This is a genomic window from Microbacterium sp. ARD32 (genome assembly GCF_031844385.1).
Classification (GTDB): Bacteria; Actinomycetota; Actinomycetes; order Actinomycetales; family Microbacteriaceae; genus Microbacterium.
Genome location: NZ_JAUZVD010000004.1, coordinates 113414 through 168999 on the forward strand (window position 1 = coordinate 113414; position 55586 = coordinate 168999).

A 55586-nucleotide genomic window follows, 5' to 3' on the forward strand; every position below is an offset into this window, starting at 1 on the left:
CAGCTGGTTGAACGACTTGTCGTCGAAGCCGCCCTGGTCCGAGACGATGCAGGTCTGGAAGTCGGCCGCCGGCTTGTCGCCGCCGTCACTGCCCGGCTTCTCGGTCGTGGGCGCCTGGCCGCAGCCGGCGAGTGCGAGGATGACGCCGGCTGCGAGGGTCGCACCGAGCATCTTCTTGGATGTAGAGATGGGCACTGTTGCCTCCCCATGAGATCGTTGCCGCGGATATCGCGGGTCGATCCAAGTTACCCACGGTTACGTTCCTGCGCACGCTCGGGCACCCGGCGCTGGCGAATGGTTACAATTCCGCAATGCGAACCGGGCATCGCGCTTGGCTGACGCCTACGACCGGGCTCACAGCACGTCACCGCGTCCGGTCAGCTTGAGCGACTCCACGACGCCCTTCACGCGCTGCGCGTGCTCGACCGTGGTGACCAGCAGCGCGTCCTCGGTGTCGACCACGACGATGTCCTCGACGCCGACCAGGCTGATCACCCGGGAGGTCTGACTGACCAGGATGCCGCTGGCGGCGTCCGAGAGCACCCGGGCCTTCGGACCGAGTACGGCCAGGTCGTTCTTGCGGCCATGCGTGATGAGCTTGGTGAGCGAGGCGAAGTCGCCCACGTCGTCCCAGTCGAAGTGCCCGGGGATCACCGCGAGGCGACCGCGCGCGGCGGCCGGCTCGGCGACCGCGTAGTCGATGGCGATCTTCTTCAGCCGCGGCCAGAGGCGGTCCACGGCGGGCCCGCGACGATCTCGGTCGTCCCACGCCTCCGCCAGCTCCAGCAGCCCGGCGTGCAGCTCGGGCTCGTTCGCGGCGAGCTCGTCCAGCAGCACGCTCGCCCTGGAGATGAACATGCCCGCGTTCCACAGGTAGTCGCGATCGGCGATGTACTCCTTCGCGGTGGCGAGGTCCGGCTTCTCCACGAAGCGCTCCACCAGAGTGGCCTCCGGAGCCCCCTCGACCACGATCTCCCCGGCCCGCTTGATGTAGCCGAACCCGACGGAGGGCTCGGTGGGCGGGATGCCGATGGTGACGATGTACCCCTGCCGCGCCACCTGCACGGCCTGCTGCACCGCCCATTCGAAGACCTGGGTCCCGCGGATGACGTGATCGGCGCTGAACGAGCCGATGATCACGTCCGGATCCCGGCGGTGCAGCACAGCCGCGGCGAGCCCGATGGCCGCCGCCGACTCGCGGGGCTCGGATTCCAGGAAGACATTCGCATCCGGGATGCCGGGGAGCTGATCCTCGACGGCCGCACGGTGCGCGCGCCCGGTCACGACCGCGATCCGCTCGGGCCCTGCGAGGGGCGCGAGCCGGTCCCAGGTGTCGCGCAGCAGCGAGTGGCCCGAGCCGGTCAGGTCGTGCAGGAACTTCGGCGCGTCCGCGCGCGACAGCGGCCACAGCCGACTGCCGATGCCACCCGCCGGGATCACTGCGTAGAAGTCATCGATTCTCCCCATGGACCCAACCTATCGGTGCCCGCCCGCGACCACCGGGTGACGGCGCGCTAAGGGTCCCCTTCGTCGCACCCAGCGTTCTGACAGGAATAGGATGGGGGAGGTCGGGCGTGCCCGGATGCACGGACCCGACGTCACGATCGAGCAGGGAGGACGACGTGTCCACGAGCACGCGCTTGACACCGTCGATATCGGAGACCACCTCGAAGTCGCCACGCGGAACCCTCTACCGGGGCCGCGAGGGGATGTGGTCCTGGGTGCTGCACCGCATCACCGGCGTCGCCATCTTCTTCTTCCTGCTCGTGCACGTGCTCGACACCGCGCTCATCCGCGTCTCGCCCGAGGCCTACGACGCCGTGATCGGCACGTACAAGCTGCCGATCATGACCTTCGGCGAGATCGTCCTCGTCGCGGGCATCGTGTTCCACGCGATGAACGGGCTGCGCATCATCCTGGTCGACTTCTGGTCCAAGGGCGCGAAGTACCAGCGCCAGCTCTTCTGGATCGTGATCGGGGTGTGGGTCGTGCTCGTCGGCGGCTTCGCCGCCCGCCACCTGATGCTCGCGTTCGGAGGGTCCCACTGATGTCCACCCAGACCGCCGCCCCCGCAGCCGCATCCGTCGCGCGACGCCCCCGCCGCTCCAACCTCGAGAAGATCGGCTGGCTGTTCATGCGCGGCTCCGGCGTGATCCTGATCGTGCTGATCTTCGGCCACCTGTACATCAACCTGATGGACGGCGAAGGCATCCACGCCATCGACTTCGCGTTCGTCGCGGGCAAGTACGCCACGCCGTTCTGGCAGTGGTGGGATGTCGCGATGCTGTGGCTCGCCCTCATCCACGGCGCCAACGGCATGCGCACGATCGTGAACGACTACGTCACCCATGCCGGCGCGCGCAAGGCCCTGGTGTGGGCCCTCGGCCTGGCCGCGGCTCTCCTGATCATCCTGGGCACCCTCGTGGTGTTCACATTCGACCCCTGCAACGGCGTGCTCGAGAACGGCGCCATGTGGGAGACCTGCCAGGCCCTGGGCAAGTAAGACGAGAAGGCAGAACACACAGTGACTACTCAGACCTCCGAGTCCGTCGTCCGCGATGGCATCCACTACCACGAGTTCGACATCGTCATCGTCGGCGCCGGCGGTGCCGGGATGCGGGCCGCGATCGAGGCGGGACCGCACGCGCGCACAGCGGTGATCACCAAGCTGTACCCCACCCGGTCGCACACCGGTGCGGCGCAGGGCGGCATGGCGGCGGCGCTCGCCAACGTCGAGGACGACAACTGGGAGTGGCACACCTACGACACCGTCAAGGGCGGGGACTACCTGGTCGATCAGGATGCCGCGGAGATCCTGGCCAAGGAGGCCATCGACGCGGTCATCGACCTGGAGAACATGGGTCTGCCGTTCAACCGCACGCCCGAGGGCAAGATCGATCAGCGTCGCTTCGGCGGCCACACCTCCGAGCACGGCAAGGCCGCAGTGCGCCGCGCCTGCTACGCGGCCGACCGCACGGGTCACATGATCCTGCAGACGCTGTTCCAGAACTGCGTCAAGCTGGGCATCAACTTCTTCAACGAGTTCTACGTGCTCGACCTGATCACGGTCTCCGACGAGGCGGGTGCGACGCAGGTCGCCGGCGTGGTGGCCTACGACCTGGCCACCGGCGAGCTGCACGTCTTCCATTCGAAGGCGATCATCTTCGCGACCGGCGGCTTCGGCAAGATCTTCAAGACCACCTCCAACGCCCACACCCTCACCGGCGACGGCGTCGGCATCGTGTGGCGCAAGGGCCTGCCGCTGGAGGACCTGGAGTTCTTCCAGTTCCACCCGACGGGACTGGCCGGGCTCGGCATCCTCCTCACCGAGGGCGCCCGCGGCGAGGGCGCGATCCTGCGCAACGCCTCGGGCGAGCGCTTCATGGAGCGCTACGCCCCCACCATCAAGGACCTCGCGCCTCGCGACATCGTCGCGCGCAGCATGGTGCAGGAGGTGCTCGAGGGCCGTGGCGCCGGGCCGCACAAAGACTACGTGCTGCTGGACTGCACGCACCTGGGTGCCGAGGTGCTGGAGACCAAGCTCCCCGACATCACCGAGTTCGCCCGCACCTACCTGGGCGTGGACCCCGTCGTCGAGCCGGTGCCGGTCATGCCGACCGCGCACTACGCGATGGGCGGCATCCCGACCAACAACAACGCCGAGGTGCTGCAGACCAACGACACGATCGTGGCCGGGCTCTACGCGGCCGGCGAGTGCGCGTGCGTCTCGGTGCATGGCTCGAACCGCCTGGGCACCAACTCGCTGCTGGACATCAACGTGTTCGGCAAGCGCGCCGGCCGCAACGCCGTGGAGTACGTCAGGAGCGCCGAGTTCGTGCCGCTTCCCGACAGCCCCGCCGACTTCGTGCGGGACATGGTCGAGGGCCTGCGCAGCAACCAGGGCACCGAGCGCATCGCCGTGCTGCGCAAGAAGCTGCAGGACGAGATGGACAAGGGCGCGCAGGTGTTCCGCACCGACGAGTCGCTGACCCACGTGCTCGGCGTGATCGAGGAGCTGCGCGAGCGCTACAAGAACATCCACGTCGACGACAAGGGCAAGCGGTTCAACACTGATCTGCTCGAGGCCGTCGAGCTGGGCTTCCTGCTCGACATCGCCGAGGTCGTCGTGTACGCCGCCCGCAACCGCAAGGAGAGCCGCGGCGGGCACATGCGCGACGACTACCCCAAGCGCGACGACGAGAACTACATGGTGCACACGATGGCGTACCTCGTCGGCGACCCGCACTCCTCGGACGCCACCGACCACATCAGGCTGGACTGGAAGCCCGTGGTGTTCACCAAGGACGACAAGGGCGAGTTGAAGTACCCGCCGCTGGAGAGGAAGTACTGAGCATGTCGAACGCCGTCGCAGAGGCTCCGGTCAACGATTCGGGTGTGCAGTCGTTCCTCGTCACGTTCATCGTGCGCCGCTTCGATCCCGAGAAGGATGCCGAGCCGCACTGGGTGGACTACGACGTCGAGCTGTACGCGACCGACCGCGTGCTGGACGCACTGCACAAGATCAAGTGGGAGGTCGACGGGTCGCTGGCCTTCCGCCGCTCCTGCGCGCACGGCGTGTGCGGGTCGGACGCCATGCGCATCAACGGCCGCAACCGCCTGGCGTGCAAGACGCTGATCAAGGACCTGGACATCTCCAAGCCGATCTACGTCGAGGCGATCAAGGGGCTGCCGCTGGAGAAGGACCTCATCGTCGACATGGAGCCGTTCTTCGCCTCCTACCGCGAGGTGCAGCCGTTCCTGATCGCCAACTCCGCTCCCCCGAAGGACAAGGAGCGCATCCAGTCGATCGCCGACCGCGAGATCTTCGACGACACGACCAAGTGCATCCTGTGCGCGGCCTGCACCTCGTCCTGCCCGGTGTTCTGGACCGACGGCCAGTACTTCGGCCCGGCCGCGATCGTCAACGCGCACCGCTTCATCTTCGACTCGCGTGACGACGCCGCCGATGTGCGCCTGGACATCCTCAACGACAAGGAGGGCGTGTGGCGCTGCCGCACCACCTTCAACTGCACCGAGGCGTGCCCTCGAGGCATCGAGGTCACCAAGGCGATCGCCGAGGTCAAGCAGGCCGTGCTGCGCGGCGGGCGCTGAACGATCCGAGCACCGCATGCGCGCCCGACTGAGTGATTCAGCCGGGCGCGCCGCCGTTCTGGTGCGGCGCGCCGCCGCCCTGTTCCCGGTGCGCGTCTGGCGCCGGTTCCTGCAGCGCAACGGCACCCTGCTCTCGGCGGGCATGGCGTACCAGGGAGTGTTCGCGCTGTTCGCCCTGCTCTACGTCGCCTTCGCCTCGGCGGGCGTGTGGCTGGGAGGCAGCACCTCTGCCGTGCAGGCGCTCATCCGGGCCGCCAACAGCTACCTGCCCGGCATCATCAGCGAGCACGGCATCGCCGACCCGGATGAGGTGCAGCAGATCGTCGGTCAGGCGGGCGCGGCGTTCACCACCACCGGTCTGATCGCCGTCGCCGTCGCCATCTGGACCGCCACCGGCGCGGTGACCTTCACGCGGCGGGCCGTCCGCGACATCTTCGGTCTGCCGCCTGCGCAGCCCGGCTTCGTGCTGCTCAAGCTGCGCGATGCGCTCGGCGCACTCGGCTTCGCCGCCTCGCTGCTGCTGGGTGCGCTGCTCAGCCTCTTCGGCGTGTGGGCGCTGACCCGGCTCGTGGAGCTGGCGGGGTGGGATCTTCCCAGCGGATCGATCCGCAGCATCGTGTCGGCTGGCTCGGTGATCGTCATCATCGCGATCGACACCACGGCCATCGCCCTGCTGGTGCACTTCCTCATCGGCACGACTCTGCCCTGGCGGACCATCTGGCCGGGCGCGCTGGTCGGGGGCGCCACGGTGACGATGCTTCAGCTCGGCATCGGACTGATCTTCGCCCGCTCCCCCGGCAACCCGCTGCTGGCGACGTTCGCGGTCATGGTGGCGCTGCTGCTGTGGTGCCGCCTGGTGGCCGCTGTGGTCCTGCTGTCGGCGACGTGGATCGCGGTGCGCGCCACCGATCGCGGCGAGCTGCGGCCACCGGCACCGCGGGCGGGGAGTGTCGGCGCTGGTCATTAGGCTGGAGACATGCCCCATCTGCGTATCGCCTCTGTCAACGTCAACGGGATCCGCGCGGCGGTGCGCAACGGCATGCACGGCTGGCTGAATGCCGCGGACGTCGACATCCTGACCCTGCAGGAGGTCCGCGCGCAGGACGAGCACCTCGAGGACGCGTTCCCGGGGTGGCACAGGCTGCACGATGCGGCGACGGCGAAGGGCCGTGCCGGTGTGGCGGTCCTCAGCCGGGTGCCGGCACAGGCATCGCGCACGGCGTTCGGGCCCGAGGAGTTCGATTCCGCCGGTCGCTGGCTGGAGGCGGACTTCGACCTGGACGGGGCGCCCCTGACCGTGGTGAGCGCGTACGTGCACTCCGGCGAGGCCGACACGCCCAAGCAGCTCGAGAAGTGGAAGTTCCTCGATGCGATGGGCGAGCGCATGGCGCAGCTCGGCGCCGACGGCGCCCTCGCACTGGTCACCGGGGACCTGAACGTCGGGCATCGTCCCCTCGACATCCTGAACTGGAAGGGCAACGTGAAGAAAGCCGGGTTCCTCGCTCGCGAGCGCGCCTACTTCGATCGGTTCCTCGGTGCCGCAGGCGAGCCCGTCCACGGCCAGGAGGGCACCGGCCGCGGCATGGTCGGGCAGCTGAGCGACACCCGCCCGTACGCCGCCGAGGGCGGCGGCACGGGACTCGGCTGGGTCGATGTGGGACGCGCGGCGCATGGCGAGGTGGCCGGACCGTACACCTGGTGGTCGATGCGGGGCCAGGCCTTCGACAACGACAGCGGCTGGCGCATCGACTACCATCTGGCCACGCCGGCGCTCGCTCTGCGCGCCGCCGGCTATCAGGTCGCGCGGGCCGCCAGCTACGCCCAGCGCTGGAGCGACCACGCGCCGGTGATCGTCGATTACACCTACTGAACAATAGAATCGAACAGTGACCCAGAAACCACGCCTCTACTCCGGAATGCAGCCCTCCGCCGACTCTCTCCAGGCCGGCAACTACATCGGGGCGCTCCTGCAGTGGCGTGAGCTGCAGTCCTCCTTCGACGCGTTCTTCTCCGTCGTCGATCTGCACGCGATCACGGTGCCGCAGGATCCTGCTGAGCTGCGCGAGAAGACCCGCCGCACGGCGGCGCAGTACATCGCGGCGGGCATCGAGCCGTCGAAGTCGACGCTCTACGTGCAGTCCCACGTGCGCGCGCACGCCGAGCTCGCCTGGGTGCTCAGCACCATCACCGGTTTCGGCGAGGCGGGACGGATGACGCAGTTCAAGGACAAGTCGGCACGCTTCGGCACCGACGCCACATCGGTGGGACTGTTCACGTACCCGGTGCTCATGGCGGCGGACATCCTGCTCTACCAGACCGAGCTCGTGCCGGTGGGCGACGATCAGAAGCAGCACGTCGAGCTCACGCGCGACCTCGCTGAGCGCTTCAACAAGCGCTTCGGTTCGACGTTCACGATCCCCCGGCCCGTGATCCAGAAGGACACCGCCCGCATCTACGATCTGCAGAACCCGACGTCGAAGATGTCGAAGTCCGCCGACAGCGACGCCGGCGTGCTGTGGCTGCTGGATGACCCGGCCACGTCGGCGAAGAAGATCATGCGCGCCGTCACCGACACCGAGGGCTCCGTGCGCTACGACCGCGAGACCAAGCCGGGCGTCTCGAACCTGCTCACCATCTACGCGGCGCTCACAGGGCGTCAGGTCGGGTCGATCGAGGACGAGTACGCCGGGCGCGGCTACGGCGATTTCAAGAAGGGTCTCGCCGAGGTCGTCGTGAACGAGTTCGGGCCGGTGCGCGAGCGAGCGAACGCCCTGCTCGACGACCCCGCCGAGCTCGACCGGCTGCTGGCCGCGAATGCCGCCAGAGCCGACGAGGCGGCCGACGCGACCCTCGCCGACGTCTACGACAAGGTCGGTCTGCTCCGACGCGTCTGAGCGCGCACCGGCGAGATCAGGAGGGTTCCGTGACTGACGCCTTTCCGCCCCCAATTCCGCCGAAGGCACCGGCTGCCCCGCCGGGCGCGTACACCGTACCCGTCGGCGGCTACGCGACGTCCGCGGGCGCGTACCAGGTGCCGCCCGAGGCCGCGGCGTCTCGAGGCACCGGCCTCATCGCACTGCTGCTCGCGGGCCTGGCATCCGTCGCCGCGCCGATCGCCGCCGGCATCCTCGGCCTGAGCATCGGGAAGCGAGCCCCCATCGAGACCGTGATCTCCGCCCCCGACGGCATCGTCTGGTCCGCGCTGACGCCGGTGCGCACGCTGGTGCTCTGGCTGGAGATCGCGTTCTGGTCGGGCACCGTGCTCGGGATCCTCGCGCTGACCCTGGGCATCGTCGCGATCGTGCGGCGCCGTGGCCGTCCGGCCGGAATCAGTGCGATCGTGGGGGCGATCGCCGGTCCGATCGTGTTCATCGGCCTCGTCTGGCTGCTCTACGGGCTGGGCGGCAGCGCCTGACCACGATTCGCCGGAGGGCGAGTCACCCTCGCGAGTGGTGATGCTGCTGGGCGGCGAGCAGCCCCTCGTCGACGAGCTGCTCCACGGCATCCGCGACGTCCGAGAGGAAGATCGGCAGGGTCTGCTGCTCGGCGGACCCGAACGCGGCGAGCACCCAGGCCGCGGGATCCTGACGGCCGGGCGGACGGCCGATCCCGGCGCGCACCCGCAGGAACTCCGGGGTGCCGAGGGCGCGTGCGATGTCGCGGACGCCGTTGTGTCCGCCGTGGCCGCCGCCGATCTTGAGCCGGATGCTGTCGAAGGGGATGTCGAGCTCGTCGTGGATCACCACGAGGTGATCGGGCTCGACGGAGTAGAAGCGCGCGAGCGCCGCGACCGGCGCGCCGGAGACGTTCATGAACGAGTTGAGCTTGGCCAGCACGAGCTTCTCGCCGCCCGGGCGCAGCCAGGTCTCCACGACCCGAGCGCCCGCCTTGTGCTCGCGGAACTGCTCGCCGCGGCGCCCGGCCAGCTCGTCCACGACCAGCTGGCCGACGTTGTGGCGGGTCGCCGCATAGCGCGGCCCGGGATTGCCCAGTCCGACGATCAGCCAGGTGGCCACGATGCTCGTCTCCCTCGAATGTGAAGAGGGGGACGCGATCGCTCGCGTCCCCCCCTCTGATCAGCGGCGGATCACTCCGCGGCGGCCTCCTCGGCAGGAGCCTCGGCAGCGGCCTCTGCAGCGTCCTCCTCGTCGCCCTCGGCGATCTCGGCGGCCGGCACGGAGACGGCGAGCAGCAGCAGGTCGGCGTCGTCGAGCAGCGCGGCGCCCTTGGGCAGCGTGACATCGCCCGCGGTGATGCGCGCGCCCTCCTCCAGGCCCTCCACCGAGACCTCGACGTGCTCGGGGATGTGGGTGGCCTCGACCTCGAGCTTCACGGTCGCGACATCCACCGTGACGATCGTGCCCGAGAACGACTCGCCGGTGACGATGACCGGCACCTCGACGTGGACCTTCTCACCCTTCTTGACGACCAGCAGGTCGATGTGCTCGATGATCTGGCGCACCGGGTCCTTCTGCACGTCCTTGACCAGGGTCAGCTGGCCCTTGCCCTCGATCTCGAGGTCGAGCAGCGCGTTGGCGCGACGGATGATCAGCGACACCTGGTGGCCGGGCAGCGCGACGTGCACGGGCTCGGTGCCGTGACCGTAGATGACCGCGGGGATCTTGCCCTCGGCGCGCAGGCGACGGGCGAAGCCCTTGCCGAAGCTGGTGCGAAGGTCGGCGTGGACCTTGTTGTCGTCGGACATGATGTTCTCCTTCAGACGCACGAGCTGATCGTGCGGTGGTCGTGGGTTTCGGCGCCTCGAGCGCGGACACGAAGAAGAGAGAAAGCAGTACTCGCATCGCCGCGTCGATCACGGATGCACGCGGAACGGCATCCCTCGCCGAGGAACGTCTCCATGGTACCCGAATCCTGGATAGGCTGTGTGCATGTCGGTTGCCGCAGTCATCACCCACGTCCTGTTCTGGCTCATCGGCGGGATCGCCGTCCTCGGGGGCGTCGGCGCGTTCGCCGCGATGTTCTCGATGGGCCGCACGGGCTACCGCAAGGACTGAGCCGTCACACGCGCCCGCCTCGTCGTCCGCTCCCGGTACGCTGTAGCCGTCTCTGCACCCGCGATCGAGGAGCCTTCCGTGCCCGAAGCATCAGCCAACATCGGAGTCGTCGGACTCGCCGTCATGGGGTCCAACCTGGCCCGCAACCTCGCCAGCCGCGAGGGAAACACGGTGGCGGTGCTCAACCGCAGCCGCGCGAAGACCGACGAGCTGCTCGCCGCGCATCCGGAGGCGGGTTTCGTGCCCGCGTTCTCGTACGAGGAGTTCGCCGCGAGCCTGCAGAAGCCGCGCACTGCGATCATCATGGTCAAGGCCGGCGGCCCGACGGACGCCGTGATCGACGAGCTCGTGAAGGTGTTCGAGCCGGGCGACATCATCGTCGACGGGGGCAACGCGTACTTCCCCGACACCATCCGCCGCGAGAAGGCCGTCCGCGACACCGGCATCAACTACGTCGGCGCCGGGATCTCGGGCGGCGAGGAGGGCGCGCTGCTCGGCCCGAGCATCATGCCCGGCGGATCCGACGAGTCATGGGTCACTCTGGGTCCGATCCTGAAGAGCATCGCCGCCGTCGCGGAGGGCGAGCCGTGCGTGACGCACATCGGACACGACGGTGCCGGGCACTTCGTGAAGATGGTGCACAACGGCATCGAGTACGCCGACATGCAGCTGATCGCCGAGGCGTACGATCTGATCCGCCGCGGCACCGGGAAGACCCCGGCGCAGATCGCCGACATCTTCGCCGAATGGAACCGCGGCGAGCTGGAGTCCTACCTGATCGAGATCACCGCCGAGGTGCTGCGGCAGGTCGACGCCGAGACCGGTCAGCCGCTGGTGGACGTGATCCTCGACCAGGCGGGCGCCAAGGGCACCGGGGCCTGGACGGTGCAGACCGCTCTCGCCCTCGGCGTGCCCGTCTCGGGCATCGCGGAGGCCACCTTCGCCCGGTCGCTGTCCTCGCACCCCGAGCAGCGTGCCGTCGCGGCCGGTCTGCCCGGCCCGGAGGACGCGTTCGAGGTCGAGGACGAGGCGGCGTTCATCGAGGACGTGCGCCTGGCGCTGTACGCGTCGAAGATCGTCGCCTACTCGCAGGGGTTCGACGAGATCCGCGCCGGAGCCGCGGAGTACGGCTGGTCGATCGACCTCGGTGCGGTCGCGAAGATCTGGCGCGGCGGCTGCATCATCCGCGCGCAGTTCCTGAACCGCATCTCGGATGCCTATGCCTCCACCCCCGACCTGCCCGTGCTGATGACCGCGCCGTACTTCGCCGAGGTCTTCACCCGAGCGCAGTCGGCATGGCGCCGCGTCGTCGTGGCGGCCGCACAGGCCGGCATCCCCGCCCCGGCGTTCTCCTCGTCGCTGTCGTACTACGACGGCATCCGCGCCGACCGCCTGCCGGCGGCGCTCGTGCAGGGTCAGCGCGACTTCTTCGGAGCGCACACCTACAAGCGGGTCGACAGGGAAGGCACCTTCCACACCCTGTGGTCGGGCGATCGCAGCGAGATCGAGGCCGAGGACACGCACTGAGCCTGAGACCGTGAGAACGGGGTCGGATGCCGGTCGGCGTCCGACCCCGTCCCACCTCAGACGATGTTGTGGTTGCGCCGGAACAGGTTGCGCGGGTCCCAGCGCGCCTTCACCTCTCTCAGCCGCGCATGAGCGGCTGAGGTGAACATGCCGGGAACCCGCTGCGGTTCATCGACCGACACGAAGTTGCCGTACTCGGCGAGGCTCCCCTCCTGCATGGCCGCCCAGTCGGCCGCGATCGCGTCCCTGCCCGCATCATCGAGCAGGCCGGGGACATCGAAGCCGCCGGCCATGATGAACCAGGTCGCGTCACGCCCGGGGAATGCCGTGCTCTCCTGCGGCACCGCGCCGAATGCGCCGCCCAAGGACCGCATGAAGACCACCGACGAGGGATGCGCTGCGCGAAAGGCCACCAGGCGGTCGATCAGCTCGTCGTCCAGCTGGGCGAACAGTCCGTTGCCGCCGACGAATCCGGGCGACTGCTGATCGGGATCCGCCGGTGGCATCTCCGCCAGGATGTCGCGGTACGCGGGCGTCGTGATCCGGGCCGTCACGCCCTCGACGTCGTGCACCGCGGCCAGTGCTTCCCGCAGCCGGTGCTCGTCGTCGCCTGCCCAGACGGCGACGAGGCTCGCACCCGCGGGGGCGCTGGGGTCCATCGGCGGAACGTCCATGTACGTGACGGTCAGCTCGCGGGGCGCATCGCGCATGGCATCCCGCATGGCCCGCAGCAGAGCGGCCGGCTCGACTGCTCCCGTGTACTCCGCGTGCACGATGGACGGCAGCCGGTGCGCGGCGAAGTCGAATCGCGTCACGACGCCGAAGTTGCCGCCGCCCCCGCGCAGCGCCCAGAAGAGGTCGGGATGCTGCGTCGCCGAGGTCTCGACCACCTCGCCGTCAGCGGTCACGACCTGCGCTCCGATCAGCTGGTCGGCGGCAAGTCCCCGCAGGCGCGTCATCCAGCCGATGCCACCGCCCAGCGTGAGGCCGCCGACGCCCACGGATGCCGTGTCGCCCGAGCTGATCGCCAGCCCCTCCCGGCCGAGCCGCTCGGCGACCGCGCCCCAGGTCGCCCCGCCTCCCACGCTCACGGTCGTGCCGTCGATGCGGATGTCCGACATCGCCGACAGCTCGATGCGCATCCCGTCATCCGGTCTGTGCGACCAGAGCCCGTGACCGCCGGCCACGACAGTGATGCCGAGTCCGTCTCGCCCGGCCCGGCCGATCGCCTCGACGACGTCGTCGACGGAGCTCGGTGTGATGATCAGCTGTTCTGTCATCCTTCAGACGATAGATGTCGCCACCGACATCCGGAACGGGCGCCCTGCGTCGACCAGGATCACAGCATCCGCATAGCGAACGCAATGGATTCTCGGCGACAGCAAGCGCACAATGGGGGCATGAGCACCGAGCATCCCGACCTGCGCCGTCCCGACGGAGCACCGCTGCGCATCCTCGCCGTCGATGACGAGCCGATGCTCACCGATCTGCTCGCGATGGCCCTGCGCATGGAGGGCTGGGAGGTGCGTACCGCCGGCTCAGGACTCGAGGCGCTCCAGGTGGCGCACGAGTTCGAGCCTGACGCGCTCGTGCTGGACGTCATGATGCCCGACCTGGACGGCATGGGGGTGCTGCGCCGGCTGCGCGACGCCGGCAACCTCGTGCCGGTGGTGTTCCTCACTGCCAAGGACTCGGTCGGCGACCGCATCGCGGGACTCACCGCCGGAGGCGACGACTACGTGACCAAGCCGTTCAGCCTGGAGGAGGTCATCGCCCGCCTGCGCGCGGTGATCCGCCGCTCCGGGCAGGGCCGCGCCGACGAGGAGCAGTCCATCCTGCGCGTGGCCGATCTGTCGCTGAACGAGGACAGCCATGAGGTGATGCGCGGCGACGACGAGATCGAGCTGACCGCCACCGAGTTCGAGCTGCTGCGGTTCCTGATGCGCAACGAGCGGCGCGTGCTCTCGAAGGCGCAGATCCTCGATCGGGTGTGGAGCTACGACTTCGGCGGCAAGTCCTCGGTCGTGGAGCTGTACATCTCGTACCTGCGCAAGAAGATCGACGTCGGGCGCACGCCCCTGCTGCACACCGTGCGCGGCGTCGGCTACATGATCAAGTCACCGCAGTAGCGTGTCCGTGTTCGCTCGCCCGGTGAGCCTGCAGGCGCGGCTGATGGCCGCCGTGATCGGGTTCGTCTCCCTCATTCTCGTCGTGGTGGCGATCATCACCAGCGCGACCCTCGGCAAGACGCTGGAGGACCGGCTGCAGGAGCAGCTGACCAGCTACTCCGCCGGGATCAAGCGCTGGGTCGCGGATGCGGAGCCGCTGGCTGCGGTCACCGGATCACCGCTGACGGCGGAGCGAGTGCTCACCGGCCAGCGCGTGCCGGCCGGCCTCCTTCTGGCGGTGCAACCCGCGAACGGGAGCGCGTCGGGCGTGGTCGTGACCGCCGATGGCGGCAGGAGCCTGCGCAGCGGCGATCTGTTCGAGCTCACGCAGGCCCTGCACGACACCGGCACCGCGACCGTCTCGCTCTCCGGCGGCTCCTATCTGGTGACCATCGCGCAGACCGGCAACGGCACGATCGTGGTGACCGGGCTGTCGCGCTCCGAGATCCAGCAGACACTCGGCACGCTGTTCACGGTGATCGCCCTCGCGACGCTCGGCGGTCTGCTGCTGCTGGCGCTGACGACGGCGCTGACGATCAGCATGGGGCTGCGTCCGCTGCGCGCCGTGGCGGCGACCGCCACGCGGGTCGCCGGTCAGCAGCTCGACCGCGGTGAGGTGAGCATCACCGAGCGCGTGCCCGATTACGAGGCCGATCCACGTACGGAAGTGGGCCGGGTCGGGGTCGCGCTGAACACCCTGCTCGACCACGTGGACTCCTCGCTCGCCGCCCGTCAGCGCAACGAGGACCGGATGCGACGGTTCGTCGCCGACGCGAGCCATGAGCTGCGCACGCCGCTGGCATCCATCCGGGGATACTCCGAGCTGTCGCTCAAGGCGCTCGGCCAGGCGAGGGGGGCGGATGCCGACCGGGCCGCCGGCACGCTGGAGAGCACCACCTCGGCGCTGGAGCGCATCCAGGCGCAGTCGCTGCGCATGACCCGGCTCGTCGAGGATCTGCTGCTGCTGGCGCGCCTGGACGAGGGCCGCGAGCTCGTGAAGCGGCCCGTCGACCTGACGCAGCTGGCCGTCGAGGCCCTCAGCGATGCGCAGCCGACGGGCCTGGATCACGCCTGGGAGCTGGACGTTCCCGCACAGCCGGTCACGCTGTCGGGCGACGCCGGCCGCCTGCACCAGGTGCTCGCGAATCTGCTCGCCAACGCGCGCACGCACACCCCGGCGGGAACCACGATCACGCTGGCGCTGACGACCGAACCGGGCGCCGCCGTGCTGCGCGTGCACGATGACGGACCCGGTATCGACCCCGCGGTGCGCGAGGAGCTGTTCGCCCGCTTCGCCCGCGGCGACGCCTCGCGGGCCCGCCGCACCGGCGGAACCGGTCTGGGCCTGGCCATCGCGAAGGCGATCACGGAGGGACACGGCGGTGCGATCGGCGTGACGAGCGAGCCCGGTGACACCACGTTCACCGTGCGGCTGCCGCTGCCCGCGGCCGAGCCGGACACCGCGCCCGAGCCGGACACCGGCCCGGATCCGAAGCCGGAGTCGGAGCCCACCGCTCCCCCGCCGTCCGGTCAGTAACCGGCGAACGCGTCGGTCGTCAGGCTGCGCGCCTTCTGCAGCGCCGGCGCGAGATCGGCGATCAGTCGCGGTGGCCCGGAGATGAACGCGTGCCGCGCGGCGATGTCGGGCACCACGCGCTCCAGGCCCTCGGCATCCAGCCGCACGCCCTGCGCCCAGGTCCAGCTTTCGGCGAGCCCCGCCGGCTCGTCGCGCGTGAACACCACGCCGCGCACGCCGGTGGCCTCCAGCTCGTCGCGGAAGGCGAGCTCGGCCGCCTCGGATGCCACGTAGATCAGCACGACGTCGCGATCGACGCCCTGGGCGCGCAGCTGCCGCAGCTGCGAGACGAACGGAGTCACGCCGATGCCGGCGGCCACCATCAGCACGGGCGCCCCGCCCCGAGGCAGCACGAAGTCTCCCCAGGTTCCCGTCACCGCGAGCACGGCACCCGGCTCCGCCGCGGCCAGCGCGCGCTTGTAGCTGGAGGGATGCTTCTGATCGCCGTTCTTGTAGGCGATGCGCAGCGTCGGGAGATCGGCGGGCGCGGAGAGGATGCTGAACTCGCGGCGCGTACCGCGGGCATCCGGTCGTCGGTGCGGCACGTCCAGCTCCAGATACTGCCCGGGCAGGAACCCCAGCCGCCCCTTGGCGCGGAACGTCAGCTCCTGCGCAGTCGGAGTGACCATACGCCGCTTCTCGAGCACCAGTCGCACAGACCCGCGCACCGCGAAGGCGAAAGCCAGCAGATTGCCGATCAGCAGCGCACGCTCCTGACCGAACGTGAACAGATCGCCGACCGCGATGGGCCATCCGGCGAGCAGGCCCACCAGTGCCGCCACGCTGAACTGCTGCCAGCGCCGCGGCGGAAGCGTGAGCGGCTCGGAGAGCATGAAGGCGCCCAGGAACAGCGCCGGGGAGTGTGCGAGGGCGAAGAGCACAGCATCCGCTATCGCGATCCCGGTGCCGGCGGCACTCGCCTGCATGGCCTGACGCACCACCGATACGCCGACGACGACCAGCAGGAACACCAGCACGACGCGCACCTTCTCGGTGCGCCACAGCACCAGCAGGCCGAGCACGGCGACCGCCACGGCCAGTGCCGGGGTGCCGACCCACCACGACGAGAACGAGCCGAACCCGAACACGGTCACCACCGTCGCGCCGAAGGCCGCCGGATTCAGGATGTGCCTGCCGCGCCACGCGATGAGGTACTTCGACAGGCTCGCGAGCGCGCCGGCCAGCGCGTTGCCCAGCAGCCCGGAGGGTGCCAGTGAGGGCTGCAGCACGAACAGCAGGATCAGCGCCGTCAGCAGCGAGGACTCCGCGCGCCACGGCAGCCGCAGCACCCGCTGGGCGACGGCGTCGACCCCGCAGATCACGACCGCCAGCACCGCGAACGAGGCGAGAATCTCGCCGGCGCCCGGACCCACCAGCGGAGTGAACGAGAAGCCGAGCGCGAGCAGGGCGAGGGCGATCAGTGCGAAGAACACCAGGCGGTACATCGATATCGCGCCGAGCACGGCCAGCACGCGCTGGCGCAGCGCGGTGAGGGTTGAGATCACCGTTCCACTCTCTCACTGCCCGCGCGGCTCGGGACGCGCCGCAGCGGTGTCATCACTCCTGCAGGCCGCCGCCGAGCACCGACAGCGACGCCGCCTGCGCCTCGCGCCCGCGTTCCCCGCGGTGCACCGCGAAGCGCTCCACCAGCTGCTCGATCACCAGCAGGATGCCGGCGCGGGACGTGTGGATCAGCTCGTCCTGGAAGCTCTCGTTCACCGGGGGCACCACTAGGCTCACATCCGCAGCCTCGGCCACGGGAGATCGTGCGAACGACGTGATGGCGGCGATGCGCGCGCCGCCGGTCCTGGCGGCATCCATCCCCGCCAGCGTCGCGCGGCTCGCGCCCGACCCGGAGATCACCAGGCACAGCGAGCCCTCCCCCAGCTGCCGTGCCGAGATCTGCTGCGACAGCGCGTCCATGAGGAGTTCCGCCGAGCGCCCGACGGAGTTCAGGCGCAGCACCAGATCCAGGCCGAGGGCGCTGGAGAGACCGTTGGCGATCACGAGCACACGGTGCGAGGTGTCAAGCAGCCGCACCAGCTCCTGCACGTCGGTCTCGGCGAGCGCCGCGACCGCCCCGCTGATCCTGGCCGCGAACCGCGCCGCTCCTGCGCGCATCGCGCCGACCATCGTGCCGTCCGCGTCGTCGGCATCCGCCGGGTCATGCGCCGTCTCCTGAGCGATCTCCTGCGCGAGCGCCACCCTCAGCTGCGGGTACCCCTCGTACCCCAGGGACTGCACGGCGCGGATCACGGTCGTGCGCCCGACGCCGACGGCGTCGGCCAGTTCCTGCGCGGTGCGCTCCACGGTGCCGCTGCGGTCGGCGACGATCGCCTCGGCCACCCGCCGTTCGCCGCGCTGCAGCGAAGGCGCCATCGCGGCGATGCGCACCAGCGGCGGCGCGTCAGACGATCCGTGCCAGCTCACGCGTGCGAGCCCCTTCCATGATCCGGCGGCGCACCGCACCCGAGATCGCGTCGATGCCCATCGTCGTGACGACGATGACGATCAGCAGCATTCCCACCGTGTCCCATTCGCGGAACTGGGTGTAGTTCGAGAGCATACTGCCGATGCCGCCGGCGCCGACCATGCCCAGGATCGCGGAGGTGCGGATGTTGATCTCGAAGCGGTACAGCGCGAACGACATCAGCGCCGGTGCGACGGCCGGCCACAGCGCCCAGCGCGTCACCTCCGCCGTCGTGCCGCCGGCGGCCCGCACCGCCTCGGAGGCGCCCTCCTGGGCCGACTCCACGGTCTCGTACACCCACTTGCCCTGCGTGCCGATGCCGGCGACCCCCAGCGCGAGCATGCCGGTGAACGGAGTGAGCCCGGTGACGGTCAGCAGCACCAGGGCGATGATCACCTCGGGAACGGCGCGGATCACGGCGAACACCGCGCGCAGCAGCCCGCGCAGCCACAGCGGGCCCACGCCGCTGGCGGCGAGGATGCCGAGCGGAATGGAGAAGAACACGCACAGGATGGCGCCGAGCCACGCCATCGACACCGAGCGCCACATCTCCAGCAGCGCGCGGGGCAGCTTCTCCCAGTTCGGCTCCGAGAACATCAGCAGCAGGTACTTCAAGACGTTGCCGGGGATCTTCGGCACGTCCTCCCACGAGATGCGCAGTCCCCCTGCCGCGGCCAGCACGATGAGGGCGGCGACGACGGCGATGACGGTGGGCCACAGGCGGGACGGATGCCTGGGCACGGCGAGCGAGGTCATGCCAGCCTCCTTCGCAGGGCGTTGGAGGTGACCTCGATGAGCACGACGACCACGAGGATCTCCAGGATGATCACCGAGACGTCGCCGTAGGCGTAGAAGCCGCGGCGCTCGTCCAGGATGCGGCCGATGCCGCCGGCGCCGACGAAGCCGAGGATGGCGGAGATGCGCACGTTCAGCTCGAGCACGTACAGCCACTGGTTCGCGAACAGCGGCATGGTCTGCGGCAGCGCGGTGGTGCGGTTGATCTGGAACTGGGTGCCGCCGGCGGCCCTGCCGGCCTCCATGTAGCCGTGGTCGGCGGAGTCGATGGCCTCGGAGACGAGCTTGACGATGATGCCCAGATCGAACAGCACGAGCGTGATCAGACCGGGCAGCACGCCGACGCCCACCATCGCGACGAGCACCGATGCGTAGACAAGGTCGGGCACCGAGCGCACGATGTTGATCGCGGTGCGCACGATGCCCCGCCCGATGCCGTTCGGGTTGGTGGGGCGCGCAGCCCACAGCGTGAGCGGCACCGAGAGCGCGGCCGAGACGACCGCGCCCACCAGTGCCATCTGCAGCGTCTCGAGCATCGGCGCGACGGTGCGCGGCAGGAACGCGAAGTTCGGCTGCATCATCTGCTGCAGCTTGCGCGCACCGTGGTGCCAGTTCTTCGCGACCGCGGCGAGATCGATGTCCACGCCGCCGATCGCGGGGATGCAGGTGGCGACGGTCAGCGCGATCAGCACGAGGGCGATCAGCGCGACGCGCAGCGTGCTGCGCGGCTTGGGCGGCAGACTCCTGCCGGCCGAGACGGCGGACGCGGCCGGGGCGATGCCGGTCATCCGGCCTCTCCCATGCGGTCGCGCACCTGGATCGGCCGGCCGTAGATCTGCTCGAAGTCGGCGTCGGTGGCCTCCTGGGCGGGGCCGTCGTAGACGACCTCCCCGGCGCGCAGCCCGATCATGCGAGTGGTGTACTGCCGGGCCAGATCCATCAGGTGGATGTTCACCATCACGGTCAGGCCGCGCTCGGCGTTGATCCGCCGCAGGTCACTCATCACGCTGTGGGCGGTGGGCGGGTCCAGGGACGCGACCGGCTCGTCGGCCAGCATGATGCTGGGCTCCTGGGTGAGCGCGCGGGCGATCGCAACGCGCTGCTTCTGACCGCCGGAGAGCGCGCCACCGCGCGCCCAGACCTTCTCGAGCATCCCCACCGACTCGAGGGCCGACAGCGCCAGCTCGCGGTCCTGCGCGGCCGGGAGGCCGAGCAGGTTGCGCCAGGCCGGCGCGTGCGCGAACCGGCCCACCAGCACGTTGTGCAGCACGTCCGTGCGCTCGGCGAGGTTGAACCCCTGGAAGATCATCCCGATGTGGCCGCGCACACGGCGCAGCTCGCGCCCGCGCAGCGAGGTGACCTCGTACGGGCCCACGGAGACGGTGCCTCCGGTGGCCCGCACGAGGCCGTTGATCGTGCGGATGAGGGTGGATTTGCCGGAGCCGGACAGCCCGACCACCGACACCATCTCACCCGCCTCGATGCGCAGGGACACGTCCTTCAGCGCCCGCGTGCCGTTCGGGTAGGTGACCGAGACGTCGTCGAGTTCGACGTGCCAGGACGTGTCCATGCGTGGGTGCCTTCCGGTCAGTTGGCGAACTTCTGGAGGATCTCGCCGTAGCGGTCGATCTCGTCCTGGTTCGTCTCGGCGGTCCAGTCGGTGAGGCTGACCAGATCGGTCATGACCTGCTTGGCCTCGTCGGAGGAGTCGACGTAGCCGTCCATGAGGTCGGTGAGCTCGGCGACCAGGTCATCCGGCAGCGAGCTGCTCACGGCGACGCCGCCGTTGGGGATCATGTCGGTGTAGGCGAACGCCACCACCTTGTCGGCCACGTCCGGCGCCTCCTTGAGCACGCTGGAGCGGGCGTCCCAGAACCCGAACGACACCTCGGCGTCGCCGTTGTAGACGGCCAGCACGGCGTTGTTGTTGCCCTCGACCGGGACCTGGGTGATGTCGGCGTCGGTGTCGATGCCGGCATCCTGCATCGCGACGACCGGGTACTGGTAGCCGGCGGGCGAGGTGGCCGCCTGCAGCGCCACCTTGGTGCCCTTGTCGATCTTCTTCAGCGCCTTCAGTCCCCCGGGACCGGTGCCGGTGGCCTTCTCGCCGGCGGTCTCGATGCCGTTGCAGTAGGAGAGCTCGACGTCGTTGGCAGCGTAGGTGGCCTTCACGGGCGCGTCGGCGCAGTACTTGTCGGGGTTGCTGGTGAATCCGACCGACGCGTACGAGCTGGCGCCGAAGCGCACATCGCGCAGGATCAGCTTCGCGTCGTACTGGTTGATGGCGTTGTAGAGCGACCCGGCGTCGGTGATGATGACCTGCGCCTGGTCGGCGCCGAGCGCCTCGACGGTGGCGGCGTAGTTGTCTGCGACCACGCCCTTGACCTCGATGCCGAGCTCGTCGCTGAGGTAGCCGGTCAGCGGGGTGAGCGCCTCGGCCAGGTCGGCGTTCTCGGTGGAGGGCACCAGCGAGATGGTGATCTCGTCGGGCCAGGCGCCGTCGGAGGATCCGTCGGCGGTGGTGTCGCCGCCGGCGCAGCCGGCGAGGATCAGGACGGATGCGGTGGCGATGCCGACCGCGGCGATGGTCTTGCGCATGTGCATGAGTGCCTTTCGAAGCTGGTCTTGCGTTGTCGGGATCAGGAGGCGGGGTCCGGGGCGCGCAGCGCGTCGTCCGCCCAGCGGCGGATGTCCGGCACGAGCTCGGACAGCGCGGCGGCGCGGAAGGTGGGCTGCTCGGGCGAGGTCGCCGCGGTCGCCCCCACCAGTGCGGTGTCGGCGCCCAGCTCGTGAGCGGGCGCGAGGTCGTTGACGAAGATGTCGCCGATCGAGAGCACGGGCCCGTGCTCGAGCGCTTCGGTCACCAGCGCGCCGAGCCCGGCGGGCTTGCCCACCACGAAGTGCGTGGCGGTGAAGCGGTCGGCGATCCCCCACTCCACCAGCAGCGCCGGGATGCCGTCCTCGGGCGCGTTCGTGGCGAGCACCACCCGCACGCGCGGGTCCAGCTCGGCGAGCAGCTCGGCGAGGCCCTCGGCGGCCTGCACGGGGGCATCCGCCGTGCCTAGCCTGGTGCGGCTGTGCGCGTAGGCCGCGCTCAACGTCGCCTCATCCACGCCGTCGGTGCGCGCCAGGGTGCCGACCACGTCGTAGCCGTCGCGGAAGCTCGAGGATCCGCGGTCGTAGTCGGCCAGGGCGGTGCCCACTCGCTCCAGGTAGTCCGCGCCCGCGCTCTCGGCGGCGAAGCGGGCGAACGCCCGCACCGGTCCGTCGCCGACGGCGACCGTGCCGTCGAAGTCGAAGATGATGGTGGGGTTCACGCGCACTCCTCTGTGATGGACATCACGTCCAAGATTAGAGGTAGTTCGTGGACAATGCGTCTACTTCGGGTGAACAGCCGGTGACGGGGCCTGGGGAGGGGCCGCGTTCCAGCGCCAGCGGACGTCGGCGCGGTAGTCCGCGACCACCGCCTCGGGGTCTCCCGACATCGGGAAGACGGTGATCAGCCGCCACGCGCCGGCGGTGCGCGCCCCGTAGATCAGTGCGGTCGCGCCGGATCGGGCGGCGGATCCAGGTGCGCGGTCGTGCTCGGGGCCGGCGAGCACCACGCGGGTGGGGACGCCGTCGACCGCGGCATCCGCACGACCGCGAACCGAGACGGGCGGTTCGGCGAGCAGCGGCAGCGCCACGGCCGTCACCCGCTGCAGGGGCGTCGAGTGCTCATCGCCCCACAGCCGGAAGGCGTGCGGCGGCTGACCGAGCGTCGTCGCGAGCCCGCCGTCCTGCCAGCGGTCGCGCTTGTAGCCGTAGGGCGTCAGCACGGTGGAGAACCAGTACCCGTACACGTGGATCAGCCCGGCGCTGCCCACGGGGAAGCGCGCCGGGATGCCCGCGATCGCATGCAGCCGCGCGAACAGGTCCTCGTCGATGACCGCCGCGCCGGTGTTCTCGTCGATCACCGTGGAGCGACCCCAGTCGTCGAAGCGTCCGTGCGCGGCATCCGCGGAGACGAACTCCGCCACCTCGTCGAACGCCGGGACCCCGCTCACCTGCGCGGGCGGATGCGGCTCAGGCCGCACCGTTGAACATGCTGGTGACCGAGCCGTCCTCGAACACCTGCTTGATCGCCGTCGCGAGCAGCGGGGCGATCGGGAGGACGACCAGCTCGTCCCAGCGACGGGACGCCGCCAGCGGGACGGTGTCGGTGACCACGACCTGGTCGATCGCCTCGTCCTGCAGACGCACCGAGGCGGGGTCGCTGAAGATCGCGTGCGTGGCGGCGACGATCACCTTGCGCGCACCGTTGGCCTTCAGCGCCTGCGCCGCCTTGACGATCGTGCCGCCGGTGTCGATCATGTCGTCGACGAGCAGGCAGGTGCGATCACTCACGGTGCCGACGATCTCGTGCACCGAGACCTGGTTGGCGACCTTGGGGTCGCGGCGCTTGTGGATGATCGCCAGCGGGGCGTTCAGGCTGTCCGACCAGGTGTCGGCCACGCGCACCCGGCCCATGTCGGGCGAGACGATCGTGAGCGTCGCCCTGTCCTCGGCCGTCAGGCTCTCCTCGAAATGCCGCAGCAGCACGGGCTTGGCGAACAGGTGGTCCACGGGCCCGTCGAAGAACCCCTGTATCTGCGCGGCGTGCAGGTCCACGCTCATCACGCGGTCCGCGCCGGCGACCTTGAGCATGTCGGCGACCAGGCGCGCGCTGATCGGCTCGCGTCCGCGGCCCTTCTTGTCCTGACGCGCGTACGGGTAGTACGGGGCGACGACGGTGATGCGCTTGGCGGATGCGCGCTTGGCGGCGTCCAGCATGATCAGCGTCTCCATCAGCCACTCGTTGATCGGCTCGCCGAAGGACTGCACGATGAACAGGTCGCAGCCGCGGATCGACACCTCGAAGCGCGCGTAGATCTCACCCGAGGCGAAGGTGCGGTGCTCGACGGGAGCCATCTCCTGGCCCAGCGCGGCCGCGACGGCCGCCGTCAGCTCGGGATGCGAGCGACCGCCGGCGACGACCAGCCGCTTCTTGGTCTTGGCGATCAGTCCCGGGGCGACCCCGTTCTCGCGATCCAGCGCCACCGTCTTCTTCTTGTGCCCCATCCGAGCCGCCCTATTCCGCCGATCGTTCCCGCACGGCCGCATCCGCCGCGCCGGTTCCTGCCCTGTTCTTCTCGACCCACCCCTCGATGTTGCGCTGAGGGGCGACGCTCATCGCCAGCGAGCCCGCCGGGACGTCCTTGCGGACGACCGCGCCGGCACCGGTCTTCGCACCTGCCCCCAGCCTAACGGGCGCGACCAGCACCGTGTGCGAGCCGGTGTGCACCTCGTCGCCGATCTCGGTGCGGTGCTTGTTCACATCGTCGTAGTTCGCCGTGATGGTGCTCGCCCCGAGGTTCACGTGCCGTCCGATCGTGGCGTCCCCCACATAGGACAGGTGCGGGACCTTGCTGCCCTCGCCGATCTGCGCGTTCTTCGTCTCGACGTACGCCCCGATCTTGCCGCCCTCGCCGAGCACCGTGCCGGGTCGCAGGAACGAGAACGGACCCACCGTCGCCCGCGCGCCGATCACCGCGAGGTTCGCATCGGTGCGCTTGACGACGGCGTCCTCGCCGACCTCGCAGTCCACGAGGGTGGTGTCCGGGCCGATCGTCGCACCCGCGGCGATCACCGTGGCGCGCAGGATCTGGGTGTTGGGCAGGATGGTGACGTCCTCGGCGAGCTTCGCGTCGTCGTCGATCCAGGTGGTCGCCGGATCGACGACGGTCACCCCCTCGCGCTGCCAGCGCCGCACGATGCGGGCGTTGAGCAGCGAGCCGACGACGGCGAGCTGGGCGCGATCGTTGACGCCGTAGGTGACGGTGACGTCGGAGACGACGGATGCCGCGACCCGGTCGCCGTCGCGGCGCAGCAGCCCCGGCACGTCGGTGAGATACATCTCGCCCTGCGCGTTGTCGACGCCGACCTCCGGCAGGTAGCGGCGCAGCGTCTCGGCGCGGAAGACGTACATGCCGGCATTGATCTCGCGCACGGCGGCCTCGTCCGCGCTGGCGTCCTTCTGCTCGACGATGCGGTCCACGCCGCCGTCGGCGTCGCGGATGACGCGCCCGTAGCCGGTCGGGTCGTCGACGACGGCCGTCATCAGCGTGGCCGGGGCACCCACCGCCCGGTGCTCGCGGAGGAGTCCCGCGAGCGTGCCGGCGTCGGCCAGCGGGCAGTCACCGGAGAGCACGAGCACGTCGCCGCCGAACTCGGCCGGCAGAGCATCCAGGGCGACCTGCACGGCCCTGCCCGTGCCCGGGACCTCGTCCTGATCGACGAACACGGCATCGGGATGGTCGGCGGCGAGCGCGGAGACGACCTGATCGCGCTCGTGGCGCACGACCACCTCGATGTGCTGCGCTCCCAGCGCGCGGACGGTGTTGAGCACGTGGCCGACCAGTGGTCGTCCCGCGATCTCGTGCAGCACCTTCGGCCGGCGCGACCGCATGCGGGTGCCCTGTCCTGCGGCGAGGACGATGATGGCGAGATCGTCGAAGGTCGAGATGTTGTTCTCCGTCATGCTCCGCCGCCAGGATTCGAACCTGAACCTCACAGCTCCAAAGGCTGTCGTGCTGCCGTTACACCACGGCGGACCACGGCCGCCGGAGGGCGGAACCGCGTGATAAGTCTGCCACGGGATAATGGACACCATGAGCGAGGTGGATGAGGTCGATCGGATCGTCAGCGCGTGGAACGCGCAGCGTCCCGACCTGGACTTCTCCCCGCTCGAGGTGCTCTCCCGCATGGACCGCCTGTCCCGCCATCTCGATCGGGCGCGGCGCGAGGTGTTCCACCGCAGCGACATCGAGCCGTGGGAGTGGGACGTGCTCTCCGCGCTGCGCCGGGCGGGCGCGCCGTTCCGGCTCTCGCCGAAGCAGCTGCTGCAGCAGACGCTGGTGACCAGCGGCACCATGACCAACCGCATCGACCGGCTGGTCGGTCGCAGGTTCGTGCGACGCGAGGCCGACCCCGGCGACGGCCGCAGCGTGCTGGTGATCCTCACCGACGACGGGCGGGTGCGGGTGGATGCCGCGATCACGCGCCTCGTGGATGCCGAGGCCGAGCTGCTGCAGGCGCTGCCGCGCGCGGACCGCGACCGCCTGGCCGGGCTCCTGCGCAAGCTGAGCCTCAGCTTCGACGTCTGAGCGGGTGAGCTGATGGCGATGGCATCCCCGCTGCCCGTGCGCGACGGCGTCGGCGCCACCCGTCTGCACGTGCCGCTGACAGGTGAATGGCCCACGATCTCGGCGTACATGGCCGAGCGGTTCTTCCATCTCGACCCGGAGCGTCTTCTGGTGCGCTTCGACCGGGGCGAGATCGTCGCGCGCGACGGATCGTCGCTCACGCGCGAGACCCCGCTGGGCGCCCACGAGTTCGTCTGGTACTATCGCGAGCCGCCGGTGGAGACGCACATCCCGTTCGAGATCGAGGTGCTGCATCGGGACCGCGATCTCGTGGTCGCCGACAAGCCGCACTTCCTGCCCACCACGCCGGGCGGCAAGTACCTGCAGAACTCCGCGCTGGTCCGGCTGCGGAACCTGCTGGGCATCCCCGAGCTGACGCCGATCCACCGGCTCGATCGCGCGACCGCGGGGCTGCTGATGTTCTCGGTGCGTCCGGCGACCCGAGGGGCGTACCAGCTGCTGTTCGAGCAGCGGCGGGTCGAGAAGGTGTACGAGGCGGTGTCGCCCCTGCCCGCCGACTGGGATGCGGCATCTCCCGCCCTGGCGGGGCGGCCCTTCCCGATCGTGTTCCGCAACCATATCGAGAAGCTGCGCGCGCACGTGTGCGTGCGGGTGGATGCCGAGCGCGCGCCGAACTCGGAGACGCTCATCGAGCTCGTCGCCGCCGACGAACGCGTGCTGCACACCCGGCTGCGCCCGCACTCGGGCCGGATGCACCAGCTGCGCGTGCATCTGGCCGCGCTCGGCGCCGGCATCCTGAACGACGGCTTCTACCCCGACCTGCTCCCCGAGGCTCCGGACGACTTCGCGCGCCCGCTGCAGCTGCTGGCGCGCGAGCTGCGGTTCCTCGATCCGGTCACGGGGGCGCCCCGCGAGTTCGTCACCCGCCGGGTGCTGCAGGAGGCGCCTACCGGCGCATGACCACGCGCGCCAGCCTGGTGCCGAGCAGCTGCACGAGGTGCACGAACACCACGATCAGGACGATCGCCGCCCACATCACCACCGGCTCGAACTGACGGAAGCCGTAGATCTGGGCGAACGCGCCGAGCCCGCCGCCGCCGATCATCCCGGCCATGGCGGTCATGTCGATCAGCGCCACGACGATGAACGTGTAGCCGAGGATCAGCGGGCCGAGTGCCTCGGGGATCACGACGGTGCACAGGATCCGCCACGGTCCCGCCCCCATGGCGCGCGCCGCCTCGATGACGCCGGGCGAGACCGAGACGAGGTGCTGCTCCACGATGCGGCCGACCGCGAACGACGCCGCCAGTCCGATCGCGAACGCGCCGGCGGTGGTGCCGATGCCCGAGCCGACGACGGCCCGGGTGAGCGGCATCGCCACCGCGATGAAGAGCACGAACGGAATCGGCCGGAAGAAGTTCACCACCAGGCCGAGCAGCCCGCCGATGACGCGGTTCGGCAGCAGGCCGCCGCCACGCGTGACATACAGTCCCATGCCGATGAGCGTGCCCAGCACGCCCGCCATGATCAGCGCGAACGTCGTCATGTAGAGGGTCTCGACGGCCGACTTCCAGAACTCCGGCCCCAGCTCGATCAGGCGGTCCATCAGCGCGCTCCCTCGATCTCGGTGGCCGTGGCGTGTCGGCCGATCGAGGCCAGTGCGGCGTCGATCGCCGCATCCGCTCCCCGGATGGCCAGCGTGAGATGGCCGAACGCGCGACCCCGGATGTCGTTGATCCCGCCGTAGACGAGCTCGAACTCCAGACCGGCCTGCGCCAGGTCGAGGAGCACCTGCGACTGGGACGAGTCGCCGTCGCGGAACGAGAAGGTCACCAGCCGGCCGGCGTGCCGCTCGCGCAGCGCCGCCGCCTCGGCGGGCGACGGCACCCCCTTGATGACGGTGCCGACGAAGCGCTGCGAGGCCGGATGCCGCGGGCGGGAGAACACCTCGAACACGTCGCCCTGCTCGATGACACGGCCCTTCTCCATCACTGCCACCTTGGTGGCGATCGTCTGGATGACGTCCATCTCATGCGTGATGATGACGATCGTGACCCCCTGCTCGCGGTTGACGCGGCCCAGCAGGTCGAGCACCTCGTGCGTGGTCTGCGGGTCCAGTGCGCTGGTCGCCTCGTCGGCGAGCAGGATGCGCGGCCGGGTGGCCAGGGCGCGGGCGATGCCGACGCGCTGCTTCTGCCCACCGGAGAGCTGGTCCGGGTAGGCCCGCGCGCGCTCGCTCAGGCCGACGAAGGCGAGCAGCTCCGCGACGCGCGCGGCGATGTCGGCCCTGGACCATCCGGCGAGCTTCAGCGGATAGGCGACGTTGGCGGCGACCGTCTTCGACGAGAACAGGTTGAACTGCTGGAAGATCATGCCGATGCCGCTGCGCACTCGTCGCAGCTCCCGCTCGCCGAGCGCCGTGATGTCCGTCCCGTCCACGTGGATGGAGCCGCCGCTGGCGGGCTCGAGCGCGTTGATCAGCCGGACGAGCGTGGACTTGCCCGCGCCGGAGTAGCCGATGATGCCGAAGACGTCACCCTGCTCGATGTCGAGGGTGACGTCCTCGACCGCCGTCACCGGCTCGGCGGCCCGGCCGGCGGCCGGGTAGCTCTTGGTGACGCCGGCGAGGCTCACGATGGGCATGTGTTCTCCGGGGTCGCGCGAGGTCACTTCTCGTCGATGACGGTGTTCTCGAGCACGTCCTTCAGCGACTTCTGCAGGTCGGCGGCCGGCGTCTTCAGCAGCACCGCGGTGTTGCCGGACGACTCCTGCAGCCCCTTCTGCACGGCGGGGTCGGTCTGGAAGATCTCGACGAGCTTGTTGTAGGTGGGGTCGTCGACGTCGTCCGCCCGGGCGGCGAAGATGTTCACGTACGGCAGCGCGTTGGGATCGGACGGGTCGTCCTGCGCGATCGCGTCCTCGAAGGAGAGTCCGGCGTCCTCGACGAAGTCGTTGTTGATGATCGCGGCGGCCACGTCGGGCAGCGCGGTCGGGATGAGCGCCGCCTCCAGTGCGGTGACCTTGACCTTCGAGTTCGCGGTGTCGACGTCGGCGAGGTCGCTGACGATCGTGCCGCCGCTCTTCAGCTCGACGAGACCGGCCGACTGCAGCACGAGCAGCGCCCGCGCCTGGTTCGAGGCGTCGTCCGGAACCGCCACGGTCTCACCCTTGGGGATGTCCTTCACGTCGTCGTACTTCTTGGAGTACAGGCCGAGCGGGTAGATCGCGGTGGCGCCGATCGGCTGCAGGTCCTCACCGGAGGCCTTGTCGTACTGGGCGAGGTACACGATGTGCTGGAACTGGTTCAGATCGAGGTCCCCCTCGGTCAGCGCGGGGTTGGGCTGCTCGTAGGAGCCGAAGTCGACCAGTTCCACGTCGATGCCCTCCTTCTTCGCGGCGGCGACGAAGGCGGGCCACTGCGCGTCGCCCTTGCCGACGACGCCGATCTTGACGGTCTCGGTCTTCGAGTCGGCGGAGCCGGGGTCGGATGCCGGATTCGAGGCGCAGCCGGTCAGGGAGGCGATCAGCGCAGCTGCCGCGACGGCAGCGGCGGCGAGGGTGGTGGTGCGGCGGGACATGGTCGGGTCTCTTCCTCTCGTGGGGGACGTCAGAACGCTACGTGCCCGCCCCGCGCGCCCGGCAATCGGCCCGTCACATTACGTCACAGCATCCTGTCTGCCGCTATTGTTCGCCGCGCCGGCCCGCGGTGCCGAGCACCTCCAGGATCGCGTCGACGACCGCTCGCGGCTGCTCCTGCGGGATCAGGTGCCCCGAGCCCGCCACGATCTCGACGCGTCCGTGCGGGTGTCCGGAGAGGGCGGCCGCGGCATCCGCGTTGAACCGCTCGCGGAAGCGCCGTGCCGCCGCTCCCTTCTCGGCCCGCCCGCCCTGGAGGGCGATGACCGGGACCGGGGGAAGGCCATCCGCCTCCCAGCGCCGCAGGGACGGCCCCGACGCCAGCACCTCGGCCATCTCGCGGATGCCGGTGCGCATCGCGCGCACCGACGCGTAGTCCCTGGTCAGGATCGCCATGTCCTCGTCGCCGAGCTCGGGGGCGGGCCCGTGCGGAAGCACCATCCGGATCACGCGGGAGGCGCCGCCGAACCTCACCATCAGCGAGGTCAGGCGGAAGGATGCCCGCCCCAGGGTCACCTGCGTGCGGGTGACCGTCGTGGCGGCCAGCGATGCATCGACGAGCACGATTCCCGCCGCGCGCTCCGGATGGCTGCGCAGGAATGCGCGGATGATCGGGCCGCCCCAGCTGTGCGCCACCAGCACGAGGGGTCCGTGCTCGCCGCTCGCCGCCAGCATGGCGTCGAGGTCGTCCGCCATCCGCTGGAGCGTGCGCGGGTGCGGATCGTCGTCGCTGCCGCCGTAGCCGGACCTGTCGTACGAGAGGGTGCGGGCGCGGGCGCCGACCGCCCGCTGCACGGCGAGCCACTCGGCGGCCGGTGCGCTCATGCCCGCCTCGAACACCACCAGCGGGCCCTGCCCCCGGCCCGAGCGCAGGGTGCGCAGGCGCCGTCCGTCCGGCAGCTGCGCGAAGTGCTCGGTCAGGCCCGTCCCCGGGTCGAGCGAGCGTGGGTCCGCGAGGTCGTCTCGGCTCATCATCCGTCTCTCATTCCTCCCAGGCGGCGGGGTGGACGAGGTGCCACTCCTGCGCGGCCTCGATCTGCGCCGCCAGGCGCAGCAGCAGCACGTCCGAGCGGGGACGGCCCACGATCTGAGCCGACAGCGGAAGCCCCGTCGTGGTGAATCCGGCGGGCAGCGCGATCGCGGGCTGACCGGTGAGGTTCGCCCACGGCGTGGGGCACGACCAGTCCAGCATTCTGTCGAGGACGGCATCCATCCCCTGTGCCAGGAAGTGGCCGATCCGCACCGGCGGAGCGGCCGTGACGGGTGTGAGTGCGACATCCATCTCGTCGAACGCCGCGAGGAACGCGCTGGCGTAGCCCGCCAGGCGCGCCTGCGCGACCATCAGGTCCGCGGCGGAGAGCGCCTGGGCGCGCTGCATCAGGAACCGCGTCAGCTCGGTGTAGCCGACCCATCGCTCCTCGGGGGCCGTCATGCCGGCGGAGGTCGCCACCGCGCAGGTCAGCCACGTGCGCAGCGCGTCGACGACGGCGGGGTCGAGGCGAGCGGGGATGCCGATCTCGCGGACCTCGTGCCCCGCAGCGCGCAGCACGTCACCTGTGCGCCGGATCGCTGCGGTCAGTTCCTGGCCCTCGTCCACTCCGTCCAGCCCGGTATCGGTCCACATCCCGATCACGAGCGGACGCTCCGGCGGACGGGAGAGCGACGCCGTCAGGCTCTCCTCCGCCTCCCAGCCGTAGAGGTCGCCGGCCCAGGGCCGCGCCATCGCCTCCAGGAGCATCGCGGCGTCCTCCACGGTCCTGGCCAGCGGCCCCTCGGTGCCCATCGCCATGAAGGTCGAGGCGGGCGCGATGCTCACCAGCCCGCGGCTGGGCTTGACGCCCACCAGATTGCACGTGGCGGCCGGTGTGCGGATGGACCCCGCGCTGTCGCTGCCGTGCGCGAACGGGAGCAGGCCCGCGGACACGGCGGTCGCCGCGCCGCCGGACGAACCGCTCGAGTAGCGCGAGGTGTCGTAGGGAGTGACAGCCGCGTGACCGGTGACGTAGTCCTCGGTGTAGCAGGTGGAGCCGAGCTCCGACGTGCTGGTCTTGCCGACGAGCACCGCCCCGGCACTGCGCAGCAGCCCCACCGTCCAGGAATCACGCGGCGGGACGACGTCGGCGAGCGCCGGCGACCCGGCCGTGGTCCGGATGCCCGCCGTGGCGTGCAGATCCTTCACGCCCAGGGGCAGGCCGGTCAGCGGGCCGCCCTCACCCGCGTCGAGCAGCCCGTCGGCACGGTCCGCCTCGGCCAGAGCGCTCTCCGGCACGACCGTGACGAAGGCGCCGAGCGGTCCCGCGAGCCGTTCGATCCGCTCGAGGTAGTGCGAGGTCAGCTCGCGCGAACTGACCTCGCGAGTGCGCAGCGCCCGGCGCTGCTCCGCCGCGGAGAGATCGTGCAGGGCGCTCATCGCGTCACCCGCGCGCCCATGAGGCCGTGGACGATGTCGGCCAGGGCATCCAGCTCGTCGAGCGTCATCACCTGCCGTCCGACCAGCCGGCGATGCATCAGCGGCCCTTCGAGAAGGTCTCCCAGCATCGCGGGCTCGGGCATGTCGACGAGTTCGCCCCGGCGGACCGCGCGCACGATGGCGTCGCGCAGGGGCTGGGCTCGCCGCAGCGTCATGGTGCGGAACGTCCGCTCCGCCTCGGCGTCGAGGTCAGCCAGCACCCCGATCGCCACATCGACCCAGTCGGCGGACCACGACTGCCACAGCGCGCCGAGGTAGGCGCGGATGTCTCCGCGCAGGGACCCGGTGTCGAACTCGGGCACGCCGGGCAGATGCGCCGCCATGGCAGCGGTGACCAGCTGCGCCTTGCTGTCCCATCTCCGGTAGATGTCCGTGCGGTGCGCACCGGCGCGCTCGGCGACCCGGGCGAACGAGAGGGTGTCGTACCCGGACGCCGTCACGACCTCCCAGGCGGCCGCCAGCAGCCGCTGCTCCAGCTCAGCATCACGAGCGCGTCCCATTCCGGCCTCCTCGCACAGAACTACATCATGTAGCGGATCACTCTACGACCCGGGCGCCGGCAACCGCAACAGTTCAGGAACTGGGTCTTGTGCTCCGGTGACCTCGGCCCTAGTTTTAGGCTACATGCCGTAGCCCAAAGCGACCGACGTCGTCGTCTGTCCCCGCGGTTCCACCACGACCGAGGCCGTCCGGCCGCAGAAGGATGTGCACACATGACCACCGTCGACGGGGCGCCCACCGCCGTGCGCCCCACTCCCCGAAGGACGCGAACCGGCGCCCTCGTCCTGCTGGTGCTGACCTCCGCGCTGCTGCTGATGGACACCAGCCTCATCAGTCTGCTCATCGAGCCGATGCGTCGCGATCTGCGGTTCTCCGACGCCGAGCTCGGCCTGCTGCAGGGAGCCTTCCCGACCATCGCCTTCGCGGTCTGCGCCCTGCCGATCGGTCTGCTCGTGGACCGCTTCAGCCGGGCGAGGATGATCCTCATCGCGCTGATCGCCTGGGCGCTCGCGCTCGTGCTGATCGTGATCGCCCCCGGTTTCGCACTGCTCGCGGTCGCGAAAGTGCTGATCGGCTGCGTGCAGGCGGTGCTCATCACCGCCCCGTTCAGCCTGGCCGCCGACCTGACCGAGCGACGGCGGCGCAGCACCGCCGTCGCCGCGCTGACGATCGGGCAGTCCCTGGGCGCCGCGCTGGGCTTCGTCCTGGGCGGCGTGGTCTTCACCGCCATGTCCGCCGTGATCGACACCGAGCCCTGGCGGGTCACCGTGCTGATCTTCGCCGCGGCCGGCGTGCTCCTGATCCCCTTCTTCATCCGGTTCCGGGAGCCGGAGCGCACCGAGACCGACGCCGGCACGCGCAGCACCCGCGCTCTCTTCAGCGAGCTGCGCCGTCACGCGCCGGTCCTGTGGCCGCTGTTCATCGGCTACGCCTTCGCGCAGGTCGGGGCATCGCTGCTGCAGGTGTGGGCCGCGCCCGCGCTGATGCGCCGCTACGGGCTGAGCGAGCTCGTGGTCGGCAACATGGTCGGCGTGGTGATGTTCGTCGGCGGGATCGTCGGCGCCGTTCTCGCCGGCTGGGTCATCGAGCTGCTGCGGCGCCGGAACCGACGCGGAGCGGTCGCGATCGGCTTGGCCGCGGTCGTCCTCGGCGCCGCGGGTTCGATGGCGCTGATGCCCACGGGCGCGGGCGGGGCGGCCGTGTTCGGGATCGGCGTGGCGGCGAGCGCGTTCATCGGCACCGGCGTGCCCGCGTTCCTCATGCTGTACCTGCCCAATGAGCTGCGCGGTCTCGCCGGCGGCGCGCTCGTCCTCTTCGGCGTCGGGCCAGGCGCCACCATCGGCCCGAGTGCGGTCGCCGCCATCTCCGGCGCGCTTCCCGGCGCGCAGGGGCTCGCACAGGCGATGGCGCTGACCGGCGTCTGCGCCGGTGTGCTGTCGTTCGCCTTCTTCGCGCTGCTCTCCCGGTTCACCGGCGCGGCGGCGAGCGGTTCCGCGCCACCGCGGCTCAGCCCAGCTGCTCGGTGAGCTCGAACCAGCGCAGCTCGAGCTCCGCCACCTCGTCCTGCTGCGCCTGGATCGCCTTCATCCGCTCGCCCAGTCCGGCGTAATCGGACTGATCGTGATCGGCGAGAGCGTGCTTGGCCCGATCGACCTGGTCGTTCAGCTTCTGCATCCGCCGCTCCAGCGAGGCGAGTTCCTTCTCAGCCGCGCGTAGTTCGGCGCCGGAGAGGGCGGGGGCGGATGCCGTTCGCCCGCCGCGTTCCGCCTCGTCGCTGCGCTCCTCGCTCGACGAGCGGGAGGTGCTCTGCGCCGCTCGCAGCCTCAGATACTCGTCGACTCCACCCGGCAGATGCCGGAGCCGGCCGCCCATCACCGCGTACTGCTGATCCGTGACCCGCTCCAGGAAGTACCGGTCGTGGCTCACCACCAGCAGCGTTCCCGGCCAGGAGTCCAGCAGGTCCTCGATCGCGGCGAGCATGTCGGTGTCCATGTCGTTGGTGGGCTCGTCCAGGATGAGGACGTTCGGCTGATCGAGCAGCACCAGCAGCAGCTGCAGCCGGCGCTGCTGGCCGCCGGAGAGCTCCTTCACCCGGGTGGAGAGCTGGGCGGAGCTGAACCCGAGCCGCTCAAGGAGCTGCCCCGGGGTGAGGTCCTGCGCCTTGGAGCCGGCGCCGAAGGTGTAGGAGGTGCGCAGGCCTTCGATGACCGTGCGCACCGGGTCGTCCCAGTGCTGCTCGAGCTCGGAGGTTCGCTGGGTGAGCGTGCGCACCTGCACGGTCTTGCCGCGCTTGACCCGACCGCTGGAGGGCACGGTGGTGCCGGCGACGAGCCCGAGCAGCGTGGACTTGCCCGCGCCGTTCACACCGAGGATTCCGGTGCGCTCCCCCGGCGCGATGCGCCACTCCACATCCTTCAGCACCTCGTGGCCGTCGTAGGCGACACCGGCGTCGAGCAGGTCGACCACGTCCTTGCCGAGCCGTGAGACGGCCAGCGACTGCAGCTCGGTCTTGTTGCGGATCTCCGGAACGTCCTCGATCAGGGTGTTGGCGGCCTCGATGCGGAACTTGGGCTTGCTGGTGCGCGCGGGCGCACCGCGGCGCAGCCAGGCGAGCTCCTTGCGGGCGAGGTTCTGACGTTTCGCTTCGGATGCCGCTGCCATCCGGTCGCGCTCGACGCGCTGCAGGATGTACGCCGCGTACCCGCCCTCGAAGGGCTCGACGATCCGGTCGTGCACCTCCCAGGTGGCGGTGCACACCTCGTCCAGGAACCAGCGGTCATGGGTGACCACCAGCAGCGCCCCGGCATTGCGCGCCCAACGGGTCTTCAGATGTCCCGCGAGCCAGGTGATCGCCTCGACGTCCAGGTGGTTGGTGGGCTCGTCCAGCACGAGGACGTCCCAGTCGCCGGTCAGCAGCGCCGCCAGCGCCACGCGCCGACGCTGCCCGCCCGAGAGCGAGGCGACGGATGCCTCCCAGTCGAGGTCCGCGAGCAGCCCCGCGATCACGTCCCGCACCTTCGCGTCGCCGGCCCATTCGTGCTCGGGGGCGTCGCCGACCACCGCCGTGCCGACGGTGAGCGCGTCGTCGAGCGTGTCGGCCTGGTCGAGCACACCGATGGTCGTGCCGCCGCGCACCGTCACCCGGCCGCCGTCCGGGTCGAGACGCCCCGCCAGCATCGCGATCAGGCTCGATTTGCCGTCGCCGTTCCGGCCGACGATGCCGATGCGGTCGCCCTCCTCGATGCCGAGGGTGACCGAGTCGAAGACGACGCGGGTGGGGTATTCGAGGTGCAGGCCTTCGGCCCCGAGAAGATGCGCCATATCCCCTCACTCTACCGAGCGGGCGGGTGGGTTCACGGACAGGTCAGCCCGCGAACGCGCAGTGCATCATCACGGCCGTCGCATCGGTGGCGCCGGACTTCGCCGTGGGGTCCGCGGTCTGGAAGCCGAAGAACTTCACCCCGTCCCTCGTGAGAAGGGTCGCACTCGGCAGTTCGTACACCGCGACCTCTTCACCGGCCTCGAACACCGTGGGGGCAGCTGCCGCCGGGGCGGCGCGCCCCTCGACCGTGTCGTCGAGGATGCCGTCGAGCCAGTCCGAGCGCGGGCAGACGCCTCCCCATGCCGCAATCGGTACGGTCTGGATCGGATATGCCACGCCGTCGATCACGTCGACGGATACGTCACGCACCTGTGCGCCGGTGCCGCCGTCGGCGCAGTCGCGGTCCTCGTCGGTATGCGGCATCCAGAGCGTCTGCTCGATCCGGAACCCGGGATCGGCTGCGGCGACCGAGTGGACGGCATCGCCGCACCGGGTCGTGCGGGCGATCGGATACAGCACCTGCGTCGCCACGGTGTCGTCACCGGCACCGAGCCAGATGTACCACAACTCCAGGAGGCCGTTGCCGTCGTGCTGCGAGACGGGCACCGCGAGATCGACGACGCCATCGCCGTCAGCATCGCCCTCGACCCCTGTCCCGATCTCGTAGGTGCGACCCGAATCGTCGGTGGCCGTCCCCTCGTGAAACTCGACGGTGAACGGCTCGAGGAGGCCATCGGGCGCGAAGGACCACTCGGCATCGGCGATGTGTGCCCGGATGTCCTCGCCCGAGAGAGCGGTGCTCTCGGGCGACGGAGCGCCACCGTCCGGTGACGCCGGTGTTCGCGACGGTGACACCGCCGTCGAGCAGGCGCTGAGCAGCAGCATCGCACCGGCGACGGCGACGGTCACGACAGGGCGGTGGCGCATCATCGGTTCCCTCCGGCTCCGGGCATCCGCCCCCGGATCGGGGCGCCACACGTCGGAACGCATCTCGCGATCACGTTCTCACGGTACGAGAGCCGACGCAACGGGCATGAGGGAGGACACAGGATCCCCACGGAGCTGCAGCTCGCGCATCCGATCGGCGGACTCCTGGCGCCGGTGAGAGGATGTTCGGCATGTCGGATGTTCTCAATGACCTCCTCACACACCTCGGCGCGACCCCGATGGATCTGATCGGCGTCGTGCTCGCCGCCGTGGGGATCTACATCGCGTTCCTGCTGCTGGTGCGGCTCTTCGGGCCGCGCTCACTGCACGGCATGTCCACCTTCGACGCGATCCTGGTGATCATGTTCGGCTCCGTCGCGGCGCGCGTGATCCTCGGGTACACGCCGACCCTGGCCTCCGGCGTCGTGGGGCTGGCTACGCTGTTCCTCCTCGAGGCGGCGTTCGGACAGGTCCGCGCGACCGCACGCGGCACGCGCCTGCTCAACGCGCGGCCCGTGCTCGTCCTGGCCGACGGCGCTCCGCTGTCGGCGGCGATGAAACGCATGCATCTGACGGAGACGGAACTGAACTCCGCCCTCCGCCGCGCGGGAGTCCGCGCCCGTACCGAAGTAGCCTGTGCGATCTTCGAGCCCAACGGGCATCTCAGCATCATCCGCTACGGCGAGCTCATCGACCCAGGTCTCCTCCACGACGTGATCGGGAGGGAGCACATCCCGACGGCGCTTCTGCGACCCGCGCGCTGAGCCCTCGCAGCATCACCGGATGCGGCCGCGCCGACGCACCACGCTCTGCAGGGTGTCGCGCACCGGCGCGCCCAGCACCAGCCCGAGTGAGGCGCCGGATGCCAGCGCCAGGCCGATCGCGCCGGCGTGGAACAGTTCCGAGAAGCCCTGGATCAGCTGCACGGTGTCGCCCTCCGCCCCCACGATCGCGAGCAGGCCCCGGTAGACGACCGAGCCCGGCACCATGGGCACGATCGCGGCCGTGGTCACCGCGATCGACGGCACGTGCAGACGATGCGCCATGAGGGTGCCGATGAAACTGGCGGCCAGCGCACCCAGGGCGCTGGCCAGCGGCACGCCGATGTCGCCGGCGACGGCCGCGCTGAATCCGGCCCAGGCGATGCCGCCCAGCAGCGCGGAGACCAGGATGGTGCGAGCGGTGGCGCCGTTCCACACGGCGACGGTGACGGCGATCAGCACCACTCCCGCCATCTGCATGGCGGCGGGGCCGAGCGTCGGCGGATCGGTGGACAGCGGGAAGCCGGCGCCGAGACGGCGGGCCAGGGCGACGCCGCCGACGATGCCGATGACGACGCCGAGCGTGAGCAGCGCCAGGTCGAGAATGCGCCCGCCGGCGGTCAGCGCGAAGCCGTCGATGGCATCCTGCGCCGCCGCGACCACCGACATGCCGGCGAGCATCAGTACGATCCCGGCCGCCACGATGAGTCCGGGGCTGGCGTCCTCGAACACCGCGACGCCGTGTGTGCGCAGCACGTTGGTCACCGCGGCGAAGGCCGTCACCACGAGCGCCCCCGCCGCCTGCGAGAAGAAGAACGGCAGGTGCATCCGGCCCGTCCAGCGCTGCACCAGCGCGGCGCCGCACGCCGCGAGCAGCGCCACCAGGGTGGTCAGCCACGACGCCCCGTAGAGCAGGCAGACGCCGACTGCGAGCAGCCCCTGCGCCGCCACGATCACCGCGGGGCGATAGCGGAACGGCGTGCGGCGGACGACGTGGAAGCGCAGACGCGCCTCGGTCAGGTCGAGCCCGGCTTCGATGTCCGCCACGAGCGCCTGCAGCTGCTGCAGCTTGGCATGGTCGGGCACGGGAGCGCGCACGACGCGGATGAGCGTGAAGGGCAGGTCGGATTCCCCGCCGTGGTACGAGACGGCGATCGAGTTGAACGTGATGTCCACGTGCACCGGGCGGATGCCGAACGCGGCCGTGACCCTGGTGGCCGAGAGCACGACCTCGTTGGCCGCCGCCCCGACGGCGATGAGGGCCTCGGCGATCCGCATCGCCAGCTCGATGACTCTGCGGGCGTGCATCTCGTCGATCGAGAGGATCGCCTCTGTCATCGGACGCGAGGACGCATCGACGTGGATCGCCTCGGCCAGGCGCACACGCCAGCCCTTCCGTGCAGCCATCACCCCATCTTCACAGCACCTCCGGTGCCGGCTCAACCTCGCCCGCGGTGGTCGCGGCGCGGTCCGAGCGCTGCCGCCGAGATTCTAGCGGCAGCGCTCCCGGGGTCTGATCGCCCGCCGTCGGCGCCCTGTCCACGGCTCGTGACCGCTTCTGCGAGCGCCTGCCGATCCGCACTCGTGATGCCGACCAGTCATTTGACACATTGATCTCAGCACGGACGCTGCTCTGAGCACCATAGACTGGAATTCGGTTGATCGATTCGATCAATCACAGTTCGCGACCCGAAGTGATGGTGATCGATATGGCCGACCTCGACGACACCGACCGGCGCATCCTGACCGTGCTCGATTCCGATCCGCGCCGGCCGGTGGCGCTGATCGCTCAGGATCTCGGCCTGGCCCGAGGCACGGTGCACGCCAGGGTCGCGCGTCTGGAGTCGAGCGGCTGGCTGCGCGCGAACAGCTCCCGGGTGCTGCCGGCGGCGCTCGGTCGCGGCGTCTCCGCATCGATCCAGGTCGAGCTGGACCAGCACAAGATCAGCGCGGCGATCGACGCGCTCAGTCGCGTTCCGGAGGTGCTGGAGTGCTTCGCCCCGGCGGGAGACACCGACCTGCTGCTGCGCGTGGTCGCCACCGACCCGGATGACCTGTACCGCGTCGCGGAGGTAGTGCGCCTGTGCCCCGGCATCCTGCGCACGTCCACCAGCCTGTTCCTGCGCGAGGTGATCCCGTACCGCGTCAGCGAGCTGCTGAAGGCGCCCGTGCGATAGAGGTCACCCCATCAGCTGCGCGCCGGGGACCGCCCCGTGCACGTGCAGCGCCTGGCGCCCCGTGGCGCGCAGCTCTTCCTGCACCGCGCGCGCGGCCTCGGGGCCCGCGCACAGAAAGGCGATGGTCGGCCCGGAGCCGGAGACGATGCCCGTGAGGGCGCCCATCCGCACCCCGTCGGCGAGCGCCAGCTCGAGATCGGGGCGGTCCGCCACCGCGGCGGGCTCCAGATCGTTCATCATCACGGGGGCGAGCTCGGCGGGGTCGCCCGCGCGCAGCGCCTGCAGCACCGCGGGCGGCACCTCGAGCAGTTCGGTGGCGTCGTCGGCGAGCGCCCGACCCCGCATGCGCATCCGGTCGAGCCGGCCGTAGATCTCGGGCGTCGACAGTCCCTGCTCGCTCAGCACCAGCACCCAGTCGAAGCGGCCGCGCGCGAGCGCCGGGGTGAGCACGTCGCCGCGCCCCGTGCCGATGGCGGTGCCGCCGTGCAGCGCGAACGGCACGTCGGCCCCCAGCCGCGCCGCGAGCTCGTGGAGCCGGCGCGACCCGAGCTCGGTGCCCCACAGCGCATCGCAGGCGACCAGCGCGGCTGCCGCATCCGCCGACCCGCCGCCCATGCCGCCGGCGACAGGCACGCCCTTGCGGATGTCCAGGTGCACGCCCTGGTCGACGTCGGCGGTCTGCGCGAGCAGCCGGGCGGCGCGCAGCGCGAGGTTGCGGTCGTCCAGCGGCACCTCGGATACGTCGACGTCCCCCACCACCGAGATGGAGAAGCCGTCGGATGCCGTGGCGTAGACGTCCTCGTACAGGGACACCGCCTGGAACACGGTGGCCAGCGAGTGGTAGCCGTCCTCGTGGCGCGCGCCGACGCCCAGGTGCACGTTGATCTTGCCGGGGGCGCGCACGTGCACGGCATCCGAATGACGGGCGAAGCTCACGTCGACTCCCTTCGGCCGCTCGGGGGTCCGCCGAGCGGATCACGGTCACAGATCGGAGGAGACCGACCAGAGGTTCACATCCACGCCGTGCGCGATCGCGTCGATCGCGTCGAGCTCCTCATCCGAGAGCGCGGGACCGCTGACCGCGGCGATGTTCTCGTCGAGCTGCTCGGGCCGCGAGGCGCCGATCAGCGCCGAGACCACCACCGGATCGCGCAGAGTCCACTGCAGCGCCAGCTGCGCCAGGGTCTGCCCACGGGCCTCGGCGATGTCGTTCAGACCGCGCAGCACGGCCAGCGCCTGCTCGTCGAGGGGCTTCTGCGACAGCGAGCCGCGCTGCTGCGCCCGCTGGGCCGTGCCGTCAGCGAGGTACTTGCTGGTCAGCAGTCCCTGCGCCAGCGGAGTGAAGGCGATCGCGCCGAGACCCTCTGCCCGCAGAGTGTCGGTGAGCTCGTCCTCCATCCAGCGGTTCAGGATCGAGTACGAGGGCTGATGGATCACGAGCGGGGTGCCCAGATCGCGTGCCACGGCGAGCGCCGCTCTGGTGCGCTCCGCGCTGTACGACGAGATCCCGACGTACAGCGCCTTGCCCTGCCGCACCAGGGTGTCCAGCGCACCGATCGTCTCCTCCACGGGAGTGTCGGGGTCGACGCGGTGGGAGTAGAAGATGTCGACGTAGTCGAGTCCCATCCGCTTCAGCGACGCCTCGGCGCTGGCCAGGATGTACTTGCGGCTGCCGAGATCGCCATGAGGCCCCGGCCACATGTCCCAGCCCGCCTTCGACGAGATGATCAGCTCGTCACGGTACGGGGCGAGGTCCTCGGCCAGGATGCGGCCGAAGTTCTTCTCCGCCGACCCGTGAGGCGGGCCGTAGTTGTTGGCGAGGTCGAAGTGGGTGATGCCGCTGTCGAACGCGTGCCGCAGCAGGGTGCGCTGATCGTCCATCGGGATGTTGTCACCGAAGTTCCACCACAGGCCGAGCGAGATCGGCGGCAGGTAGAGGCCGGAGGCGCCGACCTGACGGTACTCGAAGCGCTGATAGCGGTCCGCCGCGGCGGCATAGGGCCGGTGGATGTCGGGGACGTCGGGGCTGAAGCGCGGAACGGTCACTCCGTCAGGCTAGCCGTCCTGCCGACGCGGCGCGACGCGCCCGATGCGGTGATAGTCCTCGACGGTGAGATCCTCACCGCGGGCGGTGGGTTCGACGCCGGCCCGCTGCAGAGCCTCGGATGCCGCAGAAGAGCCGCCGAACAGGCCGGACAGCGCCTGGCGCAGCATCTTGCGGCGCTGGTTGAACGCGGCATCCACGATCTCGAAGGTGCGCCTGCGCTCGGTCTCGTCGCCGCGCGGCTCCGGTGCGCGCTGAAAGCCCACCAGCAGGCTGTCCACGTTCGGCACCGGCCAGAACACCTGCCGCGACACGGTGCCGCGCAGGTTCCACGGGCCGTACCAGGCGGCCTTCACGCTGGGCGCGCCGTAGATCTTCGAGCCGGGCTTCGCCGCCAGCCGCTCCGCGACCTCGGCCTGCACCATGACCACGCCGCGCTGCAGCTGCGGGAAGGTCTCCAGAAGATGCAGCAGCACCGGCACGGAGACGTTGTACGGCAGGTTGGCGACGAGCACGGTCGGGTCGCCGGGCAGCTCGGTCACGCGCATCGCATCGGCATCCACCACCGTCAGCGCGCCGTCAGGGACGCCGCGCTCGACGGCGGTCCGCGGCAGCCGATCGGCCAGACGGTGGTCGATCTCCACGGCGGTGACGGATGCTCCGGTCTCCAGGATGGCGAGGGTCAGCGACCCCAGCCCCGGCCCGATCTCCACCACCCGCTCCCCCGGCTGCACGTCGGCGGCCTGCACGATCTTGCGCACCGTGTTGGCGTCGACGACGAAGTTCTGCCCGAGCTTCTTGGTGGGCGTCACATCGAGTTCGGCGGCCAGGCGGCGGATCTCGGTGGCGCCGAGCAGGGAGACGGTCATGCATCCATTCTCCCGTATGTCCGCGCCGCGCCTTAGGATCATGCGAGTGACCGCACTCGGAGAGCTCATCGCGCCGCGGCGCATGGGCCGTGACTTCCGCTGGCTGCTGGCGTCGTCGTGGACCAGCAACATCGGCGACGGCGTGGCGCTGGCGGCGGCGCCGCTGCTGATCGCCTCGATGACGTCCTCACCGATCCTGGTGGCCTCGGGCGCGGTGCTGCAGTTCCTGCCGTGGCTGCTGTTCGGGCTGCACGCCGGAGCCATCGCCGACCGCTTCGACCGGCGCCGGCTCGTCATGCTGGCCAACGCCGCGCGTGCCGTGGTGCTGACAGCGCTGGTCGTCTTCCTCGTCACCGGCACGGCGAGCATCTGGATCGTGCTCGCCGTCGCCTTCCTGTACGGCACGGCCGAGGTGTTCGTCGACACCACGGCCAGCACCCTGCTGCCCATGCTCGTGCGGCCCGCCGACCTCGGACTCGGCAACGCGCGACTGCAGGCGGGATACCTGGTCGCGAACCAGTTCGCCGGTCCCCCGCTGGGAGCGTTCCTCTTCGCGGCCGGTGCAGCGTGGCCGTTCCTGCTCGAGGTCCTGTGCGTCGTGCTCGCGATCGTGCTCGTCTCGCGCATGGCCGCGACGCCCGTCCCGGCCCGTGCCCGGGCGGAGGCGGAGCGCAGGCCTGCCGTGCACAACGACATCGCCGAGGGCATCCGCTGGCTGTGGCGCAACCCGCCGGTGCGGATGCTGGTGCTGATCATCCTCACGTTCAACATCACGTGGGCCGCGCCCTGGGGCGTGCTGGTGCTGTACGCCACCGATCACCTGCACATGGGCGCGGTCGGCTTCGGAGCGCTCACCACGGCGTCCGCGGCGGGCGGCCTGCTCGCCACCCTCAGCTTCGGCAAGCTGGAGCGGCACATCTCGTTCGCGACGATGATGCGCGTCTGCCTGTCGCTGGAGGTGCTCATGCACCTGGCGTTCGCGCTCACCACCGCCGGCTGGCTGGCCCTGATCATCATGGGGGTGTTCGGCTTCTACGCCTTCGTGTGGGGCACGATCTCGACCACTGTCCGCCAGCGTCTGGTGCCGCAGGAGCTGCAGGGGCGCATCGCCTCCGTGAACGCGGTCGGCCTGTTCGGCGGCATGGTGATCGGGCAGGCGCTCGGCGGGGTGATCGCCCAGGTGTGGGGGCTCACCGCGCCGTGGTGGTTCGCGTTCGCCGGTGCCGCGCTCACGCTGCTGTTCGTGTGGCGGCCGATCTCGCACATCGTCAGTGCCAAGCGCGTGCTGGAGGACGAGCACGGCGATGCGGCGGGGACGGCCGACGCGGCTCAGTAGCGCCGCAGGCGCGCCTCCAGCCCGTTGCGCACCGCCGGCCACTCGTGCGGCAGGATCGAGTACGCGACAGTGTCGCGCAGCGAACCGTCCGGCATGATGCGGTGATTGCGCAGGATGCCGTCGAGCTTGGCGCCCAGTCGTTCGATCGCCGCCCGGGACTGCCGGTTGTGGAAGTGCGTCATGAGCGCGACGGCGATGGCATCGCACTGCTCGAACGCGTGCGTCAGCATCAGCTTCTTCATCGCCGGATTCACGTGGGTGCCCTGCGCGCCGGTGCCCAGCCAGGTGTAGCCGATCTCGACGCGCCGGTTGGGCTGATCGATGCTGCAGAACGTGGTCATGCCGACCAGCTCGTCGCGGTCGAGGCGCCGCACGGCGAACGGATTCATCGTGCCCGCATCGCGCATCGCCAGGCGCCGCTCGATCTCGGCTGGAACGTGCTCGGGCTCCGGTACGAACGTGTACCAGGTGCCCTCGATGCCCTCGGCCGCCGCTGCGAGTCCCTCCGCGTGCGCACTGCTCAGCGGCTCCAGGCGGACGAACTCGTTCTGCAGGGTGATCTCATCGAGAAAGCGCACCCCGTCAGCGTATCGCCGCGCGGCCACGCGCTCAGTCGAATGAGCCGTAGACCGCCACCGTGTTCGCGGCCAGCTGCGCGCACAGCTCGTCGAGGTCGACGTCGAGCTCTGCAGCCATGAACCGCACCGTGATCGGCACCAGGTACGGAGCGTTGGGCCGGCCGCGCAGCGGCGCCGGCGTCAGGAACGGGGCGTCCGTCTCGACGAGGATGCGCTCCGGCGATGTCACGTGCAGCGCGTCCCGCAGGTTCTGCGCGTTCTTGAACGTGACGTTGCCGGCGAAGGACAGCCAGTACCCGGCATCCGCCGCGATCCTCGCCATCGCCTCGTCGCCGGAGAAGCAGTGGAACACGGTGCGCTCGGGCGCGCCCACCCGCGTGAGGGTCTCGAGCACGTCGTCGTGGGCGTCGCGATCGTGGATCTGCATCGCGATGCCGTGCTTCTTCGCCAGCGCGATGTGCGCCTCGAACGACTCGTGCTGCGCGGGGCGCCCGGCCTCGTCGGTGCGGAAGTAGTCCAGCCCGGTCTCGCCGATCGCCCGGGTGCGCGGATGCGCGGCGAGCTCGTCGATCACCGCGATCGCCTCGTCCAGGCGCCCCGCCTGCGCGTAGGTGGGCGCGTCGTTGGGATGGATCGCGACAGCCGCCAGCACGCGGGGATCGGATGCCGCAGCATCCACCGCCCAGCGCGACGACTCGATGTCGCCCGACGCCTGCACGACGCCGGCGATCCCGACCGCCTGCGCGCGGTCCAGCTGCTCGACAAGGCTCAGCCCGGGCGCACCGGAGGCGACCCCCGGCCCATCGGTGATCTCCAGATGGCAGTGGTTGTCGTACACCGGGACGCTGAGCGGCTCGGGCGGAGCCGGGTAGCTCAGATCCTTGCGTCCCTTCGTGGAGCGCTCGCGCACGTAGGTGTCGGCCATGTTCCTCGGGTCCGCGTCAGGCGGTCTGCTCCACGCGCGGGAACAGCGGCGCCAGTGACGACACCGTCGTACCGGGCTCGAGCGCTCCCCAGGCTCCGGCCTCGCGGATCGGCTGCGCCGCGAGCGCTCCCAGCGAGCCCTCGACGCCCAGGGCGTCCCACAGCTTCGCGGTGGACTGCGGCATCACCGGCGACAGCAGCACCGCGAGCGCGCGCAGCCCCTCCGCACAGGTGTAGAGCACCGTGCCCAGGCGCTCGCGCTGCTCCTCGCGCGCCAGCACCCACGGCTCGTTGTCCGTGATGTAGCCGTTCAGCTCGCCGACGATGGTCCAGATCGCGTGGATGGCCTCGTCGATGCGGAAGTGCTCGATCGCGGCATCCGCCTTCGTCACGGCATCCGCGACCGTCTTCTGGATCGCCAGATCCGCCTCGGTGTACTCCGATGCCGCGGGCACGACGCCGTCGAAGTACTTCTGGATCATCGCGATCGTGCGGGAGGCGAGGTTGCCGAAGCCGTTGGCGAGCTCGGCCTGGTAGCGGGCCGAGAGGTCCTCCCACGAGAACGAGCCGTCCTGACCGAACGCGATCGCCGAGAGGAAGTAGAACCGGTAGGCGTCCGAGCCGAACACGTCGGTGATCTCGGTGGGGGCGATGCCGGTGAGCTTGGACTTGGACATCTTCTCGCCCCCGACCAGCAGCCAGCCGTGCGCGAACACGCCCTTGGGCACGTCCAGGCCCGCGGCCATCAGCATCGCCGGCCAGATGACGGCGTGGAAGCGCAGGATGTCCTTGCCGACCACGTGGTACCCGGGCCAGCGGCGCTCGAACTGCCCCTGGTCGGCGCCGTACCCGATCGCCGTGATGTAGTTCAGCAGCGCGTCGACCCACACGTAGATGACGTGCGAGGTGTCCCACGGCAGCGGGATGCCCCAGTCGAACGTGGAGCGCGAGATCGACAGGTCCTTCAGTCCCTGGCTGACGAAGGAGACCACCTCGTTGCGCGCCGAGTCGGGGCGCACGAAGTCGGGCTCGGTCTTGTACAGCTCGAGCAGACGGTCCTGGAACTCGCTGAGCTTGAAGAAGTAGTTCTTCTCCTGCAGCAGCTCCAGCGGCTTCGAGTGGATCGCGCACACCTTCAGACCCTCGAAGGGACCGGTGCCGTCGACGATCTCGGACTCGGGCTTGAACTCCTCACAGCCCACGCAGTACAGCGCCTCGTACTCGCCGGCGTAGATGTAGCCCGCGTCGTACAGCTTCTGGAAGAACACCTGCACGTTCTTCTCGTGCCGCTCCTGCGTGGTGCGGATGAAGTCGTCGTTGGCGACGTCGAGGGTCTTCAGCAGCGGGAACCAGCTCTCGCCGACCAGCCTGTCCACCCACTCCTGAGGGGTGACCCCGTTCGCCGCAGCGGCACGGAGCATCTTCTGGCCGTGCTCGTCGGTGCCGGTCAGCATCCACGCGTCATCACCGGCCTGACGGTGCCAGCGTGCCAGCGTGTCGACGGCGACGGACGTGTAGCCGTGGCCGATGTGCGGCACGTCGCTGGGGTAGTAGATCGGCGTGGTGATGTAGAAGGACTCGCCTGCGGGCATGCTCTCGATTCTAGGCGGGAACACCAAGAAGTTTGGCCGCGTGACCAGGGTGCGCAGACGGTCGGGCGGACGTTCCCTTCGCTCGCAGAGTGGGGCCCCTCCGCTTCGCTCCTCCCCAATGCTCGCTCCGGGAACGTCCGCCCCACCTCTCCGTGGGGATCGTGGCGTCAGCGTTGATGGGCCCGGCGGCTGATGGGTTGAGTGAGGGAGAAGTGCTTGGCGGTCTCAGAGCCGGGCGGCGGTGAGGGAGCCGTGCGGACGGGAGCTGGGCTCGTCGGGGGTGCGGGCTCGGCGCTCCGAGGAGACGACGGTGAAGCCGGCCTGCTCCAGCAGCGTTCGCACGGCATCCGGTGTCCAGAAGTACGCCGTGGTGACGGCGTGCGGGAAGGGCTCGCGCGCAGTGCCGTCGAAGAAGCCGATCAGGATGCTGCCACCCGGGGCGAGCACGCGGGCGAACTCGTCGAGGATGGCGAGCAGATCCTCGGGTGGCGTGTGGATCAGCGAGTACCAGGCGAGGATGCCGCCGAGCGACGCGTCGGGCAGCGGCAGCTCCGCGAAGGATCCGTGCAGGAACTCGAGGTGCGGAGCTCGCGCACGGGCATGCGCGATGAACTGATCCGACAGGTCGATGCCGAGCACGTCCTGGCCGTGATCGTGCAGGAAACGGGTCCACAGCCCGGGCCCGCACCCGGCATCCAGGATGCGCCCCTGCACAGCATCCGCCCATGCGCTGATCTCGTCGCGATCGGGCTCCGCGAGCTGATCCACCTCGCCGATCCGCGCGATGTACTCCGCGGCTCGCGCGTCGTAGGCGGCGCCGATCCCGAGAGTCATCGGGCGGCGAGGGCCTGCTGGTAGAGGTCGCGGGAGGAGAGGCCGGTGGCGGCGGCGACCTCGGCGCAGGCGTCCTTCAGGCGGGTGCCGGATGCCACGAGCGCCTGCACCTGAGCGAGGGCGTCCTCCGCCGAGACGGCGGCGGGCTCCGCGCCGGAGACCACCACGACGATCTCGCCCTTCACCCCCTGCTCGGCCCATGCCGCGAGCTCGGATGCCGTGCCGCGACGCACCTCCTCGTAGAGCTTGGTCAGCTCGCGGCACACCGCGATGCGCCGCTCGTCACCGAAGGCTGCGCCCATATCTGCCAGCGACGACGCCAGGCGCGACGGCGACTCGAAGAACACCATGGTGCGGGGCTCGGATGCCAGCATCCGCAGCGCCTGCCGCCGCTCCCCCGGTCTGCGCGGCAGGAATCCCTCGAAGGTGAACCGGTCGGTCGGCAAGCCTGATATGGCGAGCGCCATGAGCACCGCGCTCGGGCCGGGGATCGCCGTGACGGTCACCCCGCGCTCGACAGCGGCCGCGACCAGGCCGTAACCGGGATCGCTGACGGCCGGCATTCCGGCGTCGCTGACCACGACGACATCCTGATCCTCCGCGAGTGCGGCGAGCTCGGCGGCCTTGTGCTTCTCGTTGTGATCGTGCAGCGCGATCAGCCGCGGGCGGTTCTCGATCTTCAGCGCCTGCAGCAGCCGCTGCGTGGTGCGGGTGTCCTCCGCCGCGACGACCTCGGCGTTCTCGAGCACCTCGATCAGCCGACGCGACGCGTCGCCGAGATTGCCGATCGGGGTGGCGGCGAGGATGATCACCCGTCCAGCCTATGCGGGCCGGCCGGCCGGATTGCCTAGGCTGAGCAGGTGACATCGCCCGCATCCCTGCTGCCGCCGCTGGATGTTCGCGCGACGCTCTGGGAGCGCATGCGCGCCCGCGCGACGGCCGATCCGGCGACGGCGCGGATGCTGGGCTGGCTCGCGCCGGCGCTGGTCACCCTGCTGGCCGGACTGCTGCGGCTGGTGAACCTGGGGCATCCGCACCAGATCATGTTCGACGAGACCTACTACGTGAAGGACGCCTGGTCACTGTGGAACCTGGGGTACGAGGCCAAGTGGGACGACGACGCCAATGCCCGGCTGCTGACGGGCGACGACTCGGCGATGCAGACCACGGCGTCGTTCGTGGTGCATCCGCCGCTGGGCAAGTGGATCATCGCGCTCGGGATCGCGGCGTTCGGCCCCGGCTCCAGCTTCGGCTGGCGGGTGACGACCGCGGTCCTGGGCACACTGACCGTGCTGCTGGTCTATCTGGTCGCACTGCTGCTGACCCGGTCGCGCACGATCGGCGTGATCGCGAGCGGCCTGCTCGCCATCGACGGGCTCGGGATCGTGATGAGCCGGATCGCCCTGCTGGACGGCATCCTCACCTTCTTCATCCTGCTGGGCGTGCTGTTCGTGCTGCTGGACCGCCGGCGCACGATGCCGCTGCTCGCGGCGATCGGCGCGGAGCGTGGTCCCGACGACCCGCCGCCGATGGTCGGCCCGGTGCTCTGGTCGCGGCCGTGGCTGATCGCGGCAGGAGTCACCTTCGGCGCGTCGGCCGCCGTGAAGTGGTCGGGCCTGTACGCGCTGGCCGTCTTCGGTCTGTACGTCGTGATCACCGACGCGCTGGCGCGGCGACGCGCCGGAATCGCGCTGTGGCCCACGGATGCCGTGTTCCGGCAGGGGCCGGTGTCGTTCCTGCTCTCAGTGGGACCGGCGCTGCTGGTCTACCTGGTCTCGTGGACGGGGTGGTTCGTCACCGCGGGCGGGTACGACCGGCAGGTGGACGCGAATCCGCTGACCGCACTGTGGAAGTACCACGAGGCGATCCTGAGCTTCCACACCAGCCTGGTGAGCTCGCACCCCTATGCGAGCCCGGCCTGGCAGTGGCCGCTGCTGCTGCGGCCGACGGCGATCTGGGTGGGCGACCAGCCGACCGGATGCGGAACCGACCACTGCATCGCCGTGATCTCTTCGGTGCCCAATCCGCTGATCTGGTACGCGAGCATGGCTGCGGCCGTGTACTTGCTGTACCGATTCGTGCGCGGGCTCATCGACCGTTCGCCGGTCGGACCGGCGCTCACGTTCCCGCTGGTGGGCCTGATCGCCACCTACGTGCCGTGGCTGCTGGTCGGCAACCGCACGATCTTCCAGTTCTACACGATCGTGATGGTGCCGTTCCTGGTCATCGGGCTGGCGGTCGCGCTGCGCGAGCTGGCGGGCGGCAGGCAGGCACCCCTGCATCGGCGTCAAGCCGGACAGCGCACCGTGGTGGTGTACCTGGACATGGCCGTGCTGGTGTCGGTCTTCTACTACCCGGTGTGGACGGGCATGAGCGTGCCCTACGACTTCTGGCTCATCCACAACTGGCTGCCGGGCTGGATCTGATCGCATGCCCGCGCCCCACGGCTTCGAGCACCTCGTTCGCGGCGACGAGGTCGTGATCCTGCATCACGGCATCCGCGCTGCCACCCTGCGGGGTGCGAAGGCGGCCGACTTCCTGGCGCGGATCGACGCCGAGGACCCGCAGCAGCTCATGGCGCGCCTCACCGGGAACTACCGCCGAGGGAACGAGCGCGCCGCCCGCCGGCATCCGCGCAACCAGCGCTGACCGCCGAACCGCTGGACCGCACCTGGACTCAGTGCGCGACCGGCGCCCGATCTGCCGCGCGGTGCCCCTCATCCAGATGCGGCCGCTTCCCCAGCATCCGGCCGATGCCCAGCACCGCACCGACGACGACCAGCCCCACGACGAGCCCGGCCACGGCCGAGACCGCGGTGTCGCCGATCCAGGCGATCACGCCGCCCATCGGTGCGAGCAGGTCGTCCACGCCGTGCAGCAGCTCGGTCGGGGCGTGCAGGCCCACCTCTCCGAGGTTCGCGATCACGAGGTGGCCGCCGACCCACAGCATCGCGACCGTGCCGATCACGCTGATGACGCGGAACACCGCCGGCATCGACCGCGCGATCCGGGCACCCGCGTGCCGTACCCGACGCGTCGTGCTCTTGGCCATGCCGAGCCCGACGTCGTCGAGCTTCACCAGCAGCGCCACCGCGCCGTACACCACGCCGGTCATGATCGCGGCGATCACGGCGAGTGCACCCAGCGTCTGCCACAGGCCCAGCGCGGGATCCAGGTTCGCCAGCGAGATGAGCATGATCTCGGTGGACAGGATCAGGTCGGTGCGGATCGCTCCCCACACCAGCCGGTTCTCGTCGCGCTCGCCCTCCTCGGCATGCCCGTGACCGAAGCCGAACCACTCCAGCACCTTCTCGGCGCCCTCGAAGCACAGATAGGTGCCACCGAGGACCAGCAGGTAGGGCAGCACCCAGGGTGCGAACGCGGTGAGCAGCAGCGCGATGGGGATGATCACGATGAACTTGTTCGCGATCGACCCGAGCGCGATCTTGCCGACCACAGGCAGTTCCCGCGCCGGTGTGAGCCCCTGCACGTACTGCGGGGTGACGGCCGCGTCGTCGATCACCACGCCTGCCGCCTTCGCGGATGCCTTCACGGCGGCGCTGAGGATGTCGTCGACGACGGCGAGCAGGCCTACGGACATGCGGTCCCCCCGGGGATCGTGCGGGTGGCCGGCTGACGCGCCGGTTCGACTGGCAAGGCTACCCGGTCGGCGGATGCTGTTGCCGCAGCGGCGCGATCAGACCGATCCCCAGCTCGCGCGGATCGCGCCCAGCGCCTGCTCCAGGGTGAGGCCGGAGGATGCTGCCACGTACACCCGCGCCGCGGCCTGCACCGCATCGGGATAGGCGTGCCCGGCACGCACCCGCGTGCCGCGCGCGCGACTGGTCTCGACGAGCCCCTCCTCCTCCAGCAGCGCGTATGCCTTGGCCACGGTGCCTGCGGCCACCCGCAGGTCGCCCGCCAGCTGACGGATCGACGGGAGGCGGTGACCGTCGGCGAGTTCGCCGGATCGGATGCCGTCGGCCAGCTGCGAGCGGATCTGCTCGAACGGCGCCAGCGCCGCCGACGGGTCGACGGTGATCATCGCACCGGCTCCGGGATGCGCTCCAGCTTCTCGCCGATCGTGCAGGCGGTGAGCACGGCCAGGGTGACGCTGACGACGCTGAGCACGAGGAGCAGCGTCCCGAAGATCGTGAGAATGTCGGCGGTGACACCCCACACGGCTGCGGCGTCTTCGACGAGGGCGTTGCGCATCGTCAGACCTGCGACCAGTGCGATGCCGCCGAGAGAGAGGAGGATGGCACCCGAGGCGAGCTGGAGCACCACTGCAGCAGACGCCCGGCGCCACGTTCGATCGGCGTCGACATCGTCAGGGTGCGGGAATGCTGCGGTCGACCCGATCCGATGCAGTGCGAGCACCAGTGCCCCCAGCAGCACGACCAGCGCGATCAGCGCGGGGATGCCGTAGAACCACCCGGGGTACGGCGAGGCCATCGACGCCTGGTCGGGCTGTTCGAAGCGGATGGCGCGCGAACGCCCCTGGTCATCCGCAGCCGCGGTGACACCGCAGAAGACCACCACTGCGGCGAAGAGCACGACGAGCTCGACGCAGGCGCGCAGCCAGCGCGCGGGGATGGCGGTGATCCAGGATCGTCGCGTGAGCCCAGCCGAGCGCAACTCGTCGGCTCCGAGCGCGGCCGTGCCCGGCGGCGTCGCCGCGTAGAACAGCAGACCGGCGGTGGCCGCGACGAGCGGAGCGATCGCCAGGGGCGCGCCCAGCAGCGAGGGCAGCGTGACAGCAGCCACCGCCCCGGCGAGGAACACGAGCAGCGAGAAGGCCACGGCCACGACCGCGCGCCGTCTGGCGGCAGTGATCACCGGGAGGATGCGCGCGGACAGCACGACCGGTTGCGGACGCCGGGCGAGGCGCCACACCAGGAACATCGCCGCGGCGATGACCGCGCCGCACAGGATCACCGCACCACCGAACATGAGACCACCTTTCGTGTACCACTGCGACGGTACACGAATCTTGCGCGTGTATCAAGTCACCGACACACGGCATCCTCCGGGGCAGCCGAGAAGAGGAGAACCGCCGAGAAAAGGAGGAAAGACGCACCACCCGTCCTCTTCTGGGAGATTCTCCTCTTCTCAGCCGGCGACCGCTCAGCGCGCGGCTGCGAGAGCCCGCGGATCCGACGTCGGCAGGCGGCAGACGAAGTCGCGGCAGTCGTAGGCAACGCCCTCGGCGGCGTCCTTACCCTCGAACAGCGTGAATCCGGCATCCGCGAACGCCTTCGCCTGCGCGGGCGAGACCACGGCGACCACGTCGGCGTCAGCCTCACGCGCGGCATCCGCCAGGGCGCCGTCGCGGGCGCCGACCACGGCGACGATCTGGCGCGGCGGCAGCGCCAGCCCGGCTGCGGTCCGCAGCAGTGCGCCGTAGGCGATCGGATGCTGCAGCGCACGCCCCGCGACGCCGGCGACCAGCTGTTCCGCGCGTGTACGGTGCGACTCCCCCGCACCCAGTCGCCACGCCGACAGGTGGGCGGATGCCAGCGCCGCCGGCCCGGAGGGCAGATCACCGTCACCGTCGTCAGCGCCGCGGACGATGGCCTGCGCGGCGAGAACCGGGTCGATCTCCGGTTCGGAACCCAGCACCTCCAGGGCCTTCGTCGCCCACGACGCGTCGCCGGTCGCGAGCGCCAGAGCGAACAGACCCTCGGCCAGCAGTCCGAGGTCGGCCGCCGTGGCGACAGCGGCCGCGGCCTCACCGTCGAGCGAGGAGCGCACCAGTTCCCCCGCCTCGGACCGGTTCGCCGTCAGCACGTGCCCGGCTGCAGCTGCGGCGGCCTCGATCCAATGCGGCTCATCCAGCGCCGCCCCCGCCCGCGCCAGCGCACCGATCGCGAGCCCGTTCCACCCTGTGAGCACCTTGCCGTCGACGGCCGGCGGCTCCAGCTGCGCCCGTCCCTCGGCATCCTGCCGGTAGTACCCGCCCTCACTGCGCTGCCCGTCGATCCACGACTCCGAGTCCTGCGCGGCGCCGAACGCTCCACCCTCGCGTCGCAGCACGGTCAGCAGGAAGCCGGCCACTCCCCTGGCCACGTCGACGCGTCCGGCATCCAGCGCCACCTTGAGCAGCTGGGCGTTGTCGGTCAGCATGCGCTCGTAGTGCGGCACCGTCCAATCCCGCTGAGTGGCGTAGCGGAAGAATCCGCCATCGACCGGATCGCGCAGCTCGGAACCGGCCATGGCCGCAAGCGCCCGCTCTGCGGCATCCGCTGCGCGTGCCGCGCGATGCTGCAGGAACCGCAGCGTCGTCGCCATCGGGAACTTCGGCGCGCCGCCGAAGCCGCCGTACGCCTGGTCCTCGTGCTCGATGATCGTCTCGGCCGCCGCGCGCAGCGCGCCGGCGTCCGGCAGCCGCGACTCCGGGGCGACGGCCGCGGCCCTGAGCGCATCGACGACCGCATCCGCCGACGCGAGCACCTCGTCGTGCCGGTTGGTCCAGGCATCGCGCACGGCGCTCAGCACGTCGCGGAACGCGGGCGTCTGGCCGCGCGCCTCGGGCGGCCAGTACGTGCCGGCGTAGAACGCCGCTCCCTGCGGCGTGGTGAACACGGTCAGCGGCCAGCCGAGGTTCCGGGTGAAAGCGGATGCCGCGGCCATGAACGCCGCATCCACCTCCGGATGCTCCTCGCGGTCGATCTTCACGGCGACGAAGCCCTCGTTGATCTGCGCCGCCGTGACGTCGTCCGAGAACGACTCCCGCGCCATCACATGGCACCAGTGGCAGGTCGAGTAGCCGATCGAGATCATCAGCGGCACATCACGCCGGGTCGCCTCATCGAACGCCTCCTGCGTCCACGGCCACCAGTCGACAGGGTTGTCCGCATGCGCGCGCAGGTAGGGACTGAGGGTCTGGGCGAGCCGGTTGGTCATGGCACCCACGGTACGCCGGAGGACGTCGACCGGCAGGGACGGAGAGCGCCCCGCCGGGATCAGAATGCGGCGAGCGCCCGCGGGTCGGTGACCGGTGCGTAGCCGACCAGCGGCAGGGCGCGTTCGGCGGCGAGCGCGATGCGAGAGACGATGTGCTCGGACACGATCTCGTACCCCGCGAAGTCGGTGTTGCTCGCATACACCCCCAGCGGCAGCGTCAGCGCCTGGAAGAACGCGAACAGCGGGCGCAGCTGGTGCTCGATGATCAGGGCGTGCCGCTCCCCGCCGCCGGTGGCAGCCAGCAGCACCGGCTTGCCCACCAGCGCGTACTGCCCGATGAAGTCGAACAGGTGCTTGAACAGGCCGGTGAAGGATGCCCGGTAGACGGGGCTGCCGACGATCAGCAGGTCGGCCTCCTCGATCGCGCGCAGCTGCTCCTCGACGGCCGGCGGCAGGTCATCGCGCCGCAGTGCACCGGCGAGGCCGGGGCCGATGTCGGTGAGCTCGATCACACGCACGTCGACGTCGATCCGCTCCGCCACGGCGCCGGCGATCGCGCGCAGCAGAGCCGTGGTCTTGCTGGGCTCGTGCAGGGAACCGGAGACGGCGACGACGCGATAGCGGGAGGACATGCCTCTGACGCTAGTGAGCGCGACGCCCCCGCGTCACGGACGGTGACACGGGGCGTCATGCTGAGCGAAACACGGCGACACGAAGCCGCCGGCGGTGTCGGTCAGTTCACGTCGTTGGGGTGCGAACCCACGCGTCCGGACCCGTCCTGCGGGTCCAGAGCGTCGATCGCAGCCATCTGCGCGTCGTCGAGGTCGAAATCGAACACGTCGAGGTTCTCGCGGATGCGCTC

Annotated in this window: 58 protein-coding genes and 1 tRNA gene (2 of these 59 running past the window's edge); 20 read left to right on the top strand and 39 right to left on the bottom strand. The window is 70.3% G+C overall.

The window, feature by feature from the left end; genetic code table 11:
* Together Q9R19_RS13685 and Q9R19_RS13690 are read right to left on the bottom strand one after the other, a co-directional pair.
* A protein-coding gene (locus tag Q9R19_RS13685) for a BMP family ABC transporter substrate-binding protein (protein ID WP_311256948.1) crosses the window boundary here: on the bottom strand, nt 1–195 show its 5' portion. The gene continues 891 nt to the left of window position 1, outside the view; only the first 195 of its 1086 coding nucleotides appear in the window; its start codon is at nt 193–195; its stop codon lies off the left edge, out of view.
* Nucleotides 196–354: 159 nt separating this feature from the next.
* Nucleotides 355–1467: a mannose-1-phosphate guanylyltransferase gene (locus Q9R19_RS13690; RefSeq protein WP_311256949.1), complete on the bottom strand. Its 1113-nt coding sequence runs from the start codon at nt 1465–1467 to the stop codon at nt 355–357.
* A gap of 155 nt (nt 1468–1622) precedes the next feature.
* Here Q9R19_RS13690 and sdhC point away from each other — a divergent pair, with 155 nt between their 5' ends.
* From sdhC to Q9R19_RS13730, 8 genes are read left to right on the top strand one after another with little or no spacing between them, the layout of a single operon-like run.
* Nucleotides 1623–2048: a succinate dehydrogenase, cytochrome b556 subunit gene (gene sdhC / locus Q9R19_RS13695; RefSeq protein ID WP_311256950.1), complete on the top strand. Its 426-nt coding sequence runs from the start codon at nt 1623–1625 to the stop codon at nt 2046–2048.
* Entirely contained in the window at nt 2048–2503 is a 456-nt protein-coding gene (locus tag Q9R19_RS13700; RefSeq protein WP_311256951.1) for a succinate dehydrogenase hydrophobic membrane anchor subunit, read from the top strand. The genes sdhC and Q9R19_RS13700 overlap by 1 nt, the downstream gene beginning before the upstream one ends.
* A gap of 21 nt (nt 2504–2524) precedes the next feature.
* Nucleotides 2525–4351: a succinate dehydrogenase flavoprotein subunit gene (sdhA, locus tag Q9R19_RS13705; RefSeq protein ID WP_311256952.1), complete on the top strand. Its 1827-nt coding sequence runs from the start codon at nt 2525–2527 to the stop codon at nt 4349–4351.
* Between the two features lie 2 nt (nt 4352–4353).
* Nucleotides 4354–5112 carry a succinate dehydrogenase iron-sulfur subunit gene (locus tag Q9R19_RS13710; protein WP_311256953.1) on the top strand — a complete coding sequence of 253 codons (759 nt, stop codon included), beginning with the start codon at nt 4354–4356 and terminating at the stop codon, nt 5110–5112.
* A 16-nt stretch (nt 5113–5128) separates the two neighbouring features.
* Nucleotides 5129–6079, top strand: coding sequence for a YihY/virulence factor BrkB family protein (locus Q9R19_RS13715; protein WP_311256954.1), 951 nt, complete (start codon nt 5129–5131; stop codon nt 6077–6079).
* A 9-nt stretch (nt 6080–6088) separates the two neighbouring features.
* Nucleotides 6089–6982: an exodeoxyribonuclease III gene (locus Q9R19_RS13720; RefSeq protein ID WP_311256955.1), complete on the top strand. Its 894-nt coding sequence runs from the start codon at nt 6089–6091 to the stop codon at nt 6980–6982.
* A 16-nt stretch (nt 6983–6998) separates the two neighbouring features.
* Nucleotides 6999–8006: a tryptophan--tRNA ligase gene (gene trpS / locus Q9R19_RS13725; protein WP_311256956.1), complete on the top strand. Its 1008-nt coding sequence runs from the start codon at nt 6999–7001 to the stop codon at nt 8004–8006.
* A 29-nt stretch (nt 8007–8035) separates the two neighbouring features.
* The gene (locus Q9R19_RS13730) at nt 8036–8527 is read left to right on the top strand and encodes a hypothetical protein (RefSeq protein ID WP_311256957.1); all 492 of its coding nucleotides are present in this window, start codon (nt 8036–8038) and stop codon (nt 8525–8527) included.
* Between the two features lie 22 nt (nt 8528–8549).
* Here Q9R19_RS13730 and pth read toward each other — a convergent pair whose 3' ends face one another.
* Nucleotides 8550–9131 carry an aminoacyl-tRNA hydrolase gene (pth, locus tag Q9R19_RS13735; protein ID WP_311257066.1) on the bottom strand — a complete coding sequence of 194 codons (582 nt, stop codon included), beginning with the start codon at nt 9129–9131 and terminating at the stop codon, nt 8550–8552.
* Nucleotides 9132–9199: 68 nt separating this feature from the next.
* Nucleotides 9200–9817, bottom strand: a complete 618-nt coding sequence (locus Q9R19_RS13740; RefSeq protein ID WP_311256958.1) for a 50S ribosomal protein L25/general stress protein Ctc — start codon at nt 9815–9817, stop codon at nt 9200–9202.
* 184 nt (nt 9818–10001) lie between these two features.
* On the opposite strand from Q9R19_RS13740, the gene Q9R19_RS13745 reads away from it, so the two are divergent.
* Nucleotides 10002–10127, top strand: coding sequence for a hypothetical protein (locus Q9R19_RS13745; protein WP_311256959.1), 126 nt, complete (start codon nt 10002–10004; stop codon nt 10125–10127).
* A 78-nt stretch (nt 10128–10205) separates the two neighbouring features.
* Nucleotides 10206–11654, top strand: a complete 1449-nt coding sequence (gene gndA, locus Q9R19_RS13750; RefSeq protein WP_311256960.1) for an NADP-dependent phosphogluconate dehydrogenase — start codon at nt 10206–10208, stop codon at nt 11652–11654.
* 56 nt (nt 11655–11710) lie between these two features.
* On the opposite strand, the gene Q9R19_RS13755 is transcribed toward gndA, so the two are convergent.
* Nucleotides 11711–12934, bottom strand: coding sequence for an FAD-binding oxidoreductase (locus tag Q9R19_RS13755; protein WP_311256961.1), 1224 nt, complete (start codon nt 12932–12934; stop codon nt 11711–11713).
* Nucleotides 12935–13054: 120 nt separating this feature from the next.
* Between Q9R19_RS13755 and Q9R19_RS13760 the strand changes: the two genes are divergently transcribed.
* Entirely contained in the window at nt 13055–13783 is a 729-nt protein-coding gene (locus Q9R19_RS13760) for a response regulator transcription factor (RefSeq protein WP_311256962.1), read from the top strand.
* A 22-nt stretch (nt 13784–13805) separates the two neighbouring features.
* Nucleotides 13806–15359: an ATP-binding protein gene (locus Q9R19_RS13765; RefSeq protein ID WP_311256963.1), complete on the top strand. Its 1554-nt coding sequence runs from the start codon at nt 13806–13808 to the stop codon at nt 15357–15359.
* Here Q9R19_RS13765 and Q9R19_RS13770 read toward each other — a convergent pair.
* From Q9R19_RS13770 to Q9R19_RS13820, 11 genes are all read right to left on the bottom strand, one after another.
* Nucleotides 15353–16843, bottom strand: a complete 1491-nt coding sequence (locus Q9R19_RS13770; RefSeq protein WP_396653496.1) for a flavodoxin reductase — start codon at nt 16841–16843, stop codon at nt 15353–15355. The genes Q9R19_RS13765 and Q9R19_RS13770 overlap by 7 nt on opposite strands.
* 112 nt (nt 16844–16955) lie before the next feature.
* Complete coding sequence (locus Q9R19_RS13775) at nt 16956–17828, bottom strand: MurR/RpiR family transcriptional regulator (RefSeq protein ID WP_311256965.1); 873 nt, start codon at nt 17826–17828, stop codon at nt 16956–16958.
* Entirely contained in the window at nt 17806–18624 is an 819-nt protein-coding gene (gene phnE, locus Q9R19_RS13780) for a phosphonate ABC transporter, permease protein PhnE (RefSeq protein WP_311256966.1), read from the bottom strand. The genes Q9R19_RS13775 and phnE (Q9R19_RS13780) overlap by 23 nt, the downstream gene beginning before the upstream one ends.
* Nucleotides 18621–19451: a phosphonate ABC transporter, permease protein PhnE gene (gene phnE, locus Q9R19_RS13785; RefSeq protein ID WP_311256967.1), complete on the bottom strand. Its 831-nt coding sequence runs from the start codon at nt 19449–19451 to the stop codon at nt 18621–18623. Before phnE (Q9R19_RS13785) ends, phnE (Q9R19_RS13780) begins: the two co-directional genes overlap by 4 nt.
* Nucleotides 19448–20233, bottom strand: coding sequence for a phosphonate ABC transporter ATP-binding protein (phnC, locus tag Q9R19_RS13790; RefSeq protein ID WP_311256968.1), 786 nt, complete (start codon nt 20231–20233; stop codon nt 19448–19450). Before phnC ends, phnE (Q9R19_RS13785) begins: the two co-directional genes overlap by 4 nt.
* A gap of 17 nt (nt 20234–20250) precedes the next feature.
* On the bottom strand, nt 20251–21267 hold the full coding sequence (phnD, locus tag Q9R19_RS13795) for a phosphate/phosphite/phosphonate ABC transporter substrate-binding protein (protein WP_311256969.1): 1017 nt from the start codon (nt 21265–21267) through the stop codon (nt 20251–20253).
* A 35-nt stretch (nt 21268–21302) separates the two neighbouring features.
* The gene (locus Q9R19_RS13800; RefSeq protein ID WP_311256970.1) at nt 21303–21980 is read right to left on the bottom strand and encodes an HAD family hydrolase; all 678 of its coding nucleotides are present in this window, start codon (nt 21978–21980) and stop codon (nt 21303–21305) included.
* A 60-nt stretch (nt 21981–22040) separates the two neighbouring features.
* Entirely contained in the window at nt 22041–22739 is a 699-nt protein-coding gene (locus Q9R19_RS13805; protein ID WP_311256971.1) for an amino acid deaminase, read from the bottom strand.
* Nucleotides 22729–23763, bottom strand: a complete 1035-nt coding sequence (locus Q9R19_RS13810) for a ribose-phosphate diphosphokinase (RefSeq protein ID WP_311256972.1) — start codon at nt 23761–23763, stop codon at nt 22729–22731. Before Q9R19_RS13810 ends, Q9R19_RS13805 begins: the two co-directional genes overlap by 11 nt.
* 10 nt (nt 23764–23773) lie before the next feature.
* A complete protein-coding gene (gene glmU, locus Q9R19_RS13815) occupies nt 23774–25222 on the bottom strand; it encodes a bifunctional UDP-N-acetylglucosamine diphosphorylase/glucosamine-1-phosphate N-acetyltransferase GlmU (RefSeq protein ID WP_311256973.1) in 1449 nt (482 codons plus the stop codon).
* A 1-nt stretch (nt 25223) separates the two neighbouring features.
* Nucleotides 25224–25295, bottom strand: a tRNA-Gln gene (locus Q9R19_RS13820).
* Nucleotides 25296–25352: 57 nt separating this feature from the next.
* Here Q9R19_RS13820 and Q9R19_RS13825 point away from each other — a divergent pair.
* Both Q9R19_RS13825 and Q9R19_RS13830 read left to right on the top strand, forming a co-directional pair.
* On the top strand, nt 25353–25847 hold the full coding sequence (locus Q9R19_RS13825) for a MarR family transcriptional regulator (RefSeq protein ID WP_311256974.1): 495 nt from the start codon (nt 25353–25355) through the stop codon (nt 25845–25847).
* A gap of 18 nt (nt 25848–25865) precedes the next feature.
* Nucleotides 25866–26807: a pseudouridine synthase gene (locus tag Q9R19_RS13830; RefSeq protein ID WP_311257067.1), complete on the top strand. Its 942-nt coding sequence runs from the start codon at nt 25866–25868 to the stop codon at nt 26805–26807.
* Here the strand turns inward: Q9R19_RS13830 and Q9R19_RS13835 are convergent.
* From Q9R19_RS13835 to Q9R19_RS13860, 6 genes are all read right to left on the bottom strand, one after another.
* On the bottom strand, nt 26794–27453 hold the full coding sequence (locus Q9R19_RS13835) for a methionine ABC transporter permease (RefSeq protein WP_311256975.1): 660 nt from the start codon (nt 27451–27453) through the stop codon (nt 26794–26796). The two genes, Q9R19_RS13830 and Q9R19_RS13835, sit on opposite strands and share 14 nt — an antisense overlap.
* Complete coding sequence (locus tag Q9R19_RS13840) at nt 27453–28490, bottom strand: methionine ABC transporter ATP-binding protein (protein ID WP_311256976.1); 1038 nt, start codon at nt 28488–28490, stop codon at nt 27453–27455. The genes Q9R19_RS13835 and Q9R19_RS13840 overlap by 1 nt, the downstream gene beginning before the upstream one ends.
* A 23-nt stretch (nt 28491–28513) precedes the next feature.
* Nucleotides 28514–29425 (bottom strand): MetQ/NlpA family ABC transporter substrate-binding protein, encoded by a 912-nt coding sequence (locus Q9R19_RS13845; protein WP_311256977.1) that lies wholly within the window; start codon nt 29423–29425, stop codon nt 28514–28516.
* Between the two features lie 103 nt (nt 29426–29528).
* Nucleotides 29529–30458 carry an alpha/beta hydrolase gene (locus Q9R19_RS13850; protein WP_311256978.1) on the bottom strand — a complete coding sequence of 310 codons (930 nt, stop codon included), beginning with the start codon at nt 30456–30458 and terminating at the stop codon, nt 29529–29531.
* A 7-nt stretch (nt 30459–30465) separates the two neighbouring features.
* Nucleotides 30466–31893: an amidase gene (locus Q9R19_RS13855; protein WP_311256979.1), complete on the bottom strand. Its 1428-nt coding sequence runs from the start codon at nt 31891–31893 to the stop codon at nt 30466–30468.
* A complete protein-coding gene (locus tag Q9R19_RS13860; RefSeq protein ID WP_311256980.1) occupies nt 31890–32453 on the bottom strand; it encodes a TetR/AcrR family transcriptional regulator in 564 nt (187 codons plus the stop codon). The genes Q9R19_RS13855 and Q9R19_RS13860 overlap by 4 nt, the downstream gene beginning before the upstream one ends.
* A gap of 213 nt (nt 32454–32666) precedes the next feature.
* Between Q9R19_RS13860 and Q9R19_RS13865 the strand changes: the two genes are divergently transcribed.
* Nucleotides 32667–33980: an MFS transporter gene (locus Q9R19_RS13865; RefSeq protein ID WP_311256981.1), complete on the top strand. Its 1314-nt coding sequence runs from the start codon at nt 32667–32669 to the stop codon at nt 33978–33980.
* Here Q9R19_RS13865 and Q9R19_RS13870 read toward each other — a convergent pair.
* Together Q9R19_RS13870 and Q9R19_RS13875 are read right to left on the bottom strand one after the other, a co-directional pair.
* Entirely contained in the window at nt 33961–35775 is a 1815-nt protein-coding gene (locus Q9R19_RS13870) for an ABC-F family ATP-binding cassette domain-containing protein (protein ID WP_311256982.1), read from the bottom strand. The genes Q9R19_RS13865 and Q9R19_RS13870 overlap by 20 nt on opposite strands.
* Before the next feature lie 43 nt (nt 35776–35818).
* A complete protein-coding gene (locus Q9R19_RS13875; protein ID WP_311256983.1) occupies nt 35819–36706 on the bottom strand; it encodes a hypothetical protein in 888 nt (295 codons plus the stop codon).
* Between the two features lie 188 nt (nt 36707–36894).
* Between Q9R19_RS13875 and Q9R19_RS13880 the strand changes: the two genes are divergently transcribed.
* Entirely contained in the window at nt 36895–37467 is a 573-nt protein-coding gene (locus Q9R19_RS13880) for a YetF domain-containing protein (protein WP_311256984.1), read from the top strand.
* Nucleotides 37468–37479: 12 nt separating this feature from the next.
* On the opposite strand, the gene Q9R19_RS13885 is transcribed toward Q9R19_RS13880, so the two are convergent.
* Nucleotides 37480–38871, bottom strand: a complete 1392-nt coding sequence (locus Q9R19_RS13885; protein WP_311256985.1) for a threonine/serine exporter family protein — start codon at nt 38869–38871, stop codon at nt 37480–37482.
* A gap of 302 nt (nt 38872–39173) precedes the next feature.
* Between Q9R19_RS13885 and Q9R19_RS13890 the strand changes: the two genes are divergently transcribed.
* Nucleotides 39174–39641 carry an Lrp/AsnC family transcriptional regulator gene (locus tag Q9R19_RS13890; protein ID WP_311256986.1) on the top strand — a complete coding sequence of 156 codons (468 nt, stop codon included), beginning with the start codon at nt 39174–39176 and terminating at the stop codon, nt 39639–39641.
* Between the two features lie 3 nt (nt 39642–39644).
* Here the strand turns inward: Q9R19_RS13890 and Q9R19_RS13895 are convergent, their stop codons facing one another.
* Genes Q9R19_RS13895 through rsmA form a run of 3 tightly spaced genes read right to left on the bottom strand, consistent with a single transcriptional unit; the run spans nt 39645 to nt 42554 of the window.
* Nucleotides 39645–40577 (bottom strand): 4-(cytidine 5'-diphospho)-2-C-methyl-D-erythritol kinase, encoded by a 933-nt coding sequence (locus tag Q9R19_RS13895; RefSeq protein WP_311256987.1) that lies wholly within the window; start codon nt 40575–40577, stop codon nt 39645–39647.
* A 45-nt stretch (nt 40578–40622) separates the two neighbouring features.
* Entirely contained in the window at nt 40623–41687 is a 1065-nt protein-coding gene (mgrA, locus tag Q9R19_RS13900) for an L-glyceraldehyde 3-phosphate reductase (protein WP_311256988.1), read from the bottom strand.
* 9 nt (nt 41688–41696) lie between these two features.
* The gene (gene rsmA / locus Q9R19_RS13905; protein WP_311256989.1) at nt 41697–42554 is read right to left on the bottom strand and encodes a 16S rRNA (adenine(1518)-N(6)/adenine(1519)-N(6))-dimethyltransferase RsmA; all 858 of its coding nucleotides are present in this window, start codon (nt 42552–42554) and stop codon (nt 41697–41699) included.
* A 40-nt stretch (nt 42555–42594) separates the two neighbouring features.
* On the opposite strand from rsmA, the gene Q9R19_RS13910 reads away from it, so the two are divergent.
* Entirely contained in the window at nt 42595–43890 is a 1296-nt protein-coding gene (locus tag Q9R19_RS13910) for an MFS transporter (protein WP_311256990.1), read from the top strand.
* Here Q9R19_RS13910 and Q9R19_RS13915 read toward each other — a convergent pair.
* From Q9R19_RS13915 to rsmI, 5 genes are all read right to left on the bottom strand, one after another.
* A complete protein-coding gene (locus tag Q9R19_RS13915) occupies nt 43884–44468 on the bottom strand; it encodes a GNAT family protein (RefSeq protein ID WP_311256991.1) in 585 nt (194 codons plus the stop codon). The genes Q9R19_RS13910 and Q9R19_RS13915 overlap by 7 nt on opposite strands.
* Nucleotides 44469–44499: 31 nt before the next feature.
* A complete protein-coding gene (locus Q9R19_RS13920) occupies nt 44500–45393 on the bottom strand; it encodes a TatD family hydrolase (RefSeq protein WP_311256992.1) in 894 nt (297 codons plus the stop codon).
* A gap of 16 nt (nt 45394–45409) precedes the next feature.
* Nucleotides 45410–46984 carry a methionine--tRNA ligase gene (gene metG / locus Q9R19_RS13925; protein WP_311256993.1) on the bottom strand — a complete coding sequence of 525 codons (1575 nt, stop codon included), beginning with the start codon at nt 46982–46984 and terminating at the stop codon, nt 45410–45412.
* Nucleotides 46985–47209: 225 nt separating this feature from the next.
* Nucleotides 47210–47818: a class I SAM-dependent methyltransferase gene (locus tag Q9R19_RS13930; protein WP_311256994.1), complete on the bottom strand. Its 609-nt coding sequence runs from the start codon at nt 47816–47818 to the stop codon at nt 47210–47212.
* Nucleotides 47815–48630 (bottom strand): 16S rRNA (cytidine(1402)-2'-O)-methyltransferase, encoded by an 816-nt coding sequence (gene rsmI, locus Q9R19_RS13935; RefSeq protein WP_311256995.1) that lies wholly within the window; start codon nt 48628–48630, stop codon nt 47815–47817. The genes Q9R19_RS13930 and rsmI overlap by 4 nt, the downstream gene beginning before the upstream one ends.
* A 48-nt stretch (nt 48631–48678) precedes the next feature.
* Between rsmI and Q9R19_RS13940 the strand changes: the two genes are divergently transcribed.
* Nucleotides 48679–50244 (top strand): phospholipid carrier-dependent glycosyltransferase, encoded by a 1566-nt coding sequence (locus Q9R19_RS13940; protein WP_311256996.1) that lies wholly within the window; start codon nt 48679–48681, stop codon nt 50242–50244.
* A 4-nt stretch (nt 50245–50248) separates the two neighbouring features.
* Nucleotides 50249–50467 (top strand): hypothetical protein, encoded by a 219-nt coding sequence (locus Q9R19_RS13945; RefSeq protein WP_311256997.1) that lies wholly within the window; start codon nt 50249–50251, stop codon nt 50465–50467.
* Nucleotides 50468–50495: 28 nt separating this feature from the next.
* On the opposite strand, the gene Q9R19_RS13950 is transcribed toward Q9R19_RS13945, so the two are convergent.
* From Q9R19_RS13950 to Q9R19_RS13975, 6 genes are all read right to left on the bottom strand, one after another.
* Entirely contained in the window at nt 50496–51419 is a 924-nt protein-coding gene (locus Q9R19_RS13950; protein ID WP_311256998.1) for a DUF808 family protein, read from the bottom strand.
* A gap of 96 nt (nt 51420–51515) precedes the next feature.
* Nucleotides 51516–51863, bottom strand: coding sequence for a GntR family transcriptional regulator (locus Q9R19_RS13955; protein ID WP_311256999.1), 348 nt, complete (start codon nt 51861–51863; stop codon nt 51516–51518).
* The gene (locus Q9R19_RS13960; RefSeq protein WP_311257000.1) at nt 51860–52771 is read right to left on the bottom strand and encodes a hypothetical protein; all 912 of its coding nucleotides are present in this window, start codon (nt 52769–52771) and stop codon (nt 51860–51862) included. The genes Q9R19_RS13955 and Q9R19_RS13960 overlap by 4 nt, the downstream gene beginning before the upstream one ends.
* Nucleotides 52772–52945: 174 nt before the next feature.
* Nucleotides 52946–54724, bottom strand: coding sequence for a DUF255 domain-containing protein (locus Q9R19_RS13965; RefSeq protein WP_311257001.1), 1779 nt, complete (start codon nt 54722–54724; stop codon nt 52946–52948).
* Nucleotides 54725–54783: 59 nt separating this feature from the next.
* Nucleotides 54784–55356: an FMN reductase gene (msuE, locus tag Q9R19_RS13970; RefSeq protein WP_311257002.1), complete on the bottom strand. Its 573-nt coding sequence runs from the start codon at nt 55354–55356 to the stop codon at nt 54784–54786.
* 101 nt (nt 55357–55457) lie between these two features.
* Nucleotides 55458–55586, bottom strand: the 3' portion of a protein-coding gene (locus Q9R19_RS13975; RefSeq protein WP_311257003.1) for an aldo/keto reductase. It continues 708 nt past the right edge of the window; only the last 129 of its 837 coding nucleotides appear in the window; the start codon falls outside the window, past its right edge; the stop codon is at nt 55458–55460.

Coding starts and splice junctions, on each gene's coding strand:
- Q9R19_RS13690 (WP_311256949.1), bottom strand. CDS start 1,467: ATGGGGAGAATCGATGACTTCTACGCAGTGATCCCGGCGGGTGGCATC.
- Q9R19_RS13700 (WP_311256951.1), top strand. CDS start 2,048: ATGTCCACCCAGACCGCCGCCCCCGCAGCCGCATCCGTCGCGCGACGC.
- Q9R19_RS13710 (WP_311256953.1), top strand. CDS start 4,354: ATGTCGAACGCCGTCGCAGAGGCTCCGGTCAACGATTCGGGTGTGCAG.
- Q9R19_RS13715 (WP_311256954.1), top strand. CDS start 5,129: ATGCGCGCCCGACTGAGTGATTCAGCCGGGCGCGCCGCCGTTCTGGTG.
- Q9R19_RS13720 (WP_311256955.1), top strand. CDS start 6,089: ATGCCCCATCTGCGTATCGCCTCTGTCAACGTCAACGGGATCCGCGCG.
- Q9R19_RS13740 (WP_311256958.1), bottom strand. CDS start 9,817: ATGTCCGACGACAACAAGGTCCACGCCGACCTTCGCACCAGCTTCGGC.
- Q9R19_RS13745 (WP_311256959.1), top strand. CDS start 10,002: ATGTCGGTTGCCGCAGTCATCACCCACGTCCTGTTCTGGCTCATCGGC.
- Q9R19_RS13755 (WP_311256961.1), bottom strand. CDS start 12,934: ATGACAGAACAGCTGATCATCACACCGAGCTCCGTCGACGACGTCGTC.
- Q9R19_RS13760 (WP_311256962.1), top strand. CDS start 13,055: ATGAGCACCGAGCATCCCGACCTGCGCCGTCCCGACGGAGCACCGCTG.
- Q9R19_RS13770 (WP_396653496.1), bottom strand. CDS start 16,843: ATGTACCGCCTGGTGTTCTTCGCACTGATCGCCCTCGCCCTGCTCGCG.
- phnE (WP_311256966.1), bottom strand. CDS start 18,624: ATGACCTCGCTCGCCGTGCCCAGGCATCCGTCCCGCCTGTGGCCCACC.
- phnE (WP_311256967.1), bottom strand. CDS start 19,451: ATGACCGGCATCGCCCCGGCCGCGTCCGCCGTCTCGGCCGGCAGGAGT.
- phnC (WP_311256968.1), bottom strand. CDS start 20,233: ATGGACACGTCCTGGCACGTCGAACTCGACGACGTCTCGGTCACCTAC.
- phnD (WP_311256969.1), bottom strand. CDS start 21,267: ATGCACATGCGCAAGACCATCGCCGCGGTCGGCATCGCCACCGCATCC.
- Q9R19_RS13810 (WP_311256972.1), bottom strand. CDS start 23,763: ATGGGGCACAAGAAGAAGACGGTGGCGCTGGATCGCGAGAACGGGGTC.
- glmU (WP_311256973.1), bottom strand. CDS start 25,222: ATGACGGAGAACAACATCTCGACCTTCGACGATCTCGCCATCATCGTC.
- Q9R19_RS13825 (WP_311256974.1), top strand. CDS start 25,353: ATGAGCGAGGTGGATGAGGTCGATCGGATCGTCAGCGCGTGGAACGCG.
- Q9R19_RS13830 (WP_311257067.1), top strand. CDS start 25,866: ATGGCATCCCCGCTGCCCGTGCGCGACGGCGTCGGCGCCACCCGTCTG.
- Q9R19_RS13835 (WP_311256975.1), bottom strand. CDS start 27,453: ATGGACCGCCTGATCGAGCTGGGGCCGGAGTTCTGGAAGTCGGCCGTC.
- Q9R19_RS13840 (WP_311256976.1), bottom strand. CDS start 28,490: ATGCCCATCGTGAGCCTCGCCGGCGTCACCAAGAGCTACCCGGCCGCC.
- Q9R19_RS13845 (WP_311256977.1), bottom strand. CDS start 29,425: ATGTCCCGCCGCACCACCACCCTCGCCGCCGCTGCCGTCGCGGCAGCT.
- Q9R19_RS13850 (WP_311256978.1), bottom strand. CDS start 30,458: ATGATGAGCCGAGACGACCTCGCGGACCCACGCTCGCTCGACCCGGGG.
- Q9R19_RS13855 (WP_311256979.1), bottom strand. CDS start 31,893: ATGAGCGCCCTGCACGATCTCTCCGCGGCGGAGCAGCGCCGGGCGCTG.
- Q9R19_RS13860 (WP_311256980.1), bottom strand. CDS start 32,453: ATGGGACGCGCTCGTGATGCTGAGCTGGAGCAGCGGCTGCTGGCGGCC.
- Q9R19_RS13865 (WP_311256981.1), top strand. CDS start 32,667: ATGACCACCGTCGACGGGGCGCCCACCGCCGTGCGCCCCACTCCCCGA.
- Q9R19_RS13870 (WP_311256982.1), bottom strand. CDS start 35,775: ATGGCGCATCTTCTCGGGGCCGAAGGCCTGCACCTCGAATACCCCACC.
- Q9R19_RS13875 (WP_311256983.1), bottom strand. CDS start 36,706: ATGATGCGCCACCGCCCTGTCGTGACCGTCGCCGTCGCCGGTGCGATG.
- Q9R19_RS13880 (WP_311256984.1), top strand. CDS start 36,895: ATGTCGGATGTTCTCAATGACCTCCTCACACACCTCGGCGCGACCCCG.
- Q9R19_RS13885 (WP_311256985.1), bottom strand. CDS start 38,871: ATGGCTGCACGGAAGGGCTGGCGTGTGCGCCTGGCCGAGGCGATCCAC.
- Q9R19_RS13890 (WP_311256986.1), top strand. CDS start 39,174: ATGGCCGACCTCGACGACACCGACCGGCGCATCCTGACCGTGCTCGAT.
- rsmA (WP_311256989.1), bottom strand. CDS start 42,554: ATGACCGTCTCCCTGCTCGGCGCCACCGAGATCCGCCGCCTGGCCGCC.
- Q9R19_RS13910 (WP_311256990.1), top strand. CDS start 42,595: ATGCGAGTGACCGCACTCGGAGAGCTCATCGCGCCGCGGCGCATGGGC.
- Q9R19_RS13920 (WP_311256992.1), bottom strand. CDS start 45,393: ATGGCCGACACCTACGTGCGCGAGCGCTCCACGAAGGGACGCAAGGAT.
- metG (WP_311256993.1), bottom strand. CDS start 46,984: ATGCCCGCAGGCGAGTCCTTCTACATCACCACGCCGATCTACTACCCC.
- Q9R19_RS13930 (WP_311256994.1), bottom strand. CDS start 47,818: ATGACTCTCGGGATCGGCGCCGCCTACGACGCGCGAGCCGCGGAGTAC.
- Q9R19_RS13945 (WP_311256997.1), top strand. CDS start 50,249: ATGCCCGCGCCCCACGGCTTCGAGCACCTCGTTCGCGGCGACGAGGTC.
- Q9R19_RS13950 (WP_311256998.1), bottom strand. CDS start 51,419: ATGTCCGTAGGCCTGCTCGCCGTCGTCGACGACATCCTCAGCGCCGCC.
- Q9R19_RS13955 (WP_311256999.1), bottom strand. CDS start 51,863: ATGATCACCGTCGACCCGTCGGCGGCGCTGGCGCCGTTCGAGCAGATC.
- Q9R19_RS13960 (WP_311257000.1), bottom strand. CDS start 52,771: ATGTTCGGTGGTGCGGTGATCCTGTGCGGCGCGGTCATCGCCGCGGCG.
- Q9R19_RS13965 (WP_311257001.1), bottom strand. CDS start 54,724: ATGACCAACCGGCTCGCCCAGACCCTCAGTCCCTACCTGCGCGCGCAT.
- msuE (WP_311257002.1), bottom strand. CDS start 55,356: ATGTCCTCCCGCTATCGCGTCGTCGCCGTCTCCGGTTCCCTGCACGAG.